At 50.4% G+C, this 57,386-nt stretch carries 54 protein-coding genes and 1 tRNA gene (2 of these 55 cut by a window edge); 32 read left to right on the forward strand and 23 right to left on the reverse strand.

Features of this window, described 5'->3' with window-relative positions; genetic code table 11:
* The 8 genes from JI741_RS11680 to JI741_RS11715 form a co-directional block, all read left to right on the forward strand.
* Window positions 1-263: the 3' portion of a UDP-glucuronic acid decarboxylase family protein gene (locus JI741_RS11680; protein ID WP_202009479.1), read on the forward strand. The gene continues 727 nt to the left of window position 1, outside the view; 263 of the gene's 990 nt are visible here — the last part of the coding sequence; the start codon falls outside the window, past its left edge; the stop codon is at window positions 261-263.
* 11 nt (window positions 264-274) lie between these two features.
* Complete coding sequence (gene rfbB, locus JI741_RS11685; protein ID WP_202009481.1) at window positions 275-1,330, forward strand: dTDP-glucose 4,6-dehydratase; 1,056 nt, start codon at window positions 275-277, stop codon at window positions 1,328-1,330.
* Between the two features lie 25 nt (window positions 1,331-1,355).
* Window positions 1,356-2,222 carry a glucose-1-phosphate thymidylyltransferase RfbA gene (rfbA, locus tag JI741_RS11690; RefSeq protein ID WP_202009483.1) on the forward strand — a complete coding sequence of 289 codons (867 nt, stop codon included), beginning with the start codon at window positions 1,356-1,358 and terminating at the stop codon, window positions 2,220-2,222.
* 6 nt (window positions 2,223-2,228) lie between these two features.
* A complete protein-coding gene (locus JI741_RS11695; RefSeq protein ID WP_202009485.1) occupies window positions 2,229-2,843 on the forward strand; it encodes an HD domain-containing protein in 615 nt (204 codons plus the stop codon).
* A 145-nt stretch (window positions 2,844-2,988) separates the two neighbouring features.
* Complete coding sequence (rimP, locus tag JI741_RS11700) at window positions 2,989-3,453, forward strand: ribosome maturation factor RimP (protein WP_202009487.1); 465 nt, start codon at window positions 2,989-2,991, stop codon at window positions 3,451-3,453.
* An 8-nt stretch (window positions 3,454-3,461) separates the two neighbouring features.
* Window positions 3,462-4,706: a transcription termination factor NusA gene (gene nusA, locus JI741_RS11705; RefSeq protein ID WP_202009489.1), complete on the forward strand. Its 1,245-nt coding sequence runs from the start codon at window positions 3,462-3,464 to the stop codon at window positions 4,704-4,706.
* Window positions 4,707-4,843: 137 nt separating this feature from the next.
* A complete protein-coding gene (gene infB, locus JI741_RS11710) occupies window positions 4,844-7,693 on the forward strand; it encodes a translation initiation factor IF-2 (RefSeq protein WP_202009491.1) in 2,850 nt (949 codons plus the stop codon).
* A gap of 76 nt (window positions 7,694-7,769) precedes the next feature.
* Entirely contained in the window at window positions 7,770-8,426 is a 657-nt protein-coding gene (locus JI741_RS11715; protein ID WP_202009493.1) for a matrixin family metalloprotease, read from the forward strand.
* 25 nt (window positions 8,427-8,451) lie between these two features.
* Here JI741_RS11715 and JI741_RS11720 read toward each other — a convergent pair whose 3' ends face one another.
* A complete protein-coding gene (locus tag JI741_RS11720; protein ID WP_202009495.1) occupies window positions 8,452-9,225 on the reverse strand; it encodes an NUDIX hydrolase in 774 nt (257 codons plus the stop codon).
* Between the two features lie 103 nt (window positions 9,226-9,328).
* Here JI741_RS11720 and JI741_RS11725 point away from each other — a divergent pair, with 103 nt between their 5' ends.
* On the forward strand, window positions 9,329-11,221 hold the full coding sequence (locus JI741_RS11725; protein ID WP_202009496.1) for a glycoside hydrolase family 3 protein: 1,893 nt from the start codon (window positions 9,329-9,331) through the stop codon (window positions 11,219-11,221).
* Window positions 11,222-11,250: 29 nt separating this feature from the next.
* Window positions 11,251-12,162, forward strand: coding sequence for a TIM barrel protein (locus JI741_RS11730; RefSeq protein WP_202009498.1), 912 nt, complete (start codon window positions 11,251-11,253; stop codon window positions 12,160-12,162).
* 78 nt (window positions 12,163-12,240) lie between these two features.
* Here JI741_RS11730 and JI741_RS11735 read toward each other — a convergent pair whose 3' ends face one another.
* The 3 genes from JI741_RS11735 to prfA form a co-directional block, all read right to left on the reverse strand.
* On the reverse strand, window positions 12,241-13,626 hold the full coding sequence (locus JI741_RS11735; protein ID WP_202009500.1) for an alpha-L-fucosidase: 1,386 nt from the start codon (window positions 13,624-13,626) through the stop codon (window positions 12,241-12,243).
* 160 nt (window positions 13,627-13,786) lie between these two features.
* Window positions 13,787-14,365 (reverse strand): LemA family protein, encoded by a 579-nt coding sequence (locus JI741_RS11740; protein WP_202009502.1) that lies wholly within the window; start codon window positions 14,363-14,365, stop codon window positions 13,787-13,789.
* 93 nt (window positions 14,366-14,458) lie between these two features.
* Window positions 14,459-15,532 (reverse strand): peptide chain release factor 1, encoded by a 1,074-nt coding sequence (gene prfA / locus JI741_RS11745; protein WP_202009954.1) that lies wholly within the window; start codon window positions 15,530-15,532, stop codon window positions 14,459-14,461.
* A 149-nt stretch (window positions 15,533-15,681) separates the two neighbouring features.
* Between prfA and JI741_RS11750 the strand changes: the two genes are divergently transcribed.
* Together JI741_RS11750 and JI741_RS11755 are read left to right on the forward strand one after the other, a co-directional pair.
* Complete coding sequence (locus JI741_RS11750; RefSeq protein ID WP_202009504.1) at window positions 15,682-16,185, forward strand: hypothetical protein; 504 nt, start codon at window positions 15,682-15,684, stop codon at window positions 16,183-16,185.
* 100 nt (window positions 16,186-16,285) lie between these two features.
* Complete coding sequence (locus JI741_RS11755; RefSeq protein WP_202009506.1) at window positions 16,286-17,854, forward strand: M28 family peptidase; 1,569 nt, start codon at window positions 16,286-16,288, stop codon at window positions 17,852-17,854.
* Between the two features lie 5 nt (window positions 17,855-17,859).
* On the opposite strand, the gene JI741_RS11760 is transcribed toward JI741_RS11755, so the two are convergent.
* Window positions 17,860-18,441 (reverse strand): DNA-3-methyladenine glycosylase I, encoded by a 582-nt coding sequence (locus JI741_RS11760; RefSeq protein WP_202009508.1) that lies wholly within the window; start codon window positions 18,439-18,441, stop codon window positions 17,860-17,862.
* A gap of 127 nt (window positions 18,442-18,568) precedes the next feature.
* Here JI741_RS11760 and JI741_RS11765 point away from each other — a divergent pair, with 127 nt between their 5' ends.
* Window positions 18,569-19,090, forward strand: coding sequence for a RidA family protein (locus tag JI741_RS11765; RefSeq protein WP_202009510.1), 522 nt, complete (start codon window positions 18,569-18,571; stop codon window positions 19,088-19,090).
* A 10-nt stretch (window positions 19,091-19,100) separates the two neighbouring features.
* Here the strand turns inward: JI741_RS11765 and JI741_RS11770 are convergent, their stop codons facing one another.
* Window positions 19,101-19,553, reverse strand: a complete 453-nt coding sequence (locus JI741_RS11770) for a GNAT family N-acetyltransferase (RefSeq protein ID WP_202009512.1) — start codon at window positions 19,551-19,553, stop codon at window positions 19,101-19,103.
* A gap of 74 nt (window positions 19,554-19,627) precedes the next feature.
* The gene (locus tag JI741_RS11775) at window positions 19,628-20,767 is read right to left on the reverse strand and encodes a trans-sulfuration enzyme family protein (protein WP_202009514.1); all 1,140 of its coding nucleotides are present in this window, start codon (window positions 20,765-20,767) and stop codon (window positions 19,628-19,630) included.
* A gap of 112 nt (window positions 20,768-20,879) precedes the next feature.
* Between JI741_RS11775 and JI741_RS11780 the strand changes: the two genes are divergently transcribed.
* The 6 genes from JI741_RS11780 to JI741_RS11805 all read left to right on the forward strand — a co-directional run bounded on the left by JI741_RS11780 (window position 20,880) and on the right by JI741_RS11805 (window position 24,910).
* Window positions 20,880-21,224 (forward strand): hypothetical protein, encoded by a 345-nt coding sequence (locus tag JI741_RS11780; RefSeq protein ID WP_202009516.1) that lies wholly within the window; start codon window positions 20,880-20,882, stop codon window positions 21,222-21,224.
* A gap of 67 nt (window positions 21,225-21,291) precedes the next feature.
* Entirely contained in the window at window positions 21,292-21,990 is a 699-nt protein-coding gene (locus JI741_RS11785) for a hypothetical protein (RefSeq protein ID WP_202009518.1), read from the forward strand.
* Complete coding sequence (locus JI741_RS11790; protein WP_202009520.1) at window positions 21,987-22,673, forward strand: hypothetical protein; 687 nt, start codon at window positions 21,987-21,989, stop codon at window positions 22,671-22,673. Before JI741_RS11785 ends, JI741_RS11790 begins: the two co-directional genes overlap by 4 nt.
* 125 nt (window positions 22,674-22,798) lie before the next feature.
* Window positions 22,799-23,599, forward strand: a complete 801-nt coding sequence (locus JI741_RS11795) for a sensor histidine kinase (RefSeq protein ID WP_202009522.1) — start codon at window positions 22,799-22,801, stop codon at window positions 23,597-23,599.
* Window positions 23,583-24,236 (forward strand): response regulator transcription factor, encoded by a 654-nt coding sequence (locus JI741_RS11800; RefSeq protein ID WP_202009524.1) that lies wholly within the window; start codon window positions 23,583-23,585, stop codon window positions 24,234-24,236. Before JI741_RS11795 ends, JI741_RS11800 begins: the two co-directional genes overlap by 17 nt.
* 263 nt (window positions 24,237-24,499) lie before the next feature.
* Entirely contained in the window at window positions 24,500-24,910 is a 411-nt protein-coding gene (locus tag JI741_RS11805; RefSeq protein WP_202009526.1) for a response regulator, read from the forward strand.
* 180 nt (window positions 24,911-25,090) lie between these two features.
* On the opposite strand, the gene JI741_RS11810 is transcribed toward JI741_RS11805, so the two are convergent.
* Entirely contained in the window at window positions 25,091-25,438 is a 348-nt protein-coding gene (locus JI741_RS11810) for a phage holin family protein (RefSeq protein ID WP_202009528.1), read from the reverse strand.
* Between the two features lie 68 nt (window positions 25,439-25,506).
* Here JI741_RS11810 and JI741_RS11815 point away from each other — a divergent pair, with 68 nt between their 5' ends.
* The 6 genes from JI741_RS11815 to JI741_RS11840 all read left to right on the forward strand — a co-directional run bounded on the left by JI741_RS11815 (window position 25,507) and on the right by JI741_RS11840 (window position 34,201).
* On the forward strand, window positions 25,507-26,877 hold the full coding sequence (locus JI741_RS11815; protein ID WP_202009530.1) for an exonuclease domain-containing protein: 1,371 nt from the start codon (window positions 25,507-25,509) through the stop codon (window positions 26,875-26,877).
* Window positions 26,878-26,986: 109 nt separating this feature from the next.
* On the forward strand, window positions 26,987-27,973 hold the full coding sequence (locus tag JI741_RS11820; RefSeq protein ID WP_202009532.1) for an AAA family ATPase: 987 nt from the start codon (window positions 26,987-26,989) through the stop codon (window positions 27,971-27,973).
* A 341-nt stretch (window positions 27,974-28,314) separates the two neighbouring features.
* Window positions 28,315-31,173 carry a TonB-dependent receptor gene (locus JI741_RS11825; protein ID WP_202009534.1) on the forward strand — a complete coding sequence of 953 codons (2,859 nt, stop codon included), beginning with the start codon at window positions 28,315-28,317 and terminating at the stop codon, window positions 31,171-31,173.
* 164 nt (window positions 31,174-31,337) lie between these two features.
* Window positions 31,338-32,978 (forward strand): beta-helix domain-containing protein, encoded by a 1,641-nt coding sequence (locus JI741_RS11830; RefSeq protein WP_202009536.1) that lies wholly within the window; start codon window positions 31,338-31,340, stop codon window positions 32,976-32,978.
* Window positions 32,979-33,054: 76 nt separating this feature from the next.
* Entirely contained in the window at window positions 33,055-33,639 is a 585-nt protein-coding gene (locus JI741_RS11835) for a hypothetical protein (protein ID WP_202009538.1), read from the forward strand.
* A gap of 28 nt (window positions 33,640-33,667) precedes the next feature.
* Complete coding sequence (locus JI741_RS11840) at window positions 33,668-34,201, forward strand: hypothetical protein (RefSeq protein WP_202009540.1); 534 nt, start codon at window positions 33,668-33,670, stop codon at window positions 34,199-34,201.
* 506 nt (window positions 34,202-34,707) lie between these two features.
* On the opposite strand, the gene JI741_RS11845 is transcribed toward JI741_RS11840, so the two are convergent.
* Complete coding sequence (locus JI741_RS11845) at window positions 34,708-35,253, reverse strand: hypothetical protein (RefSeq protein WP_202009542.1); 546 nt, start codon at window positions 35,251-35,253, stop codon at window positions 34,708-34,710.
* A 314-nt stretch (window positions 35,254-35,567) separates the two neighbouring features.
* Between JI741_RS11845 and JI741_RS11850 the strand changes: the two genes are divergently transcribed.
* Complete coding sequence (locus tag JI741_RS11850; protein WP_369411762.1) at window positions 35,568-36,491, forward strand: TIGR01777 family oxidoreductase; 924 nt, start codon at window positions 35,568-35,570, stop codon at window positions 36,489-36,491.
* A 5-nt stretch (window positions 36,492-36,496) separates the two neighbouring features.
* On the opposite strand, the gene JI741_RS11855 is transcribed toward JI741_RS11850, so the two are convergent.
* Window positions 36,497-37,594, reverse strand: a complete 1,098-nt coding sequence (locus JI741_RS11855) for a glycoside hydrolase family 130 protein (protein ID WP_202009544.1) — start codon at window positions 37,592-37,594, stop codon at window positions 36,497-36,499.
* Window positions 37,595-37,626: 32 nt separating this feature from the next.
* On the opposite strand from JI741_RS11855, the gene JI741_RS11860 reads away from it, so the two are divergent.
* Together JI741_RS11860 and JI741_RS11865 are read left to right on the forward strand one after the other, a co-directional pair.
* Window positions 37,627-38,382: an LOG family protein gene (locus JI741_RS11860; protein WP_202009546.1), complete on the forward strand. Its 756-nt coding sequence runs from the start codon at window positions 37,627-37,629 to the stop codon at window positions 38,380-38,382.
* 189 nt (window positions 38,383-38,571) lie between these two features.
* Window positions 38,572-38,898 (forward strand): hypothetical protein, encoded by a 327-nt coding sequence (locus JI741_RS11865; RefSeq protein WP_202009548.1) that lies wholly within the window; start codon window positions 38,572-38,574, stop codon window positions 38,896-38,898.
* Window positions 38,899-38,956: 58 nt separating this feature from the next.
* Here JI741_RS11865 and JI741_RS11870 read toward each other — a convergent pair whose 3' ends face one another.
* Entirely contained in the window at window positions 38,957-39,394 is a 438-nt protein-coding gene (locus tag JI741_RS11870) for a YHS domain-containing (seleno)protein (RefSeq protein ID WP_202009550.1), read from the reverse strand.
* A 171-nt stretch (window positions 39,395-39,565) separates the two neighbouring features.
* Here JI741_RS11870 and JI741_RS11875 point away from each other — a divergent pair, with 171 nt between their 5' ends.
* The 3 genes from JI741_RS11875 to JI741_RS11885 are packed head-to-tail and all read left to right on the forward strand — an operon-like array spanning window position 39,566 to window position 42,726.
* Window positions 39,566-41,578 carry a formylglycine-generating enzyme family protein gene (locus JI741_RS11875; protein ID WP_202009558.1) on the forward strand — a complete coding sequence of 671 codons (2,013 nt, stop codon included), beginning with the start codon at window positions 39,566-39,568 and terminating at the stop codon, window positions 41,576-41,578.
* Between the two features lie 6 nt (window positions 41,579-41,584).
* On the forward strand, window positions 41,585-42,157 hold the full coding sequence (locus tag JI741_RS11880) for an RNA polymerase sigma factor (protein WP_202009560.1): 573 nt from the start codon (window positions 41,585-41,587) through the stop codon (window positions 42,155-42,157).
* Window positions 42,154-42,726, forward strand: coding sequence for a hypothetical protein (locus JI741_RS11885; RefSeq protein WP_202009563.1), 573 nt, complete (start codon window positions 42,154-42,156; stop codon window positions 42,724-42,726). Before JI741_RS11880 ends, JI741_RS11885 begins: the two co-directional genes overlap by 4 nt.
* Before the next feature lie 29 nt (window positions 42,727-42,755).
* On the opposite strand, the gene JI741_RS11890 is transcribed toward JI741_RS11885, so the two are convergent.
* The 3 genes from JI741_RS11890 to JI741_RS11900 all read right to left on the reverse strand — a co-directional run bounded on the left by JI741_RS11890 (window position 42,756) and on the right by JI741_RS11900 (window position 45,134).
* Window positions 42,756-43,010 carry a hypothetical protein gene (locus JI741_RS11890; RefSeq protein ID WP_202009565.1) on the reverse strand — a complete coding sequence of 85 codons (255 nt, stop codon included), beginning with the start codon at window positions 43,008-43,010 and terminating at the stop codon, window positions 42,756-42,758.
* 648 nt (window positions 43,011-43,658) lie between these two features.
* Window positions 43,659-43,734: transfer RNA gene (locus JI741_RS11895), tRNA-His, on the reverse strand.
* Between the two features lie 59 nt (window positions 43,735-43,793).
* A complete protein-coding gene (locus JI741_RS11900) occupies window positions 43,794-45,134 on the reverse strand; it encodes a dihydroorotase (protein WP_202009567.1) in 1,341 nt (446 codons plus the stop codon).
* A 23-nt stretch (window positions 45,135-45,157) separates the two neighbouring features.
* Here JI741_RS11900 and JI741_RS11905 point away from each other — a divergent pair, with 23 nt between their 5' ends.
* Window positions 45,158-46,570 carry a DEAD/DEAH box helicase gene (locus JI741_RS11905; RefSeq protein WP_202009569.1) on the forward strand — a complete coding sequence of 471 codons (1,413 nt, stop codon included), beginning with the start codon at window positions 45,158-45,160 and terminating at the stop codon, window positions 46,568-46,570.
* Here JI741_RS11905 and JI741_RS11910 read toward each other — a convergent pair whose 3' ends face one another.
* From JI741_RS11910 to uvrA, 9 genes are all read right to left on the reverse strand, one after another.
* Window positions 46,571-49,252, reverse strand: a complete 2,682-nt coding sequence (locus tag JI741_RS11910) for an ABC transporter permease (protein ID WP_202009571.1) — start codon at window positions 49,250-49,252, stop codon at window positions 46,571-46,573.
* Complete coding sequence (locus tag JI741_RS11915; RefSeq protein WP_202009573.1) at window positions 49,249-49,578, reverse strand: PadR family transcriptional regulator; 330 nt, start codon at window positions 49,576-49,578, stop codon at window positions 49,249-49,251. The genes JI741_RS11910 and JI741_RS11915 overlap by 4 nt, the downstream gene beginning before the upstream one ends.
* Before the next feature lie 98 nt (window positions 49,579-49,676).
* The gene (locus tag JI741_RS11920) at window positions 49,677-51,851 is read right to left on the reverse strand and encodes a hypothetical protein (protein WP_202009575.1); all 2,175 of its coding nucleotides are present in this window, start codon (window positions 51,849-51,851) and stop codon (window positions 49,677-49,679) included.
* Window positions 51,814-52,992 carry a hypothetical protein gene (locus JI741_RS11925; RefSeq protein ID WP_202009577.1) on the reverse strand — a complete coding sequence of 393 codons (1,179 nt, stop codon included), beginning with the start codon at window positions 52,990-52,992 and terminating at the stop codon, window positions 51,814-51,816. Before JI741_RS11925 ends, JI741_RS11920 begins: the two co-directional genes overlap by 38 nt.
* Window positions 52,993-53,243: 251 nt before the next feature.
* On the reverse strand, window positions 53,244-53,966 hold the full coding sequence (locus JI741_RS11930) for a LytR/AlgR family response regulator transcription factor (protein ID WP_202009579.1): 723 nt from the start codon (window positions 53,964-53,966) through the stop codon (window positions 53,244-53,246).
* A complete protein-coding gene (locus JI741_RS11935) occupies window positions 53,944-55,002 on the reverse strand; it encodes a sensor histidine kinase (protein ID WP_202009581.1) in 1,059 nt (352 codons plus the stop codon). The genes JI741_RS11930 and JI741_RS11935 overlap by 23 nt, the downstream gene beginning before the upstream one ends.
* Window positions 55,003-55,070: 68 nt before the next feature.
* On the reverse strand, window positions 55,071-55,319 hold the full coding sequence (locus JI741_RS11940; RefSeq protein WP_202009583.1) for a hypothetical protein: 249 nt from the start codon (window positions 55,317-55,319) through the stop codon (window positions 55,071-55,073).
* Window positions 55,320-55,365: 46 nt separating this feature from the next.
* Window positions 55,366-56,565: a MauE/DoxX family redox-associated membrane protein gene (locus JI741_RS11945; protein WP_202009585.1), complete on the reverse strand. Its 1,200-nt coding sequence runs from the start codon at window positions 56,563-56,565 to the stop codon at window positions 55,366-55,368.
* On the reverse strand, window positions 56,562-57,386 hold the final stretch of the coding sequence (gene uvrA / locus JI741_RS11950) for an excinuclease ABC subunit UvrA (RefSeq protein WP_202009586.1). Its footprint extends 2,025 nt past the window's final position; the window shows 825 of its 2,850 coding nt (coding positions 2,026-2,850); its start codon lies off the right edge, out of view — the gene reads right to left on this strand; its stop codon occupies window positions 56,562-56,564. The genes JI741_RS11945 and uvrA overlap by 4 nt, the downstream gene beginning before the upstream one ends.

The raw sequence follows: 57,386 nt of genomic DNA on the forward strand, positions 1-57,386 counted from the left end.
CCGACGAAATCACCATCGGCGAATTTGCCGAAGAGATTGTGAAGCTCACGGGCACAAAACAAAAGGTGGTCTACAGACCCTTGCCGCAGGACGATCCGAAGCAACGGCAGCCGAACATCACAAAAGCAAAAGAGCTGTTGGGATGGACGCCTAAAGTGTCGAGAGCCGACGGATTGAAGATCACCTACGAATACTTCAAGAGCCTTCCGCAAGAAGTTCTTTTCCAACGTGACCACAAAGATTTTCAGAAATACATTCGTTAACAAAAGCAAGCATGTCAAATCGAAATATACTCATCACCGGCGGAGCAGGGTTCATCGGATCGCACGTGGTGCGCTTGTTTGTGAGCAAGTATCCAACCTACTCCATCGTTAACCTTGATAAGCTCACCTACGCGGGTAACCTGGAAAATTTGAGAGACGTCGAGAAGAAATCAAACTATCACTTCGAGAAAGGCGATATCCTGGATGTGGAATTCATGGCAGGTGTTTTCAAACGCCACAACATCGACGGTGTGATTCACCTGGCGGCGGAGTCGCACGTGGACCGCTCACTGCACAACCCCACGGAGTTTGCCGAAACAAACATCATCGGCACACTGAACCTGCTGCGCGTGGCACAGGCCGCGTGGACTGGCAACCTCGAAGGAAAAGTATTCTATCACGTGTCGACCGACGAAGTGTATGGTTCGGCCGAAGGCAATTCGTTCTTCACCGAAACAACGTCAATCGATCCGCGCTCACCCTACTCGGCTTCGAAGGCGGGAAGCGATCACTTTGTGAGTGCGTTTCACAACAGCTTCAAATTGCCGACGCGCATCAGTCGTTGCTCCAACAACTACGGGCCCTTTCACTTCCCCGAGAAGCTGATACCGCTCATGATCAACAACATTCTCACCAACAAACCGCTGCCGGTCTATGGCAAAGGCGAGAACATTCGCGACTGGCTGTTTGTGGAAGATCATGCAAAGGCGATCGACACCATTTTCCACAAAGGAAAGAATGGCGAAGTCTATAACATCGGTGGAAACAACGAGTGGAGAAACATTGACCTGGTGAATTTCCTTTGTCACACCATGGACAAGAAGCTGGGTCGCGAAGATGGCACTTCGGCAAAGCTGATTACCTATGTGACAGACCGCCTGGGACACGATCTTCGCTACGCCATCGACGCGTCGAAACTCATCAGTGAAACCGGATGGCGTCCGGAAGTGACGTTCGAAGTGGGTCTTGAGAAAACCGTGGATTGGTATCTGGCCAACCAGGACTGGCTCAAGAACGTGACGTCGGGCGACTATTTGAAATATTATTCTAAAATGTATCAGGCCTAAGGCCAGCATAAACACTCTCTCCACTATGAAAGGTATCATACTCGCCGGCGGTTCGGGCACACGGTTGTATCCGTTAACCATGGCCGTGAGCAAACAGCTCATGCCGGTCTACGACAAGCCCATGATCTATTACCCGTTGTCGGTGTTGATGATGGCGGGCATCCGCGAAATTCTGTTCATCTCCACACCGCACGATCTGCCCATGTTCGAGAAATTGCTGGGCGATGGCAAGCGGTTGGGATGTTCGTTTACCTATGAAGTGCAGCCTTCACCCGATGGCCTGGCGCAAGCTTTCATTATCGGGGAGAAGTTTGTGGGCAAAGAAAAAGTAGCCCTCATTTTGGGCGATAACATTTTCTATGGCTCGGGCATGCAGCAAGTGTTGCAATCGAACAGCGACCCCGACGGCGGGGTGGTGTTTGCCTACCACGTGCACGACCCCGAGCGCTATGGCGTGGTGGAGTTTGATGCCAACAAGAAAGTTATTTCCATCGAGGAAAAACCCAAGCACCCCAAGTCCAACTATGCGGTTCCCGGACTGTATTTTTACGACAACGATGTGGTGGCCATTTCAAAGGCGTTGAAGCCCAGCCCGCGTGGCGAACTGGAAATCACCGACGTGAACAACGAATACCTGCGTCGTGGCAAACTGAAAGTAGCACCCATGAGCCGTGGCACCGCCTGGCTCGACACGGGCACGTTCGACTCGCTGATGCAGGCCGGAAACTTTGTGCAGGTGATCGAGCAACGCCAGGGCCTGAAGGTGGGATGCATCGAAGAAATTGCCTACCGCATGAACTTCATCTCGAAAGACCAATTGCTGCAGCTAGCCAAACCGTTAGAGAAAAGTGGCTACGGCAGCTACCTGAAAAATCTTCCTGAATATATTTAACGACCCATGCTTGTCGAAGACTTCCGGCAACTCGCGTTGACCCTGTCGTCCGACACGTTGTTGGTGGAACGTTTATGGCGGGAAATTGAAGCGCGCCATGCCGAGAAAGGTCGTCACTATCACACGCTTCAGCACCTCAACAATGTGGTGGCGGAGCTGGAGCGCGTGAAACCTCTGGTGGAAGATTGGTCGTCGCTGATCTTCGCCACCGCCTACCACGACGTGGTTTACGACGCGCTCAGGAAAGACAATGAGGGGAAGAGCGCCCTGCTGGCGAAGGAGCGGCTCACGGCGCTGTCTTGCCAGCCGCAAAGGATAGACCGGGTGGTGGGGCACATCCTGGCCACAAAGGCCCACGTGGAAAACGAATGGGCAGATACCAATTTTTTTACCGATGCCGATTTGTCGGTTTTGGGTGCGCCCTGGGAAGAGTACGAAAAGTATTATCGCAACATCCGGAAGGAATATTCAATATATCCCGACCTGCTCTACAACCCTGGAAGGCGTAAAGTTTTGCAACATTTTCTGGACCTGAAGGCGATTTTTAAGACGGAGGCCTTTCGCGAGCGCTACGAAGACCAGGCCCGCAAAAACCTGGTTCGCGAGCTGGAGGCGTTGTGAAAAATTAATCCAACAGGCTAATAATCAGTTTGGAATTCCATGAAGGTTTTGGGGAAAACCAAAAAAAGTATACTTTTGCGAAAGTTTCTGATACAATTTCAAGGGGGGACAAACAGTCCCCTCTTTGTTTATAGAATATTTTCAGATGGAAATCGAAGGGGAAATCAGGAAAATGGCCGAATCGAAGCTGGTGGCACCCGAGCACTTTATTGTGGACGTGGTGGTGTCGGCGCGCAAGGGCCCGAAAAAAGTGCTGGTGACCATGGACGGCGACCAGGGCGTCAACATAGACGACTGTGCGAACGTGAGCCGCGAGCTGGCCAAAGCCCTCGACGAATCGAATCTGATCAGCGATGCCTATTTGCTGGAAGTGTCGACGCCGGGCGTGGACCAACCGCTGCAACTGCATCGTCAGTATAAAAAGAATATCGGCCGGAAACTGAAGGTCAAACTTCACGAGAAAATTGTGGAGGGAAAACTGACAGACGTTACGGAAGAAAAGATAAGCCTGACCCAGGAAGTGGGCGCGGGTAAGAACAAGGAAAATGTCGCGATCGACATTCCCTTTTCTGACATCGAAAAATCATTTGTGTTAGTTAGTTTCAAATAGACATAACCATGGATGCACATGAATTAATTCAGTCCTTTGCTGAATTCGCAAAGCAGAAAAACATCGACCGGCCCACCATGATCCGGATTTTGGAAGATGTGTTTCGCAACATGATTAAAAAGAGATTCGGCTCCGATGAGAAGTTCGACATCATCGTGAACGCCGACAAGGGCGACTTGGAAATCTATCGCTTCCGCGAAATCGTGGACGATGACTCTGAGGATATCTGGGACTTTGACAAGATCAGTTTGACGGAAGCACACAAAATCGAGCCCGACTTTGAAGTGGGCGAAGAGGTGTCGGAACAGATTTTCATCGACGACTTCGGCCGTCGTGCCGTGACCACCGCGCGCCAGACGCTGATTCAGAAAGTGAAAGACCTGGAGAAGGACATCCTGTTCCAGAAATACAAAGACCTGGTGGGCGAGATCATTGCCGGCGAGGTGTATCAGGTGTTGAGTCGCGAAGTGTTACTGACTGACGCAGAAAGCAACGAAGTGGCTATTCCGCGCAGCGAGCAAATTCAAAAAGACCGCTACCGCAAGGGCGAAAACGTTCGCGCCATCGTGCACAAGGTTGAAATGGTGAACGGCAACCCGAAAATCATTTTGTCCAGAACATCGCCGGTTTTCCTGGAGCGTCTTTTCGAACAGGAAGTGCCCGAAGTATACGACGGACTGATCACCATTAAAAAAGTGGTGCGCGAGCCCGGCGAACGTGCCAAAGTGGCCGTTGAATCCTACGACGATCGCATCGATCCGGTAGGCGCCTGCGTGGGGATGAAAGGATCGCGTATTCACGCCATTGTGCGTGAATTGCAGAATGAAAATATCGACGTAATCAACTACACCGAGAACCTCGAACTTTACATTCAGCGCGCACTAAGTCCTGCGAAAATTGTTTCTATAAAGATCGATAAAGACAACGGCCGTGTTTCGGTATACCTGAAGCCCGACCAGGTTTCGCTGGCCATCGGCAAAGGTGGTTTGAACATCAAATTGGCGAGCCGTTTAGTGGGTTATGAAATCGATGTATTCCGCGAATTGGCGGAAGGACAATCGGAAGAAGACGTGGATTTGAGCGAATTCTCTGACGAAATCGAAAGCTGGGTGATCGACGAATTGAATCGCATCGGCCTCGATACCGCCAAGAGTGTTCTGGCTTTGTCGCGCGAAGAACTGGTGCGCCGCACCGACCTCGAAGAAGAAACCGTGGACGGTGTGTTGGGCATTTTGAAAAAGGAATTTGAATAGAATTGAAAGAATCTTTTCGCCAGGGGTGACAGAGGGGGGAAAGCAGGTGGCTATGATGCAGGCATGAATAGAACGTTAAATTTCGCAGCATCGGCGATATAGGTTTTAAAGTCTTTAAAAAACAGGCATATTTGAGTATGGCAGAAGAAAAATTGATCAGGTTGAGTCAGGCAGCAAGGAAACTCAATGTGGGCCATGGTACCATTTTGGATTTTCTGGCGAAGAAGGGCTTTGAGGTAGAGAACAACCCCAATGCCAAGCTCACCCCTGAGCAAGTATCCCTTCTGTCGAAAGAATTCGCTTCTTCTGCCACCGAAAAGCTTGAAGCCTCCGGGCTGTCCATCGGTGTGAAACATACCGACAACGTGGTGCTGGAAACCGAAAAAGAAGCGACCAAGAAACGGGTCGACGATGAAGAAAGCAGCATCATGATTAAGAATCTCGGTTCCAAAGACCTCAAAGCAAAAGAGGAGCCCAAAGCCGAGAAAGTAGAACGTGAGAAACCCAAGCTGGAAGGCATTAAAGTAGTCGGCAAAATTGAACTCGAAAAGAAGGCCGTTGCTGTAGAGGAAGAAAAACCTGTGGTGGCCGAGAAAGCTCCCGAGGTGGTGAAACCCGTAGAGCAAGAAGCACCTCCCGTAGAAGTAGTTGCCAAAAAAGTTGAAGAGCCTCCGGTTGTTGTTGAAGAGCCCAAAGTAGTAGCCGTTGTTGAACCTCCCGTGGTGGTTGTGCCGCCTGTGGTGGTTGTGCCAAAGGTTGAGCCTACACCCGTGGTTGAAAAACAGCCTGAGCAAGAACTCATCAAGGGCCGTGCAGACCGTCTGCAAGGTTTGAAAGTGGTAGACAAAATTCAGCTGCCCGAGAAAAAATCGAACGCCCCTGTGGCCTCTTCGGATACGCAGAAAGACAAACAGGGAAAACGTCCGCGCAAGCGCATTGCAACAGATCCTCCCTCCGGCAACGCGGGCAACCCCACGCAGCAACAACCCGGTGGAGGTCCTCCACGTGGTCCGCGCCCTCAGCAGCCCCATCCGCAGCGCGGTCGTGGCCCCCAGGCCCCCCGTGTGCAGAAAGCCGAGCCCACAGAAAAAGAAATTCAGGATCAGATCCGTGCCACGCTGGCCAAGTTGAGCGGCGGTGGAAACAAGAAAGGATCCGGAGCAAAATACAGAAGAGAAAAACGTCAGGCGAACTCGGATGCCCAGGAGCAACAAATGCTTCAGGACCAGGCCGAATCAAAAACACTAAAGGTAACAGAATTCATTTCGGCCAACGACTTGGCTTCAATGATGAACGTGTCGGTGAACGATGTCATCTCTACGTGTCTTAGCCTGGGCATGTTCGTTTCGATCAACCAGCGCCTCGATGCCGAAGCCATCACGGTCATTGCCGACGAGTTCGGTTATGCGGTGCAGTTCACCTCGGCCGAAGAAGAACTTGACCTGGAAGCCGAAGTAGAAGACCAGGAAAGCCTGATCCCCCGTGCGCCCATCGTCACGATCATGGGTCACGTCGATCACGGTAAAACATCGTTGCTGGATTATATCCGGAACACAAAAGTGACGGCATCGGAAGCCGGTGGTATCACGCAGCACGTTGGTGCCTATGATGTGACCACGAAGAGCGGTCACAAAATTGCGTTCCTCGACACGCCTGGTCACGAAGCGTTCACGGCCATGCGTGCCCGTGGTGCAAAACTGACAGACATCGCCATCATTGTGGTAGCGGCCGACGACGACGTGATGCCGCAAACCAAAGAAGCCATCAACCACGCACAAGTGGCGGGTGTTCCTTTGGTGATTGCCATCAACAAAGTAGATAAATCATCGGCAAACCCCGAACGCATCCGCGAATCACTTTCCAAGATCAACATCCTTGTGGAAGAGTGGGGAGGAAAATATCAGAGCCAGGAAATTTCGGCCAAGACCGGAAAAGGCGTGGAGTCGCTCCTCGAAAAAGTATTGCTCGAAGCAGAGTTGTTGAACCTCAAGGCCAATCCCGATCGCCGTGCAACAGGTTCGGTGATTGAAGCATCGCTCGACAAAGGTCGTGGCTACGTGGCCACGGTGATGGTGCAAACCGGAACCTTGCGTGTGGGCGACATCCTTTTGGCAGGTGCAAACTATGGCCGTGTGAAAGCGATGTTTGAAGACACCGGAAAGAAAGTGGCCGAAGCCGGACCTTCCACACCCGTAGTGGTGCTGGGTCTCGACGGTGCGCCTCAGGCTGGTGAAAAAGTGTCGGTTATGGAGACCGATCGCGAAGCAAGAGAAATTGCCAACAAGCGCCAGCAGATCATGCGCGAGCAGAGCATCCGCACGAAGAAACATATTACGCTTGATGAAATCGGCCGTCGTTTGGCGATCGGAAACTTCAAGCAATTGAATGTGATTGTGAAAGGCGACGTGGACGGTTCGGTAGAAGCCCTCACCGACTCGCTGTTGAAACTTTCGACACAGGAAATTCAGGTGGCCATCATCCACAAAGGTGTGGGTCAGATCTCCGAATCGGATGTGTTGCTGGCTTCGGCATCAGACGCCATCATCCTGGGCTTCCAGGTTCGTCCTTCGGGCGCGGCACGTCGTGTGGCCGAGAACGAAGAAATCGAGATCCGTTTGTATTCGATCATCTACGACGCCATCAACGATGTGAAGGCGGCTATGGAAGGCATGTTGGCTCCCGAAACAGAAGAAGTTATTGTGGGCAACGCCGAAGTTCGCGAGGTGTTCAAGATCTCGAAGATCGGAACGATTGCGGGCTGTATGGTTACCGATGGTTCGATCAAACGCTCCAACCCGATTCGCCTCATCCGCGACGGTATTGTGGTGTATGCCGGCAAGCTCGGTTCACTGAAACGTCACAAAGACGACTCAAGCGAAGTGAAGACTGGTTTCGACTGCGGTATTGGCATCGACGGCTTCAACGACATGCAGATGGGCGATGTGATTGAAAGCTACGAACAACGCGAAGTGAAGAGAACATTGTAAGCGCAAACACTTCACTAGAAGAATATACAAACCCTGGTCACCCAAACGACCAGGGTTTTTTAATGACCACTCCACCATGAGAGAAGCCTTGTTAGCCAGATACTTCGGTTTGCTGCTGATGATAGCCGTGCTCGGATCGTGCAACGCGCGCAAATCTTCTGGGCGCACCGTGGTGGGCATTCAACCGTATGGCAGAATAAGCCGGGAACTGAGCGATACGCTTGCGGCATTTGTCACGAAGACATATGGCTTTGCCGTGTGTGTTTTGCCAAAACAAGCCATACCTGCCGAAGCTTTTGTGAATGTGAAAATGCCGCGCTACCGGGCCGACAAGATTTTGAAAATACAGGAACAGTGGCGGCCCGATTCATTGACGTATATCCTGGGTATCACACCGGAAGATATTTCCACAACGAAAAGGGATGCCAGAGGTGAAATACAAAAGCCTGTGCAAAAATTTAGCGACTGGGGCGTTTTAGGATTGGGCTATCGCCCGGGACATAGCAGTGTCGTGTCAACGTTTCGCATTGGCAGGGATAGAGAAAGAATTACTGACCTGCTCAAGAAAATTTGTATCCACGAACTGGGGCACAACCTGGGTCTTGACCATTGCACTGTGGAAGGTTGTGTGATGACCGACGCTGCAGAAACCATTGCCACCATAGAGCGCGTGCAGCCAAGCTTGTGTGCGGCCTGTCGGAAAAAGATAAAGGCAACCGTCGACAACGAATAAGTATAAAAGATTAAAGTCCGTTGAGTTATTGAAGCCCGAACTTCAATCCCTGCTTCATCGCCTTTTCGTATTTGCGCTGATCGAACTTATAGAGGAACGGTGCCTTGTGAGCGCCGCCTTGTTTGCGTTCGTTCAGTCGTTCAAGAATGTCGAGCGCAAGAATTTTTTTCTGAAAGTTTCGCCGGTCCAACTGCTTGCCGAGAATGGTTTCATATAAGCGTTGCAATTCGGGCATCGTGAATTTTTGTGGCAGCAAGTCTTTGCCTACAGGATAGTCGTTGAGGTTGAGCCGAAGCGACTGCAATGCTTTTTCAAGAATGTGATTGTGATCGAGAATGAGCGTGGGCACCTTTTCAATATCCCACCATTGGCACGATTCCGAAAACTCATCGGGCTTTGGCACCACCTTCGAAAATTCAACCAGGGCATAGTAGCCCACCGTGATGAACCGTTCCGACAGCCATGATTTTTTTATTCCTGCCGGTGGCGAGATGCCATGCTTGGTGCGTTCGCGGTTTGGATCGCCGAAGGCATAGAACTGTTGCAGATAAATATTGTCCAGACCCGTTCGTGACTTGAGGCTTCGGATGGCGGCTTCTTCGATGTGTTCGTCGGCAAAGATGAAGCCTCCGGGAAGGCACCAGCGGTGTGTCTCTTTCCATTCCAGCAACAGCACCTTCAATTGGTTGTCGTGAAATCCGAAGATCACGTTGTCGATCGAAATATGGGTGAGATAGTGAAGATGGCCTTTTTCAAAGAATTCGTGCGTGGAGAGTTTTGGCCGTTTAGCTTTTCCCATGCCGCTAATATAGAGAAAGAACGTGTGGCGGTAAAAATTATGCAATGTGTTTATGTTACACATTGAAATTTGTTATTATTGTGTACTACAAACACAATGATTTATGAATGGTTTGCGTAAAAAGAACTGGTTTGTTCCCCGCGTTTTCGCGCTCTTGCTCATCCTCACCCTGGCTTCGGCCCACCGGCCCAAGCCTGCACCGGCCTATCGGGACTTGAATAAGAATGGAAAAATGGATGTCTATGAAGATCCATCAAAACCCATCGCACAACGCGTAGACGATTTGCTGTCGCAGATGACACTCGACGAAAAGGCGGGCATGATGTTCATTAACGGCGTGCGCCTGAACGATGACGGATCGCTGGAGGAGCGGCCGGGCACAGGCATGTTTGCTTTTGCACCCACAGCACCGCCCATGATTCGCGACAAAAAAATTACACACCTCAACATCTGGGCAGCACCAGGCACAAAAGCTTTGGCCACGTGGTACAACAACATACAGAAGGTAGCTGAAGAAACACGCCTCGGCATCCCCGTCACGCTCGCCTCGGACCCGCGACATTATTTCAGCAACAACATTTTTGCCATGGCCGCCAATTCGTTTTCGCAGTGGCCCGAGCAGTTGGGCTTTGCCGCCATTGGCGATGAAAAACTGATGCGTCAGTTTGGCGACATCGCGCGGCAGGAATATCTGGCGGTGGGCATCCGCGAAGCGTTGCATCCCATGGCCGACCTCGCCACCGAGCCACGCTGGCCGCGCATCAGCGGAACATTTGGTGAAGACGCCAACCTTTCGGCAAAAATGATCAAAGCGTATGTTCTCGGCTTTCAAGGCGCGACGCTCGACAAAAACGGCGTGGCGTGCATGACAAAACATTTTTCGGGCGGCGGTCCACAGAAAGAAGGTCTTGATCCGCATTTCGAATTTCAAAAAGGACAGATCTATCCGGGCAAGCATTTTAACTATCACCTCATTCCCTTCGAAGCCGCCTTTGCCGCAAAGACCGCGGCCATCATGCCCTACTACGGTGTGCCGGTAGATCAGACTAGCGAGAATGTTGCGTTTGGTTTCAACAAAGACATCATCACAAAACTGCTTCGCGAGAAATATAAATACGATGGTGTGGTGTGTACCGACTGGGGATTGATCACCGATGCGAAGATGGGCAACACGGTTTGGCCGGCGCGTGCCTGGGGTGTTGAGAACCTGAGTGAAAAAGAACGCGTGCAAAAAGTCATTGACGCAGGCGTCGATCAGTTTGGCGGCGAGAGTGTGCCCAACCTGGTGGTGGACTTGGTGAAAGAAGGAAAGCTGACCGAGAAAAGAATAGACGTGTCGGTGAAGCGATTGCTGCGGCAGAAATTTGAACTCGGTCTGTTCGACAATCCCTACATTGATGTTGACAAGGCGACACAGATTGTTGGCAAGGAAGAATTTCGCAAAGCGGGCGAAGCTACGCAACGCCGTGCCTTCACGTTGCTGAAGAACGAAGGCAAAACATTGCCCCTGACGGGCAAGAAAAAAATCTATGTGCAGAACATCGACAAAGCGGTGGCCGCGCAATATGGCGAAGTGGTAGACACACCCGAAGCGGCCGAGATCGCCATCATCCGCCTGAAGACACCGTGGGTGCCGGTGGAGACCGAAAACTTTATGGCAAAAATGTTTCACCACGGCGACCTGGACTTTAAAGGCAAAGAGAAGGAAGACATTCTGGCGTTGCTCGACAAGGTACCCACGGTGGTTGACATCTATCTCGATCGGCCGGCGGTGATTCCTGAAATCAGTGCGAAGGCAAAAGCGCTGGTGGCCAACTACGGCGCCAGCGATGCAGCACTGCTGGATGTGGTGTTTGGCAAAGCAAAACCCGAAGGCAAACTTCCGTTCGAACTTCCCTCGTCTATGGAGGTGGTTCGCAATCAGAAAGAAGATGTGCCTCACGATTCGAAAGACCCGCTCTATACATTCGGCTTCGGCCTGTCGTATTCAAAATAATTTTTCTACACGTATCAAACTAAAATCCTATGGTTAGTCGCAGAGATTTTTTGAAGGGTTCGGGCGCGTTGGCGCTGGTCAGCCTGGTGATTCCGGAATGGGCCAACGCAGCGGCCTTTGGCAAGGGAGCAACCAAGTCCATTGGCATTCAAATGTTCACGGTGCTGAAGCTGATGGGCGACGATGTGAAGGGAACGTTTAAGAAAATTGCCGACATTGGTTTCAAAGATGTGGAAACAGCCTTTAGCCCGAAAGGATATTATTATGGCCTGAAGCCAAAGGAACTGAAAACGATGATTGAAGACCTGGGCATGAAGTGGCGTAGTCACCATGTGATGGGCGCGCCATTCAAAATGCCGGAAGGACGTCAACTGCCACCTGAGTTTGCCTTCATTGCGTCGCTGCCCAACCTGCGCGACAATCATCAGCAATTGATTGATGAAGCGGCTGAAGGTGGTGTGCCGTATTTAGTATGTGCCAGTGCACCCGTGAGCACGCGCGATGAAATTAAAGATACCATCGACATTTTTAACAAGACCGGTGAAGGGTGCAAGAAAGCGAAGTTTCAATTTGCCTATCACAATCATGCCACGGAGTTTGATTTGATTGAAGGGCAAAGCCCATACGATCTCATTATGTCGCAAACCGATAAGGAGTTGGTGAAGATGGAGCTGGACCTGGCGTGGGCCACCAAGGCAAAGCAGGATCCGGTAGCATTGTTCAAACAACACCCGGGGCGTTTTCCGTTGTGGCATGTGAAAGACATTTCGGCTGACCTGACCACCATCACTGGCATTGGCAGCGGCGTGGTGCCGTTCAAACGGATATTCGAAAATGCAAAGGTGTCGGGCATGAAACATTTCTTCTACGAACACGACATGGTGCCTTCGATGGAAAGTGTGTCGACAAGCTTTAGCAATCTTTCGAAGATTGTTGCGTAAGGAAATTCGGTCTGTAGAATATCAGTCAAAAAAAATGTTCAGACCCGTTAAGAGTCTGAACATTTTACATCAGCAATATCAAAGGGCGTTTTCAATTTTGAAAACCCAGGCATGCTGACAGGGGTTGTTAGCTGGATTGAGTACGGGGGCCGTGATCTTCACGGCCTTTCCGTTTACGGTATAATTCACTTTGCCGGCATAGCCCAGCAGCGACACCTTCGCTGAACTGTTCACACCCGTCACGGTGAAGGCTTGCTCCGGAAATTTTGTGCAGATGGCGTAGAGGTCTTTTCCCTTGCGGGTATAAAAAACTTTTGTATCGGCTTTCACCGGCGGTGCGCTGGCCCAGTTGCGTGTGTTGTAGATGGCTTCGCCGTTCACATGCAGCCATGCGCCCACATCGGCGAGGCGTTGTTGCATGATGACGGGGATGCGACCGTCGGCCGTGGGGCCGATGTTGAGCAAGAGATTTCCGCCGCGGGCCACTTTGTCGATGAGGATGTGAATCACTTCTTCCGACGACGAATAGTCGGCGAGGTTTTCGTTACGGTTGTAGCCGAACGACCCGCCAATGCCACGGCATTCTTCCCAGGGATGTTCGATCTTTTTGCCAACCGATGTTTCGTCGTGCACCAGATCGTATTCGGTGGTGTAGATGCCGCCGTGTTTGCTGCGTGTTTCTTTGCCCCAGCGGTCGTTCACCACAATGGTTTCTTTCACGGGCGATTCGTTGTAGAGCCACGCGAGAAATTCGGTGCTCTTCCACGTTTCACTGGGGTGATCCCACTCGCCATCGGTCCACAGCACATCGGGTTTGTAGCGTGTCACCAAATCTTTCATTTGCGGAATCATGTGGTCGTCCACATATTTGTTGACATCCGATTTATACAACGGATTGAACCATTCATACAACGAATAATAATAGCCCATGTGGAGGCCCTTTGCTTTCACAGCGTCGCTGAGGTCGCCGGCCAGATCGCGGTGCGGGCCCACATCAACAGCGTTCCAGTTCCACGATTGTGCACTGGGCCACAGCGTAAATCCTTCGTGATGTTTTGAGGTGAGCACAACATATTTGGCGCCGGAGTTCTGGATGATGGTCGCCCATTGCGCAGGGTCGAACATTTCGCACGTGAAGCCCTTCACAAAATCCTGATACTTAAAATCCTTGCCATAGGTTTTTGTGTGGAAGGCATTGAACTCGGCATAGGTCTCAGCCTTGGGATCGAGCAGGCGCCACCAATACCATTCTGCATATTTTTCGTAGACGCTGGATTTGGTCGGGCCCCAGGCAGGCACGGAAAACACACCCCAGTGAATGAAGATGCCAAACTTCGAATCTTCAAACCATTGAGGTACGGGTCGGCTGTCGATGGAGTTCCACGTGGCATCGTAGTGTTGCTGTGCCGTTGTGGAAAGTGTGATGCAAAGCCATAGGGCAAGGACGAGTAGGGGTCGTAGCATAGGGGTAGAGGTGATTTAAAAATACGTCAGACGAATCTACCACTATTCTTTATGCGATGCACACGTTGCCGATACCAACGGTTGAAATCCAGGACATAAAAAAAGCCCCGCCACCATGGCAGGGCCCTCTCTCGTGCAAGCGGAGAGTTAACGATCTTTCTTAGAATTTTACTTCGGGAGCATTCTGGGCGCCTTGAGCTGCTTCGAAGCCTTTGCGAACACCAAAGTCTTCGCCGCTACCAAACCAGTTCAACGCCATTTTTTTCCAGAAGCCACGCACGTAGGTGTTGTAGCCGCGGATCGATTCATTGAAACGCTGACGTGCCACGTTGATGCGGTTTTCAGTTCCCTCCAGTTGAGACTGGAGGTCTTGAAAATTCTCCGTAGAGCGAATCTGTGGATAGGCTTCGAAAGCCAGGTTGATGGCGGTATTGATCTGACGTCCCGCCAGTTCCAGGTCTTCGGGCGTTTTGGCGTTCACGATGCCTGCGCGGGCCTGAGTTACTTGCACCAGAATTGATTTTTCATTTTCGGCAGCACCTTTCACGGTAGCCACCAGGTTGGGCACGAGGTCGGCACGGCGCTGGTAGGCGGCCTGAACATCGGCCCATTCGGCGTTTACGCCTTCCTGAAGTTTCACGGCGTTGTCGTAAACACCGCTGCCCCAGGATATAAATCCAAATACAAAAATGACAAGAACACCGATAACGATGAGGGTTGTCAATAATCCTTTACTCATATAGTTTTTTAGTTGTAGAAACGAATTTACTTAAAAACGATCAATTCAAAATCAAAATATATTTTCCCTTCCATGGACGCACGGCCGCGCCGATTATTGTGTGGCGTTTTCCATCATTCGTTCGGCGCTGTCGGCAATCCTTAGTTGTTCAACAAATCCGTCGAGATCGCCGTTCATTACGGCCGGAAGATTGTGCTGCGTGTATCCGATGCGGTGATCGGTGACACGGCTTTGCGGATAGTTGTAGGTTCTTATTTTTTCGGAGCGGTCGCCGGTGCGCACAATCGATTTTCGTGTGGCGCCGATCTCCGACTGTTGTTTCTCCAATTCAATTTCGTAAAGCTTGGTCTTGAGCATTTGCAGGGCGCGCTCGCGGTTGCCGTGCTGCGAGCGTTCCACCTGACAGGTGATGACGATGCCCGAGGGTTTGTGCGTTAACTGCACTTTGGTTTCTACCTTGTTCACGTTTTGCCCACCCGCACCGCTCGAACGCGCAGTTTGATATTCAAGATCCGCCGGACTTATTTCGATAGACACATCTTCTACTTCGGGCATCACCACCACCGAGGCGGCAGAGGTGTGCACACGGCCCATCTGTTCGGTGGCCGGCACGCGCTGCACGCGGTGCACACCCGACTCGAATTTGAGAAGACCATAGACCGATTCGCCGCTCACGCTGCAAATCACTTCCTTATAGCCACCGGCAGTGCCCTCGGTCACATCGAGCACCGACATTTTGAGGCCACGACGTTCGCAGAAACGCTGATACATGCGCCAGAGGTCGCCGGCAAAAATCGCGGCTTCATCGCCACCGGTGCCTGCGCGAATTTCGAGCATCACGTTTTTGTCGTCGTTGGGGTCTTTGGGAATGAGCAGGTCTTTTATTTCGGCATCGATTTTTTCGATGCGGGGTTCCAGCTCGTCAATCTCCATTTTGGCCATCTCGCGCAGCTCCTCGTCCTTCTCTTTTTGAAGCACTTCCTTGGCTTGCTGCAGGTGATTGCGGGCGTCTTTGAACTGATTGTATTTCAGAACAATTTTCTCCAGGTCTCTGTATTCCTTGCTGAGTTGAGAGAACCTCTTCATGTCCTTCACCGTCTCCGGTTGGGCCAGGAGTTGCCCCACTTCCTCAAAACGCAGTTTGATTTCTTCCAGTTTTTCGATCATACTCAAGAATGAACCAGCAAAGGTAACAAAAAGAAAGACGCAACCGGATACGAACGCCGTGAGAATCAGACCGTGAAAAAGACCCGGGATGGCCAGTAAATGTGGGTTGCCGCTTGGAATTTCAGGGTTGCCGGTAGAACTTTGGCACCATGAAAAAAATGGTGTGCATCGGATTGCTGGCCCTGGCGGCGTGTGGCGGAAAACTGACGGACGAACAGCGCCAAAAGCTGCACGAAGGCATGGATCAGCACAAGATTGTGAAACTGTCGGATTCCGAGATCATGACAGCCGCACTGGACCAGGGACGGGCTGTTTTTGCAGGACTGGAACAAATCCGGTTTTCGCCCGAAAAGGTCGATTCGATAGCCAAACACCACCACGCCAAAGTGCGCTGGATCGTGCCCGGTTCCGGCAACGCGCTGGAAGTGGAGAGCCAACTGATCGAAGCTTATGTGATTGGCGCCGAAACCGGCTCGACACAAGACAACATCCAAAAGCTATACCATGCCGGCAAGCAGGAAGACTACGACTCGGTGCTGTATTCCCGACCCATTGTTTCACCCCTACCCGACGGCGCTGTGAATGTGGACGGCGTGTGGAATATTTATCTTTCCAAAAAGAATGTGATCCTTGCCCTCGGCAAGAAACACTAACGGTTTTCTAAATCGGTTTCTATTGCCCCGCGTCATTTTTTAAATGAGCGGTAAGCCTTCCTGTTGCTCTCGTGGCTACTTTGCAGCTCAATTTTTTTTCATGTCACAAACATTTCGCATTCCCCTACTCGTTGCCGCGCTGCTTTCATTTTCTCTGTTGACAACGGCGCAGCATAGCGACGCAGTGGACACGGCCATCGTTTCGAAATTCAGAAAAGAAGGTTTTAAGAACTCGCAGGTGATGGACATCCTCAGCATGCTCACCGACATGAACGGCCCGCGGTTAACCAACTCGCCCGGCTACAAAAAAGCTGCGACCTATGCCAAGTCTACGCTGGAAGGTTGGGGTGTTTCGCGTGTATACTTTGATTCGTTTGGTGAATTTGGTCGCGGATGGTTTGTGAAAAAGTTCAGCCTGCAGGCAATGGAGCCGGCCTACTTTCCGGTGATCGGTTATCCAAAAGCATGGTCGCCCGGCATCAAAGGCACACGCGCTGCCGAAGCCGTTTACCTGGATGTGAAAACAGAAGAGGATCTTGAAAAATATAAAGGAAAGCTGAAGGGCAAGATTGTGTTGTTCAGTTTGCCCATCATGCCCAAGCCGGCGTTCAAGCCTGATGCCACGCGACTGACCGACTCAACGTTGTTGAGAATGGCCAACGCCGCAGCATCCAATCGTGCACCAGGTTCGTCGCGACGTTATATTGCCGGTCCACCCGAAATGCTCACGTATAAAAAATGGAGACTTTGCGAGAGCGAAGGTGCACTGGCCGTTATCGAAGGAAGCCGTGGAAGCTATGGAACGTATTATGCACAGGGTGCAACGATTCCCACCGACCCTGCCACCCCGGCGGCGCAACGCTTCAGGCCACAAGCCGCCAACGCGCCCGAAATTCTTCCGCAGCTGGTTGTTGCCGCCGAACACTACAACCGCATGGTGCGCCAGTTGGAAAAGGGACTGCTCGTGAAGCTGGAGCTGACCATGGAAACGGAATTCACCAAACCCGAAGACGGCTTTAACGTGATTGGCGAAATTGAAGGCAGCGACAAAAAAGATGAAGTGGTGATGATCGGTGCCCACCTCGATTCGTGGCACAGCGGCACCGGCACCACCGACAACGGTGTGGGCGTGGCCATTTGCATGGAAGCTATGCGCATCCTGACAGCTTCCGGCGTGCAGCCCTCCCGTAGCATCCGCATTGGCTTGTGGGGCGGCGAAGAGCAGGGACTGTTTGGTTCCACAGGCTATGTGAAAAAACACCTTGGCGAACGTGCGGCCGATTCGGTGAAACTGACGACCGAAGGAAAAAAATTCTCTGTGTATTTCAACACAGACAACGGTTCGGGCAAATGGCGTGGCATAAATATGCAGGGAAATGAAAACGTGCGATCTATGTTTCGCGAATGGCTGAGGCCGTTTGAGAAAGATGGGTCGGCCACCCTAACCCTGAACAACACGGGCAGCACCGACCACGTGCCGTTCGACGCCATCGGTCTTCCGGGATTTCAGTTCATTACCGACCCCATTGAATATTTCACACGCAGCTGGCACTCGAGCATGGATATGTATGAGCGCGCGGTAGAGGCCGACCTGAAGCACAACGCGGTGATGCTGGCAACATTTGCGTGGGGGGCGGCAAACCGCGAAGCGCTGGTGTCGCGCAAATAACAAAGTCAGCGCTTAGGCACAGCGTGGTAACGAAAGCAATCCACCAAATGGTCGTTCACCAATCCGCAGGCCTGCATGTGTGCATAGATCACCGTGCTGCCCACGAACTTGAAGCCGCGTTTTATCAGGTCTTTGCTGAGCGCGTCCGACTCGGGCGTGGTGGCCTTGATTTCTTTTAACGTTTTTAGTTTGTTCACAATGGGCTTTCCGCCCACAAAGCCCCAGATGTAGTTGTCGAAGCTGCCGAATTCATTTTGCACTTCCAGAAAACGTTTGGCGTTGTTCACAGCGGCATAGACCTTGAGGCGGTTGCGCACAATGTCGGGGTTGAGCAACAACTTTTCCAGTTTGGCTTCGGTGAAGCGTGCCACCTTCTTGGGATCGAAACCGGCAAACGCTTTTCGATAGCCTTCGCGTTTTTTTAGAATGGTGGACCAGCTCAAGCCGGCCTGTGCACCTTCCAGAATGAGAAACTCAAAATGCACCAGGTCGTCGTGAACCGGCACGCCCCATTCTTTGTCGTGGTATTCGATGTATTGATCGAACCCGAGCGACCAGGGGCAACGGAATTTTTCTGGAGCGGCCATGCTTTGTTGATGTTAGAATTCGATAAGTTTATAGACCGGCGCACCGGCCGTTTCCAAAGCTATCAAAAAAAGAAATGAAGCCGGATGCGCAACTTTGTAAAATTGTTCCTTCAAACACGCATTCCGTATGAAACACATTATTGCCCTTCTTTTTATTACCGTGGTCTACACGGCAACGATGGCTCAGGTTGTTGACTTCGACAAGAAACTGAAGGAGTTGAACATTGAACTGCTCACGCCAACCAAACCTGTGGCCAACTATGTGAAGGCTGTGCGCACGGGCAATCTCATCTTCATCTCCGGCCAGGGCCCGGCCAAAGCCGACGGAACGTACATGCTCGGCAAATTGGGCAAGGACCTCACCATCGAGCAGGGCTATGTGGCCGCCAAACAAACGGGCATCGGCGTGCTGTCTACCCTGAAGGCGGAGATTGGTGACTTCAACAAAATAAAGCGCATTGTGAAAGTGAACGGTTGGGTGAACTGCACGCCTGATTTTATTGATCAACCTAAAGTAGTGAATGGCTTCTCCGACCTGATGGTGGCGGTGTTTGGCGAAAAAGGAAAACATGCCCGTGCCGCCATGGGTGTGAATTCACTGCCCAACGGCATGGTCATAGAAGTGGAGATGGTGGTTGAAGTGGAATAAGGCCATAGCCTCACGCTTTCATCCACTCATAGACCGTGTAGTGCGAGCCGTCCATGCCCATGGCTTCATATACTTTCATGGCGCGCGCATTTGTTTTGTCGACGTAGAGTCGCAACCCGATGAGGCCCGGGTCGGCGTTGACGATGTTCACAATGTTGTCGTACATCAATTTGAACACACCTTTTTTGCGGTGGCTTTCTTTCACGTAGACAGACTGCAGCCACCACACCATGCCATTGCGCCAGTCGCTCCACTCGAAGGTGATCATGTGGCATCCAATCACTTCTGAATTTTCTTTGGCGATGAAATAGAAACCTTTGTTGGGATCGGCAAACAGGGCGTGAAGTCCTTTGCGAAGCACGTTGCCGTTCAGCGTAACGCCTTCCGACTCGAAGGCGAGTTTTTGTTGGAAGTCGATCAGCGTGTCGACGTCTTGCAGGGTGGCTTTTTGGATAGTGATCATTTGGCGTGACTTGAGAAATTGAAATAGTTATGAAATAGCGGATGCGCTATTTTTGCGCTGTGCCCTGCCGTTGGTTACGATAGCGCTTGTTTGATGTCGTTGATGAGGTCGTTGGTTTCTTCGATGCCCACGGAGAAACGCACCAGGTTGTCGTTGACGCCGATGGCCTGGCGTTCGGCCGGACTCATTTTGACGTGCGACGTCCTGGCTGGCGACGTGACAGTAGACTCCACACCACCGAGGCTGACGGCTCGCTTGATGAGTTTGAGCTTGCTCATGAAAACGTGGGCATCGCTTTTTGTCTCGAACGAAAGCATGCCGCCAAAGCCACCCGGCATTTGTGCTTTTGCCACAGCATGGCCAGGGTGAGAGATGAGGCCGGGATAAAAAACTTTGTTGACACGCGCATCGGTTGCGAGAAATTGGGCAATGGCCAGGGCATTGAGATTTTGCTGTCGCACGCGGAGCACGAGGGTTTTGAGGCTGCGTTCCACCAGCCAGCACGTGTGGGCATCGAGCGAGCCGCCAAAGTGGATGGCACTTTCCCAAATGGTTTTGGTGAGGGCTTTGGTAGAGAGCACGGCGCCGCAGCAAATGTCGCTGTGACCGCCGATGTATTTTGTGCCGCTGTGTGCCACAATGTCGATGCCCAGGTCGATGGGATTCTGGTTGACGGGCGAAGCAAACGTGTTGTCGATGATGGAGACGATGCCGTGTTTGTGCGCGATGGTCGCAACGGCCTGGATATCCGTAATTTTCAGGGTTGGGTTAGACGGTGTTTCTATGTAGATGACTCGGGTTTCGGGGCGGATCGCTTTTTCAAAATTTTCAGGAAACTGGCCGTCCACCAGCGTGTAGTCAATGCCGAAGCGTGGCAACTCGGTGATCACGGCGTGGAGCGTGCCGCCGTAGAGATCGGCCTGGAAAATGGCGTGGTCGCCTTTTTTGAGCATGGCAAAAAGGGCGGTGAGAATGGCCGCCATGCCCGAACTGAAGACGAGACCGTCTTCGGCATTTTCGAGTGCCATTAGTTTTTCGGTGACCGCCAGCTGGTTTGGGGTGTTGAAATAGCGCGGGTATAGGCTGACCGGCACGCCTTCGTAATCGTATGCTGACGACGGGAACACGGGCGTGACCAGTCCTTTGAACTGTGGATCGCCGGGCGAGCCGGCGTGCACGCTTTGGGTAAGTTTTGAAAGCTGAGATTTTTTCATGGCGGGCGTGAGGTTGCAAACAAAGATATGCGCGAAGCGGCGAGCAAAAAATTTCATGAAAAAAAATTCCTACTTTACGGGGCAATAATAAACCTTAACCTACCCTCAACGTATGGCAGACGAATTTAAACCCACCGTGGGCGGAAGCATTCCTAAATTAGAAGCCGAAGCCCGGATCGCAGAGTATGATCAAAAGTTAAGAAGTGACAAAGGCACCGATACGAAATCGGTTTTTTTTGGAACAGACGCTATTCAGAGGATACTCAAGCAGCCGAACTGCGCGGGCATTAGCTTTTTTCTTTCGCTGAAGTATAGTGAATATGCCAAGAAAGAAGTTGTTGATCTTATTATGGTGGGAACCACTGAAGACGGCACATTGCTTTGGCGCGATGATGTGCCGACTGATCTCGGAGCGGACGACTACGCAACTCCCTGTCCCCCGTATTGTCCTAAATAGTAGCATTTGTTTGCACTCCCATGATTCCGCCTTTGCATCTTTCTGAAACTGGCTAGCTTGGTTTAATGTGACCTATACAATGACGCTGGAGCATTATCTGTTTCTAGGTGAAATTGAGTACTTCCTCTCCGGAGTGATCTTGTTGCTGTCTCTTTTATTTTCCAGTAGGAGGTCGGTGGAAGTCAAGGCAATTGGTTTTATAAGCTTTTGCGGCGTTTTGATAGGAATTGTTATGCACACACTTCCACTACGCGGAAAGGAAGTGAATATCCCCACATTATGTTACTTCATCGTGAATTTTTTAACCATCGCGATTCTCTATTTTCAGGCCTACGGTCGACGTTATGGAAAAATACTATTCTCTGTAGCCGGTTTTTTTACTGTCTTTAGTATTGTTAATATTTTATACATTCAGCAGATGGATATAAACACGTACACATCAATGGCGTACGCATCCTTCGTATTGACTTTGGCGGTTGTTTATTTCTACAGACTTTTGGTGACCCTTCCCGTTGAACAAGTTCAACAGTTGCCAATGTTCTATTTTTCTGCTGCATTTCTGTTTTACGGAGCCGGTACTTTTTTTCTTTACGCCGCTACAAATTATTTAGTGAAATTTTTCTACGAGGATGTGCTTATCTACTATATATTTCACAACTACGTAGTGGTTTTTCAACAATTGATTTTTATAAGAGGCCTTTTGGTAGATTTGAGAAACATTCGAGCAAAGCATGAAATAAAAAGCGCTGCGCATAAACTTCAATGACATTCGAGTTTTTTCTAATAACCATTCAAATAAATTTTTACCTCTCTGGTTTAATTGCGTTGCTGGCCTGGATTTTCGTCAAACGTCGATCGTGGGAAGTTAAATTTTTAGGACTTATAAACTTCAATGGCTTTTTAGTTGGTGTAGTAACGACCATTCTTCCCCTGAAGGGAAAAGAAATCAACATACCAAATACGTGCTGGGTAATTCTTGATTTCTTTGTTGTTGCTGCACTTTTCTATCACGGTTTTGGGCGACGCTTTGGTAAATTTCTATTTCCCACTGCTGGGATTTTAACAATGTTGGCCATCGTTAATATTCTATTTGTACAACAAATGAATATAAATAGCTATTCGATTATAATGCACTCATTTTTTGTTCTGTGTTGTTCTGTTTTTTATTTCTATCGCCTGCTAACAGACATGCCCAAATATCAAATTCAACGATTGCCGATGTTTTATTTCTCTGCTGGTCTTCTTATAAACAGCGCTGGCGTTTTTTTTCTTTATCTGTTCACCAATTACATTATTAAATTCTTCTACGACGACATGTTGATCTATTGGACACTGCACAACTGTCTTCTGATTTTTCAATTGTTGATTTTTATTTTCGGTTTGGGAGTCGACCTGAATAATATTCGGAATGAGCGACGTGAACAGGCAAGCCGCGGTAAACTGGATTAGGCTGGCCAATAAAAACCGGGATTTCCCCTCTGAAAAATCACAAATTGTAGCTGTCAAAGTTGATTTCCTGAACTTTTCATAACAACTTCGCTGCAGTCAATTTCTCTACTCGCAAGTTTTAGGTCATGGATGGATCCCCCGCATACCAGGTTGCCCTCATCATAGCCGTTGGCACGGTGGCCATGCTGTTGCTCTCCATCGCCATCATCATGTTTATGGTGTTCTATCAGAAGAAGATGATTCAGGAACAGGTGAAGCTGCAACAACTGGAACTTGACTATCAACAGAAAATGATGGAGGCCGCGCTCGAGTCGCAGGAAAATGAACGGCGCCGTGTGGCCGGCGACCTGCACGACAGCATTGGGGGCATGCTCTCTACCATCCGCGTGGGCCTCTCCACGTTGGCCCGACAAATTCCCGACCCGGAAAGCATTGAACAACCTAAAAAAATGCTGGACGACACCATCGCCTCGGTGCGACAGATCAGCCGCGACCTCATGCCCTCTACGCTGGAGAAGTTTGGGCTGGTGCAGGCGGTGAAAGAAATTTGCGATCGCTTTCAGGCCACTTCGCTGCTGCCCGTGTCTTTTCACGAGGAAGGCGATGTGCCGACGATTGACCCGAAGAAAGAGCTGATGATTTTTCGCGTCATCCAGGAGCTTATCAACAATGCCATCAAACATTCGCAGGCCACCATCATCGATGTTACCATTCGCGCGGCTCACAACCTGGTGGTGGAAGTGGAAGACGATGGCGTGGGCTTTGAGATTGAAGTGCAACGCAACGTGACCCATAGTGGTAAAGGATTAGGGCTTTTCAACATCGAGAACCGCGTGCGCCTGCTAAACGCGCACCTCGACTTTGAGCCGCACCGCAAGAAAGGAAGCAAGATCACACTCACCATCCCCCATGAAAGCATCGTATAAAGTTTACATCGCCGACGACCATACTCTTTTTCGCAAAGCGATGGTGAATTTGTTGCGCACCTTCCCGCGGGTAGAAGAAGTGAAAGACGCCGAGAACGGCAAAGAGCTGCTCACGCTCATCAAATATGAAGCCCCCGACGTGGCCATTATCGATTTGCAGATGCCCGTGATGGATGGTGCCGAAACCTGCGAACACATTATCCAGAAATTTCCCGACATCAAGATCATTATCCTCACCATGCACGATAGCAACAAATTTATTCTCCACATGATGGAGATGGGTGTGCATGCGTTTCTCTTGAAAAACACGGAGCCCGACGAGCTGGAACGGGCCATCTATTCGGTGGCCGAAAAAGACTTTTATCACAACGACCTGGTGGCGTCTGTGCTGCGCAAAAATGTGAAGGACCGCAAAACGGGTCAGCGGCCCGTGTTTCAACAAGCGGAACTTACCGATCGCGAAACTGAAATTTTGCTGCTCATTTGTCGTGAGCTCACCATGAAGGAAATCGGGCAACGTCTTTTTCTGTCCGAAAACACCGTGCGCAACCACCGTGTCAACATCATGGAAAAAGTGGGTGTAAACAATATTGTGGGGTTAGTGAAGTATGCTTACGAAACCGGGGTGATCAGCTGATGTGGGCAAGATTCCGGTCGTTGGAAGAGAAGCGGAGTAGTATAATTGTACTATTTTTCTAGTAACATTTTACTACCAGAATACAGGGAGCTGTCGAGGCAAAATCGTCGTTTTTGTTACGTGTGTGGGCCTTTTTTCCGGCATCCCTGTTTTCTTGTGCTGGTTTAGGGTGGTCAGTTCGCATAAATATTCACTTCCATGTGCGACCTTTCGTAAAAGGTTTCAAGGAAAGTTAAATGTTTCTCACACCACACATACAGACAATGAAAATCCTTGTGGTTCACAGGCAGAAAAATATCGTTAGCCAAATAAAGTCGGTGCTTAGCAATTGCAATCCCGTTGTTCTTCACACTGAATCTGGTTTGGATGGGCTCCTAACCTCGCGAATCGAACATTTCGATCTGATAATCTGCGGCACCGACCTGCCTGTGGTCACAGGTTTTGAACTTGTGCGCTCTGTACGCACAAATTCTGTGAACCGAAACACCCCTGTTATTTTCCTGTCGGACGAAGTAGACAAAAAAACACTTCACCTCGGCAACGCGCTGGGCGTGGCTGCCATGCTGGCCATGACCGAAGTAGACAATCTGCTGGCGGGCATCGTGAACGACCAGGTGAAACCTGAGCCCGACAAAAAATGGAATGATCTTCTTTCCAACACGCGGATGAATTAAAACCATCGGTGTTGACTATGCATTAGCCGGAAGGCGAAAACTCTTTCCCCGTTATCCGGAAACTTTCTCACCCAACATTATAAGGCCCTCTCTCGACCTTGCTGGGTATAATCTCTTTTGAATGTAGTTGGCAAACTGAAACAAGCTCACCCGGGTTTAGCGCCCGGGAGAGATTTGTTTTTATTTTTTTTCGTCCTTGAACAGGTCGGTGAACAGGCTGTTGAAAATGGAGAGAATGAGGCTGAACGCCAACGCCCACCAAAAACCATCGACCGAGAAGCCAGGCACCAGATAGTCGACCAGCAAAATCATCAGCGCGTTGATCACCAGCAGGAAAAGCCCCAGGGTGACCACGGTGATGGGGATGGTGAGGATGATCAGAATGGGTTTTATGATAAAATTGGCCAATCCCAGCACGGCGGCTACCAGCAGCGCGTAGCCATAATGTTCCACGTGCACGCCGGGAAGGATGTAGGCGGTGAGAAAAACGGCCAGGCCGGAGAGCAAAAAACGTATCAATCCGTTCATTTTCGCGTTCATTAAATTTGATTCAATTTCTGCTTTTAGGTTCAATTGTCAAATTTTAACTTACGCCCATGTACGCCATTGTTGATATCGAGACTACGGGAGGCTACGCAGAAAACCATCGCATAACCGAGGTGGCCATCTACCACCATGACGGTGTGCAGATCACAGCCACATTTCAAACGCTCATCAATCCGGGGCGGAACATCCCTTTCTATATCACCGGCCTCACGGGCATCACCACCGAAATGGTGCTTGATTCGCCCACGTTCGAAGAAGTGGCTTCGGAAATCTTTCAACAACTGGATGGAAAAATTTTTGTGGCGCACAACGCCCACTTCGACTATTCTTTTCTGAAAAAAGAACTGGAAGGCTGCGGCCACAACTGGCAATCGAAGAAACTGTGCACGGTGCGCCTTAGTCGCAAAATCATTCCCGGCCTGCGTTCTTATAGCCTGGGAAGCCTGGCCGAAAGTCTCGGCATCGAAATCCAAAACCGCCACCGCGCCGATGGCGATGCGGCGGCCACCGTGAAAGTATTTGAACAACTGCTGCGTCGCGACCACGATGGCCAGATTGTGAAAGCCCTGAAACGCAATTCGGGCGAAACCATTCTGCCACCCAATCTGCCCAAAGAAGACTTCGACAAGCTGCCCGCCCTGCCCGGCGTTTATTATTTCCTGAATTCGCGGGGTGATGTGATTTATGTAGGCAAGGCGTTGAACATCAAGAAGCGTATTGCAGGCCACTTCAGCGGCGATGCCCGCGAGTGGAGCCGGTCAAAAATCAGAAACGAAATACATCACATCAGCTACGAGCTAACGGGCAACGAACTGATCGCGCTCATTCTCGAGTCGCAGGAAATCCGGAGGTTGTGGCCGAAATACAATCAGGCTCAGAAATTCAAAACCGAAGAGTGGGGCATTTTTGAATACGAAGATCAGAACGGATACCGTCGTTTTTCGGTGAACCTGGTGATGAAGGGCACACGGCCGTTGCAACGCTTCCGGAACAAAAGCGAGGCGTGGAATTTTCTGTGGCAAAAAGTGCGCGAATTCGACCTGTGCCCCAAACTAAGCGGCCTTCAGGTGGCCAAGGGGCTTTGTTTCGACTATCAGGCGGGCGATTGCCACGGTGCCTGCATGGGCGTGGAGTCGGCCAAAAAATATAACAAACGCATCGTCAAGTGCATACAATCCTTCCAGGAAGACGGCGAGTCGGTGGCCATCATCGGCAAAGGCCGGAACATTGAGGAACAATCGCTGGTGCTGGTGGAACGGGGTGCCTATGTGGGCTTTGGATTTTTCGACCGCCAGGCCGCCATCTCCGACCTTGAATCGGCCCGCACCTATGTGAAGCGAAGCGTGGAAACGCCCACCGTAAAAAACCTGGTGCACTCCTACATCACTAATCCCAGGGGAGCGGAAGTGGTGGTGCTATAAAGCCACACGGCTCATTCTGCCGGAAAAATTACCTGACATCACATTTTTAAAGGGCATTTTTTTAGAATTGCCTTATTTTTGATTTTTAAACCGAATTTAAAAACCCTGCATGGAAGCCTTATCTGTCGAAAAACACGAAGAACACAAAGAGAAAGTAAGGCAGGTATATGCCGAGATGGCCAAAGTGGTGGTGGGCCAGGAATATATGGTGAACCGCCTGCTCATCGGCCTTTTCACCAACGGCCACGTGCTGTTGGAGGGGGTGCCCGGTCTGGCAAAAACCCTGACGGTGAGCACCCTCGCGCAAGTGCTGCACCTCGACTTTCAACGCATTCAATTCACACCCGACCTGTTGCCTTCCGACTTGGTGGGCACCATGATCTATAATCAGAAAGATGGAAAGTTTGAGGTGAAGAAAGGCCCCATCTTTGCCAACATCATCCTGGCCGACGAGATCAACCGCTCGCCCGCCAAGGTGCAGTCGGCGTTGCTGGAAGCCATGCAGGAAAAGCAGGTGACCATTGGTGAGACTACCTTCAAACTGGACCGCCCGTTTCTGGTGCTGGCCACACAAAACCCCGTTGACCAGGAAGGCACCTATCCCCTCCCCGAAGCGCAGGTGGATCGCTTTATGATGAAGGTGTTTGTGGACTATCCCACCAAAGAGCAGGAGATCGAAATCATGCGCCGCATTTCGAACATGCAGTTCAACTATCAGGTGAGCACTATTCTGAGCAAGGAAGATATTTTTGGTATCCGAGACCAGGTGAACAAGGTGAAGATCTCCGAATCGCTGGAGCGCTACATCATTGAGCTGGTGTATGCCACACGCAACCCGCTCGACTATAAACTGGCCGAGCAGGCACAGTACATCCAGTTTGGTGCCTCCCCGCGTGCAAGCATCAACCTGAACCTTTCGGCGAAGGCGTTGGCCTACATGGAAGGTCGCGACTATGTGTTGCCCGAAGACATCAAGGAAGTGGCGCGCGACGTGATGAACCACCGCATCATTTTGAACTACGAAGCCGAAGCCGACAACGTGAAGACCAACGATGTGATCAAGGCGATCCTGAACAAAGTGCCAATCACGAAGTAATATTTCGGACGTAATACGAAAAGAAGAAGCCGCCCCCGACCTGTCGGGGCGGCTTTTTTTGCGCAAGGAGCGTCAATAGTACGTTGCCAAATTCAATTTTGGTTTACCCTCATGCAACACGCTATTTCTTTTGTTATGGTGAGGTTATGCACATTAAAGGAAGTTGTAAGAATTGTTAAGACGAAACATTCGAACGTGCTGATAATCACCCTAGCAACTGTAAGTCTGCGAAATCAATAACCCTTCGCGTTTTTTAAAGCAATCCTCTCTTAACAATTTGGTAATAAAGCCGTCCCCGTCAGGTAATATTAGAGGCAGACCTTTGCATCAAATAAAATTATATGTTGCGTAGCGTTCTACTTTCGCTTTCCCTATCGATGGTTTCGTGGACAGTTCTTGCACAACTGGGCTCCATTCAAGGTCATATTAAAGACGCGGTAAGCAGCGACGCGATTGTCGGCGCCAACGTGATGATTGCCGGAACCGGACAAGGCGCAGTGGCCGATGTGAACGGCGACTTTCAGATCACAAAAGTGAAAGCGGGCACCTACACGCTCATCGTTTCATTCATCTCCTATAAATCAGACACGCTGAAAGGCATCACCGTCTATCCCGACAACATCACACAGGTGAATACACAACTCCTTGAAGAGTCGTCGCAGCTCACCGAAATTGTGGTGTCGGGCGCGCGCGTGAGAGACACCGACGTTTCTATTATCAACGATATCAAAACTTCGCAGCTGGTGGTGTCGGGCATTTCGGCACAACAGATTTCGCTTTCGCAAGATCGCGATGCGGCCCAGATTGTGAAGCGCATTCCCGGCGTAACCATTTTGAACAACCGCTTTGTGAACGTGCGCGGTTTGAGCGAACGCTACAGTGTGGTGTTGCTGAACGGCGTGATTGCACCCAGCACCGAAGTGGACTCGCGCGCTTTTGCGTTCGACCTGGTGCCCAGCAATATGATTGACCGCATGCTGGTCTATAAATCAGGTGGCGCAAACCTGCCCGGCGATTTTGCCGGTGCGGTAATTAACATTGAAACAAAAAGTGTTGTGGACGAAAACTCATTGTCCGTGAATGTGACCGGCGGTGTGCGTTTGGGCACGACCTTCAACACGTTTAACACAACACCCGGCGGTTCGAAAGATTGGCTGGGCTTTGATGATGGAACGCGTTCGTTGCCTGGAAGCTTTCCTGCAAAAAATCTGGGAAGCTACAGCCTGGCTTCTTACAAGAATCGTCAGCTCATCGGCGAAGCCGGAGCGGGTCTTCAGAACAACTGGGAAGCCAATGCAGGCACAGCAGCACCCGATCTTCGCACGACCATCAACTTCTCGCGATCTATGCTTATCGGCGAAAAGAAATTGCAGAACGTTACATCGCTCAGCTATTCGAACACCCGTCAGAGACTTCAGCAGGACAACTACTACTACGAAGCATTCGATCCTTCGAAGAACACAAAAGTTGGAAGACGCTATGTATACAACGACGACCGCGACATCACCACGGTGCGTTTGGGTTTGATCAGCAATTTTATTTTTGAATTCAATCCTTCGAACAAAATCGAGTTCAGAAACTTGTTTAACCAGCAAGCCAGCAATCAAACCACGTTGCGCTCCGGTCTGGAAGACGTGAACAACTTTGATGTGAAGAACATCGGCATCAACTACATGCAACGTTCCATCTACACCGGCCAATTGGTGGGCAAGCACAGCCTCAGTGACAGAATTAATGTGAACTGGGTGTTGGGCTACGCGTCTACAACAGCCGATCAGCCCGACTATCGCCGCATGCGTTCGCAGCGCGCCATCGGCACCACCGAGCCGTATGCCATCAACATTGCTCCCAGCGCCACGCCCACCGACGGAAGATTCTTCTCGAACCTGACCGAAAAAATCTATACACACACGTTGAACGTTGACTATAAATTCAAGCCCGAAGCCAGCGAAGAAGAACAACCCAAGCTTTCGTTGGGCTATTACCTGGCGCAAACCGAACGCGATTTTGGCGCACGCTGGTTTTCATATAACAACTGGGCAGGCACCGAACACAGCAGAGAGTTTTTGACCAGACCCTTCAATGCTATCTTCACACGCGACAACCTGATTAACCCCGAAGATTCGCAAGCCAACCCTGCCACGCCTGAGTTTTATTTGAACGAAGGCACAAACAAATCGGATGCCTACACGGCCAAGAACCTGTATACCGCCGGCTACGTGAATTTCTTTATCCCCCTGGATAAATTTAAAGCCACCATCGGATCGCGCGTAGAATACAACAAGCAAGAGCTTAATTCATTCGACGACAAAGGCGCCGTGAAGGTGAACAACCCGGTGACGAGCATCCTGCCCTTTGTGAACCTGAGCTACAACTTCACAGAGAAAACCCTTGTGCGCCTGGCCTACAGCAAAACCATTAACCGTCCCATCTTCAGAGAGCTGGCGTCGTTCAACTACTATGACTTCGACAAGAATGCCAACACCTATGGCAATCCGGATCTGAAGAATGCCAACATTCACAACGTGGATCTTCGTTGGGAGAACTATCCTTCGAAATCGGAAAGCATTTCGTTGGGTGTGTTCTACAAATATTTCCAAGACCCCATCGAAACAAACCTGCAGCAAGGTTCGAACATTATCTACACGTTCATCAACGCCGAGAGTGCAACCAACTATGGCGCTGAAATGGAAGTTAGAAAGTCGCTGGCAAATTTAACCAGCAGTGGTTTTGTGGATAAGCTGAGCTTCCTGTTCAACGCGGCGCTCATCAAGAGCAAAGTAACGATGCCCGCATCGGCAACAAACCAGGACAAAGAAAGAGCCATGCAAGGTCAATCGCCATACATTGTGAACGCCGGTCTCTATTACACCGACACGGACAACGGTTTGCAAGTGAATGTTTCGTACAACGTGTTTGGAAAAAGAATCTTTGCGGTGGGCGACTACAACCAGCAGTCGGGTGTTGCGCTTAACCCGACACAATACGAAATGCCCCGCAATCAAATCGACCTCACCATCTCCAAAGATCTGGGCCGTCGCTTTGATGTGAAAGTTGGTATTCAGGACATCCTCAATCAAAAATATCGTCTCATCCAGGACTCGAACAGCGATCGCAAAATCACTGATTTCGACGACGCAATTCAAACCTACAAGCCTGGACAATACATCACTTTGGGTGTGACTTACAAGATTAACTGAGCGTTAAATCAGCATTAAAAATTATTTTGAATTCATAACGAATCGGGCCGCAGAGGCCCGATTTGTTATGATAATAAATATAATGCTAACACTCCATTAATCGTGTTTTAACACGCCAACTCTACTTTTGAACCATAAAATCTCAAACTCAAATATTCTTAGAAATGGAAAAAATCAGAAAGAATTTGATGCTGATGGCCTTCGCGCTGGTATCCGTATCAATGCTTACCCTGTCGGGATGTAAGGACGAAGATCCTACATATGCTGACCCCACTATTGCGGCGAGCATTACCGCCGTTGGCGCAGGCCAGGCTACTATCACGGTTGCTGTTACAGCTCCCGGAGGATTGGCAAGCGTGACTTTGGGCGATGATGAAATCAAATCGTATACATCCGATAAAACATCTGACATCTTTGTTTACAACTACACAGGCACAGACAATGCGCTGGTGTTTACAGTGACCGATGCACAAGGTCGCACAAACGAAGCAGAAGCGAGCCTCACACCTGTGACTGTGGTTGATGCTAACATCACGGCCAACGCTACGTGGAACAAGAATGTTCGCTACCTGCTGAAGGGCAACATCTTTGTTACCAACGGTGCAAAACTTACCATCGAGCCGGGCACGGTTATCTTTGGCGACAAAGTATCGAAAGGTGCTTTGATTGTTGAAAGAGGAGCACAATTGATTGCTGCCGGAACTGAAGCTGCCCCCATCGTTTTCACATCGTCGGCTCCTGCCGGATTGAGAAACTATGGCGACTGGGGTGGTGTGGTGTTGCTGGGCAAAGCCACAAACAACCAGAGCGCTAACGTGAACATTGAAGGTATCACCGCCGGCACACTTGGCCAATATGGCGGAACCACAGACGACGACAACTCGGGCACGTTAACTTATGTTCGTATTGAGTTTGCCGGTATCGCACTTTCGACCGATAACGAATTGAATGGCCTTACACTGGGCAGCGTGGGTAGTGGAACAACCATTCACCACATCCAGGTTTCTTACTCTGGCGATGACGCTGTTGAGTGGTTTGGTGGAAAAGTGAACGTGAAAAATTTGGTATCCTACAGAACTTGGGATGACGACTTCGATACAGATTTCGGCTTCAGCGGTAAGGTTCAGTTTGCTGCAGCGTTCCGTCACCCTGACGTAGCCGATAAATCAGGTTCTAACCTTTTTGAATCAGATAACGACGGCAACGGATCAAGCAACATTCCGTTTACCGAACCTACATTTGCCAACGTGTCGGCATTTGGTCCTTTTGCCTACACTAAGCCAGACAAAGACGGGAAATTGGTTAACAACACTGTGAGCGCTAACTATCAAAACGGTGCGCACATCCGTCGTCACAGCAAGCTTCACCTCCTCAATTCCGTAGTTGTTGGAGCAGGCACATCTGGAAACTTTGCCGTTCGTTTGACCGACAGCAAAGGCGGAGCTGATGCAGGCGCATCGGTTATCGGAAACTACTTCGGCCGTGCATTCACCACTGTGGCAACAGCACCCGCTACCGGAACCAACGACAATGGTTTCAACGTGGATGATTTTGGCGACGACAACGTGGTTGAACTGACTGCTGTTGACATCTCTTCGAAATTTGCTGGTCTCTCTGTGCAAGGAAGCATCGACGCACCGAAAGCAACCGTAGTGCTTGCTGCCGGTTCTTCGCTGGCCACAGGCGCTGCTGACCTTACCGCTAAAGGTCTTGAGAAAACAGAATACATCGGCGCTGTGGGTACAACCGCAGGCTGGCTTGATGGAGCGTGGATCAACTTCGCTCCCCAAAGCACTAGCTACTAGTCTGTTCTTCTTCTGATACGTATTAATTTGTCTCGAAAAACCCGGATATTTGTCCGGGTTTTTCTTTTATAAAAAAATGAAACGTCAACTATCCTATATCGTGTTTCTTGCCGCGGCGCTGGCAAGTTGTGAGAAGAAAGAAACACACTACGACCTTCAGGGATGCCTCACTCCCGAACAGCAACAAAAGGTTCTTACTTCTGTGATGCACTACGCGTCGAAGCTTGCACCGGAGGCAACGCCCGACACAAAGTTTGACGCCAAGTTCGATTGGTACTATGAACGTGCCGTGAAGGAAGCGCACATTATGTATTGCGCGCTTGACACCCGCGACAGCACCTATCATCTTTTCATTGCGCGCAAGGCCCGGAGCATCACACCGATGGAAGAAGGCATTGCCGTGAACCTGAAGTGGAACGCCGGCCACGGCAAGCTCAGCACCTACGAAGAAATTTTCAGAACCTGGAAAATGCCGCACGACACACTGACCAAACGCGGACTCTTTCTCTTCAACACCATGATGACCGGCGGCGATCTGAAACTCTACACCTCAAAATTTCAGCAAGACCGTTTCATTGAATTTCCTGACGATCGATTTGTGTTTGACAAAGAGAAGAGACAGTGGAAGGATCTGGAAATGGATTCTGTTAAACTGAATTAATTTTCACCAAGTCGAAATCAAAGTATCTATGAAGAACTCCAATCTTGTGTTGGTTTCGTGCATTGCTGTTGTGTTTGTTTTGACCAACATCGTTCTGAGAATTTTTTTGCATTCCGACAACATCGCCATGGGCGGAGCGATTGGTATGATAGGTGGACTGATGTCTGTGGTGTGGGGATCGGTGGTTATTAAGAACAAGAATGAGAAGCAACAAATCTGGCTGACGGCAATTTACGCAGCCGTACTTTTTGTCGGTGTTTTTTTCTATAGCAGCTATGAAAGAGCGGAAGCGGAAAACGTACGGTCTCAGGTTCGTGGACTGTGGGTTTCGACTGAACAACCTGAAAAAGATCTGACGATATTATTTTTGGAACACGATAGCGCGCGACTGTGGGTTGATAACGAAAAGTCGAGGTTCACCTATGCCATCGACCACAAACAGATTGTGCTTACCGATAGCACCGGAGTGGTTATTCTGAAGGGTGAGATAGAAAGATTGGACAACGAGAATTTGATTATCAGGAGTGGTGAGTTTGAAACAAGGTTGAAACGTGAGCACTGAGTTTGAACAAGAAATGTAGCAGCGGAAGATAAACACAGTGTGAAATTGTTTCTTTCGGCACGGCCGACTCTTCAAGCCGTGGTGTTTTTCCAATAGAGAAGCAAAGCAGTTGGCTGTATCAAGATCAGACGATTAATAATTCACCTACAGAGCATAAACTGTTTTGCATTTTTTACAGCGCACCGGAGTAGTTCCTATATATATTATCCTTTGAAAAATTGTAGGTTTCTGCAAAAGTTCTCGGGCTAGAGACTTGCAGTTTGGGCATCTTTGGTTTTTGATCAATTGAGATGCTTTGAATTCTTGTGCTATTTTTCGCGCACTGAAAAAATATTCAGAACTCACTTTAATTTCAAAATACATATTTTGCCGATTACCTGTGTTAGGACCATGTTGATTTATCAAACAGGCAATTTTTGAACGTTCAAGTTGTGTTTTGAGCGCCTCTACTTCGCTTCCGTCCAAGTACGCGATTAATGTCACTAAATCGTGGGACATATTATTAATTATGTTACTCTTCTTGGTTTAGGTAGCCATCGTGTAAGATAGGCAATAAGTTTGCCGTCAACTTTACTCCCAACAAACCCAATTCCTTTTGAGTAATAATTTATGTATGTCATTCCGTCTTTAGAGTTTGAATGAGCTTTGATTGCGATGCAGTTCTTAAAAATATGCGCAGGCGTTTTCAGCGCTGCACCAACTTCAATAATTTCATATTGCCATTTATCGTCAGCACTAGTCCATCGAAAGGCAATCTTTGGATTGGATGGAATCTCCAGGGTTTCAAGAAAGGACTTATTGTCTAAGTAGTAGACGGCGCCGTTTTTCGCTATTCTGAAATAAGTTATATCGACGGTTCCATCAGAGTACTTTCTTGTATTTTGAAGGTAATCGATTTTGTGATGAGTGAACTTTTGTTCATTTATAATATCTTCAAACGATCCATCGGGAGTTTTATAAACCCAAGAGCTCCCCGGGGCTAAGGGATAGTATACGGGGGGGTCCTGAAGAGAGCAGAGGGTTGTTACAATTGCAGCAATTATAATTTTCATTTATTCTTTAACGGTGAGTGTTTAATGGTTGCACCCATAAAGAATGTCCCTAGACACTCGTGACGGTACTGCAAATTTAAGAGACAGGAGCATTTATATAAAACTTTTGGCGTTGCGAAAATTATCGTAACCAGGGACCGTACTTCAATTCAGGCCAAGAAAATTAAAGCTTACAGTCCGTAATGACGTACCAAGATCGGAGTAACTGAATTATGATTCAAACCAAACTTTTTCCCCACCCGCCTGTTTTCTAAATTGGACTCGCCTCGTCCATGACCCGGCGCATTTTATCTATTTAAAAACATATAAACCCCGTGCAAAACATCCTCATCACCGGCGCCTCCGGAATGATCGGCCAACACCTCACCGCCACCTTGCTGGCCCGTGGCCACCGCGTGACGCACCTGGGGCGGTCAAAACCAGAAGGTGAAAAAAGATCGGGTGTGCAGTCGTTCACCTGGAATATCGAAAAGCGCTACATCGAGCCAGGCGCCTTTCTCGGCGTGGACACAATCATTCACCTGGCGGGTGCGGGCATTGCCGACAAGCCGTGGACAAAAGAACGAAAGCGCGAAATTCTGGAAAGCCGGACGCAGTCTACGCAACTGCTGCACGACGAGCTGAAACGTGGCGGTCATAAAGTGAAAACATTCCTTTCCGCGTCGGCCATTGGCTTCTACGGTTTCGAAGATGCCACCACCGTGTTTACAGAAGTCAGCCCCGCGGGCACCGATTTTTTGGCGCAGGTAACGCAACGCTGGGAACGCGAAGTAGACACCCTATCGGCCCTTGGCTTGCGCGTCGTGAAAATCCGTATCGGCATTGTGTTGAGCACCGACGGCGGTGTGTTGAATGAACTGATGAAACCCATCAAATTTTATGTAGGGGCACCGTTGGGCTCAGGCGATCAATACACCAGTTGGATTCATATCGACGACCTGTGTGGAATCTTTGCCTACGCGGCAGAGCACGATACCCTTCAGGGACCCTACAATGCTGTGGCTCCCAATCCTGTCACCAACAAAGTGCTGACAAAGGCCACTGCCAGAATGATGCACCGGCCCATCATCATTCCCAAAGTTCCTGCCTTTGCGCTCCGGCTGCTGCTGGGCGAAATGGCTGACCTGGTGCTCACTGGCAATAAAGTTTCGAACACAAAAATTCTGAACGAGGGCTTTGTGTTCTCCTACCAAACAGTGGAGGCTGCCTTGCAGAATTTGCTGGGAGAAAAGCAATAGATGTTTTATTGCTTCACGGCCACGGCAATCTTGGAATCGGCGGTGCCATAATAAAGAAACCAAGCGTCATGAAAATAGACGAGGCCTTCCAGGAAACACACCTGATTTACCTGGCCTGAGAGTTCATAGGGTTTGTCGGGGCGTATGAAATTCTTTTCCAGCCGGTCCACCACTTTCGTGGGATCGGTTTCGTCGAACAACACTTGTCCGCCGCAGTAGGCACCTTTTGCCAGCGTGGTGTCACCCTCGGTGTCTTTGTTCATGCCGTTGTAGAGGAGCACGATGCCGTCGGGTGTGAGCAACGCATACGGCCCGCTTTCCACGAGGCGACTATCGAAATAGCCGGGACGTGGTTTGAGAACCGACTTCAACTTTCCATTTTCTTCAACGGGTGTCCAATGCGTGAGGTCGGGCGATGTGGCGGCAAACAGATCGGTGTCGCCGAAGTACATCCAGTAGCTTCCGTTCACTTTGGTGGCAATAATTTTCGAACCCTCGCGACGGGCTACAATGGCGCCCGATTTACTCCACGTGTTTTTGTATTTGCCTTGTAGCACGGTGCCTTGTTTGCTCCAGTGTTGCAGGTCGGAAGAAGTGGCCAGGAGTAGACGTGCCGTTGTGCCGTCGTAGGCCGTGTAGGTCATCACATACAAACCGGAGTCTGATTCTACCACGCGCGGATCTTCTACGCCGCCCTCCCACTCAAAAATCTTCAGGCTGTCGTTGTCGGGGTAGAGCACGGGTGCTTTTTGTTTTGTGAAGTGCAGGCCATCGTCGCTCTCGGCCAGGCCAATGCGCGACGTGCCGGCATAGTGGCCCACGGTGTCTTCGGCCCGGAAGAGCAGATAGACTTTGCCGTTGCGCACCACAGCGGCAGGATTGAACACGTCTTTGTTTTCCCACTTCACCACGGTGTCGAGGACGGGGCACGTAAACAAATTTGCGCCGGGCAAGAGAACAGGATTCACACTATCTACCTTGTTGAAGGGAAGCAATGCCCACGCCGGTGTGGTGTTGTGTTCCGACTTTGTGCCACACGCCCACAGCAAGGTTGCGACAACCACCAGAAGAGAGCAGGGAAAGGTTCTTGTTTTTCGTTTCATCCTTGTATATTCGTTTCACAGATACAAGTTATATGACCAAGACGAGAAAGAAAAAAGGGGAGATTGACCTGTCACCAGAAGCACTCGAAGAAGAACAACGCATCCGTCAGGCTTTTAAAGACAAAGACTGGGCGGAGATCAAAGGATCAAACAGCTGGATGATTTTTAAAGTGATGTCTGAGTTTGTGGAGGGCCTTGAAAAGCTTGCCAAGATCGGTCCGTGTGTCACCATTTTTGGATCGGCCCGCGTGAAGCCGAGCAATCCTTACTACAAAATGGCCGACGAAATTGCCTATCAACTGGTGCAACACGGCTATGGTGTGATCACCGGTGGTGGACCCGGCATCATGGAGGCGGGTAACCGTGGAGCAAACCGCGCAAAGGGAAAGTCGGTAGGCCTGAACATCTATTTGCCACACGAGCAAAAGGGCAACATCTACATCGACCCCGACAAGCTCATCACGTTCGACTATTTTTTTGTGCGCAAGGTGATGTTCATGAAATATTCGCAGGGCTTCATTGTGATGCCCGGTGGCTTCGGCACACTCGACGAACTGACCGAAGCCCTCACGCTTATCCAAACCAAAAAGATCGGACGTTTTCCGATAGTGCTGGTGGGAAAAAGTTTTTGGAAGGGCTTGCTGGACTGGTGGAAAAAAGTGTTGGTGACCGACAAGATGATAAATGAAGAAGACCTCGACCTCTTCAACCTTGTTGACACACCCGAAGAAGCCGTGCGGGTGATCGATGAGTTCTATGCGAAATATTTGTTGTCGCCCAACTTCTAAATCGCGACACCAGATACGTATGCCATCACACGATCAAAACAAACATCACCATGAGATAGCCGGAAGAACCACCTGAGCGCTACACAATAAATGCCGTATTGTTATCCAGCCGGGCAGCCCGGACAACGCCGTTTTTTAAGGTTATGCATAAAATCAAAGTTGCCATGACTAAATGCCCTTGGAAAAACTATGCCGTTACCATTGTACGACACCGAAAAAATTACGCGCGCCCTGCACGAGGCTGCGCAACAAAAGAAAGTTTGCAGCGTCCGGCTTTTCAAGGAAACCGGCGCCCGCGTCATTCATCCCTATGGCGTGTGCCGCACCAAGCACAACAAAATCGTGATCGTGTGCTGGCAGGAATACGGCTTCAGTGTGAAGAGCACCGGCCCGGGCTATCGCACGTTGCTGTTGCTGGAGTGTGTCACCGTGAAGACACTCGACCGACGCTTCTTTGCCCGCAACGATTTTTCGCCCGATGATCCGCTCTATGCCGAATGGATTTTTCACATCTAAAATAAAAAACCCGTCCTCGAACAAAATCAGAGGACGGGTTTTTATTTTGTTTATGGGCTTAGTCTTTTTCTTTTTTTACAGTGGGCCAGTTTGCATTGGCCTTCTGGATAAATCCCGGTTGGTCTTTTCGCCACAGCGCCATCACATCTTTGTTGTAGTTGAGGTAAAGTTTGTCGCCCACAATAGTCCACGCATCGGGCGAAGTTGTTGCTTTGTGACCATCGGCCACGCCATAGGCACAATAGCCACCAAACTGGGGTGCGAATGTTTCGGGACTTGCTTTAAAGGCTTCAAGATTTTGCGCCGACGCAAAATGCCAGGTGGCGTCTTTCCATTGATACGAAAATTCTGACTTGCCCTTCACGGGTTTGCCCACCTTGAAATAGGCCACCGGGTCGTAGCCCTGAATGGCTTCGCCTGATTTTGAAAAGACTTCCTGTGCAAACGAAGGGCTTATGGCCAACACCAGCAGCATGCTTATGAGTAGGGTTTTCATACGGAGAATATTTTAGTTTCAAAGTCAAATAACGCATCGTAAGTTCATCTGCAATGTCTTCTACCCGACAAGCCGGGTAATTTCTTGGCTTCCAAAAAAAGTGTGCGTTCAATTGAACCTGGGTCGCGTTCGTGTGTACTGCTCTTTAGAAACCTAAATCCAATTCCAAGTATGGTAAAGCTACGCATAACCTTGTTGTTGATTCTATATTCCGGCGTGTTGCTGGCCGGGGCGCCCCAGCCGATCGCCGCGAAAACAAAAGTGATTAAACCCGCCGGCTGGTATGAAGCACAGGCTGTGCAGTGGCAGGAGGAAACCCAGAAGGAAAAACGCAACGCAGCGTCGTGGATGAACTACTACATCGCCAGCCGCTATGCACAACGCCCAGACAGCCAGCTGGCCGACATTGTGGCAAACATGCGCGCAGCGGTGCCGGGCTCGTTCGAAATGTTGTGTGTGCAGGCCTGGCAGGAAGACGACCGCGCCAAAGCTTTGCCCATGTTGGAGCAGGCCTTTGCCTTGCAACCCAATAACCCCGCTACCTATGCTTCGCTGTTGCTGGAACATGAGTTTCTGGGTCACGACGAAAAGCGAAAAGATTTTAGCCAGAAGCTTTTTAACAGTGAACAGTTCTCGCAGGCACTCCTGCACTACAGCTATAACGTGTTGATGTCGGTCGAAAAAGATGCCGTGTTGTTCACCGAGGCCGACCACATCACACTCCCCATCCTGGTGTTGCAGGATGTGATGAAGATTCGCCCCGATGTGAAGGTGATGAGCCTCGACTTGTTACTCGAACCAAACTATCGCAGCCGTAAACTCAACGGTGCCGGGCTGCTGTGGGACGACGCACAGCTGGTGCCCCTTTCGCCGGCCGATCAAAAGAAAACACTGTGTGCTTCACTGCCCATCCAAAACCAGAACCTTGCATTTTATTATACGCTCACGTTGAGTCCGGAAAACATTTCGGCCATCAAAAATCAGCTCTATGTGGTGGGCCTCGCGTCGCAGCTCAGCACCACGCGGCTCGACAACATGACACGCCTGAAAGAAAACCTGGAGAATAATTTTTTGCTCGACTACCTCACCGTGAATTTTGATGGCGAAAGCGAATCGGCCACGGGCAAAGTGCTTCAAACCAACTACCTGGTGCCCATGCTGCTGCTGCACGAACACTATTTGAAAATGGGCGACAAACAGCGCGCCGCCTATTGGGAAAGCATGGTGGTGAAGCTGGCCTCCGAGAGCGGGAAAGAAACGCTGGTCAGCAATTTTCTCGCCGGCAAAAAAGCAGAAGCCCTTCCCTTCGTGCCCTTCGCCCTCAACACCAAAGACCTCGACGACCATTTCCGGTTGGTGAAAGAAAACGTGTATGCCTTCAACGCCGAGCTAACCAACGGCCGCTACAACGACTTCCTGGACTACCTGATGCAAACCAATCGCATGGACCTGTATGAGAAGTGCAAATACGACCTGTCGCGCTACGAAGAACCGGCGCTTTCATTCATGAAGAGCTATCATGTGCCCCGGGTGGTTTCGAAGAAACAGAAATTCTATTCCAACTATCCGGTCATCAACATTTCGTATGAGGCCGCGGTGGCGTATTGTGAATGGTTGACAGAACAGTACAATAATGTGGCTGGCCGGAAGTTTAAGAAAGTGAAGTTTAGACTACCTTCCGTGAACGAATGGCAGATTGCCGCGGCGAGTCTGCGCAATGCGGAATCGTGGGTGCTGGAAGAAAACAAAGCGCAGGTGAAGGTCTTTGAACCGGGCCACGATGTGTCGCGCAAATATGAAATGAAAACCGTGTCGCTGGCCGACAAAGACATTCTGTATCCGTGGTTTCGCTACTATGGCATACGCAACACGGTGCTGAACTCGAGGGGTTGTTCGCTGGGCAATTTCAAATTTCCCGACACACTCAAACCCTGCCCAGGCACAAAGACCACCACAGCCGATGGCTTCTGGCTGATGGCCCCGGTGGAGTCGTATTTCCCCAACGACATCGGGTTGTTTGATGTGGTGGGCAACGTGGCCGAAATGACCAACGAGCGCGGCAAGGCATGTGGGGGAAGCTGGAATCATTCGCCCGAAGAATCGACGATCAAAAGCATTAATACCTATGATGGCCCAAGCGACGCCGTGGGCTTCAGAGTGTTCATGGATGTGATCGAGCCCTGAGCCGATATGTTCTTTACGCGCATAGAAAAAAAATCTGACGAAGAACTGATGCACCGTGTGCAGCAAGGCGACGCGCGCGCGTTGACAGCGCTCTATGAACGCTACAGCGCGCGATTGCTTCGCTACTTCCACCGCATGCTGTGGAAAGACCGCGCCAAAGCCCAGGACTTTCTGCATGATTTGTTCGTGAAGGTGATCGAGAACGCGGAACGATTCAGACCCGAGAAAAAATTTTCGACCTGGCTCTATTCCATCGCCCACAACATGTGCAAGAACGAATACCGCAAGCAGGCTTTCCGAAATGCCGCGGTTTTTGTGGCCGACCAAAGCGTTGAAAACCTGGCACACGCCAGGCTTGCCCAACAACAATTCAAGGTCGCCTTAGAGCATGCGCTTGACCGGCTGGACGATGACGATAAAAATCTGTTCACGCTGCGCTACGACGTGGAGATGAGTCTTGAAGAAATTGCCACCGTGCTGGAGTGCCCCGAAGGAACGGTGAAATCCAGATTGTTTCACCTCAAAAAGAAATTGGCTGCGCGCCTTGGCGCCTTTCATCCCGAAAACATATCAACATGAATGCATCAGAAAACGAACAGCGCCTCGAGCAACTCCTCGGGGAGAAATCATTCGACGCGCTAACGCCGGAAGAAAAAGATTTCGTGCTAAAAGAATTTGGATCGGAAGAGCAATACACGCTTGCGAGAAAGATTGGTCGGGCTTTGGTAAACCAGAAGACCGGTCTTTCTCCCGATCCATGGGTGCTCACGGCGCTGCAACAACACCTGAAAGAAAAACACAGACCTTCGTTTTGGCACAGCGTGGTTCATGCGCAAGTGCCGGCCTATGCCATGGCGCTGGTGTGTGTGCTGGCTGTGGCCGGTGTATGGATATTGTCAAGTGGAAATAACCCGGCACCGCCTTCGATCGTGACTACGCGTGTGGTGCACGACACGGTGTTTGTTGCTTCGCTTCCCGACACGGTGATTCGCAATCGCGTTGTGTATCGCGATGTGGCCATGCCGTTGCAAAAGTTGAACTATGCCGCCGCAAAAACCGAAACGGTTGGCAACCCACCGGTGGCGCAAGGTGTGACCATGAAAGACAAGGAAGAGTTGGACAAACTGCTGGTGTCGGGATCGGACTAGGCTGCGTGTTTGATACTGAGATGTTGTTTTTAGAATTCTCCTTTTGGCAACTGGATCTGATCCGAATAGAATTTCATGCGCGAGTGCATGCGATCGAGGGGTATGATTTTTTCGATCAATGAAAATTTGTGATTGATAAAAACTTCGAGATAAAAATTGCCGAGCAAATATAAATTCACTTTGTAGCCGTAGTAACGGATGCCCATCACAAACGTGCCTTCTTCATAGAGCATGCTAATCTTCTCTTCCAGGGTCAGTTCATCAAATTCTGTCCATGCAATCATAAATTAAACATAGAGCAAAAATAAATAGACCACAAGGTTGACTCTAGCCAAGTTTTTCTTTAATGAATGCAGTGGATTTATGTCATGCTAATTTGGCGACGGGAACTAATGAATGCTGATGTGAAAAATTTGTTTTGCGTTTGAAAGCAGGAGCATCCATGCGCAAATTTTTTCTTCTCCTCAGTCACGCAAGTGCGTTCATTTCCATCAACGATTGTTGATCTGAGTATTCTTCACGTTCCGAAATTTGTGTCTTCAATAACCCGTTGCATTCGGCTTTGCGATTTTTTAAGAGGTCTGTTTTTACCGTGATGCAATGGTTTTCGGCCCGCATTTATTCGCCTATTTGTGCGTCAAGGGAGTGAACGTTGACAGAGCAATCGAATCTTAGTGATACCAACTGGCGAAACAGGTCTTCTAAGCACATTTGTAATCGCAGGACTCAAAGATTCTCCGTCTTGATGGCACTCGTCATGGCAAGTTTTCTTTAGGTATCGGTCAGTCGGAATTTGATGGAGCCGTTGCCTTGGGCAGGACACTTTTCTCCGGGTTTTCACACTGGAAAATTTCAGGGCAGCGGACCTCCGAAATCGGGGCCGGCCCGGCAGAAAAACAAAAAAAGCCCCAGGTTGGGGCTTTAAATACGGTGGGTGAAAGACGGGACTCGAACCCGCGACCCTCAGAATCACAATCTGATGCTCTAACCAACTGAGCTACAATCACCGTTTTGAGGACTGCAAAGTTAGACAGCCTTCTGGAATTTGCAAAAACGATTTTCTAAAATCATTTGCGGTCAAACAGCAGCCGTTCGCCATGTTTGGCGTCGTCGAACCGGCCATTGGAGTAGGCGCGGTGACCCGACACAAAGGTGTGGTGCACCTTCGACCGGAATGTGGCCCCTTCGAAAGGTGACCAACCGCATTGGGCCACAATGTTTTCCTGCCCCACCGTCCATGGATCGTTGAGGTCGGCCAGCACCAGGTCGGCAAAGTAGCCTTCCCGGATGAACCCACGTTTTTGGATCCGGAACAGTATTGCCGGGTTGTGACTCATTTTCTGGACAATGGTTTCGAGCGTGATCTTGCCCTGGTGATAGAATTCCAGCATGGCCACCAGGCTGTGTTGCACCAGCGGTCCGCCCGAGGGTGCCTTGAAATAGGTGTTTTGTTTTTCCTCCCGGGTGTGGGGCGCGTGGTCGGTGGCAATCACGTCGATGCGGTCGTCGAGCACAGCCTTGAAAACTTCCGCCTGGTCGTGGGCCGTTTTGATGGCCGGGTTCCATTTAATGAATGTGCCCAGCCGGTCATAGTCGCTGTCGTTGAACCAAAGGTGGTGTATGCACGCTTCGGCCGTGATCAGTTTTTTCTCAAGAGGAATGCTGTTGTCGAACAGCGCGGTTTCTTTGGCCGTGGAGATATGAAGAATGTGAAAGCGTGTTCCGTTTTTGCGGGCCAGGTCAATGGCAAACGATGAAGACAAATAGCACGCCTCGGCGCTGCGGATGAGCGGATGACAACGGATGGGCACCTCTTCGCCATAGCGCGCTTTGAACTCTGCCGTGTTTTTGCGGATGGTCGCTTCGTCTTCACAATGCGCGGCAATCAATGACGGAAAGCGCGAGAAGAATTGCTCCAATGTCTTGGGGTCGTCCACCAACAGGTTGCCCGTAGAAGAGCCCATAAAGATTTTCAAACCACACACGCGTGTGATGTCCGTCTTCATCACCTCGTCGAGGTTGTCGTTGGCGGCGCCCATGAAGAACGAATAGTTGGCCAGCGACGAATGCGACGCGATGACATATTTCTGTTCCAGCAGGTCTTGGGTGAACGTTGGCGGATTGGTGTTGGGCATCTCCATGAAGCTGGTCACACCACCGGCCACAGCCGCCCTCGACTCGGAGCGGATGTTGCCCTTGTGTGTGAGGCCAGGCTCGCGAAAGTGAACCTGATCGTCGATAACACCGGGCAAAAGATATTTTCCCTTGGCGTCAATAACCTCGTTTGCCGTGTGTGACGCGAGGTTTTTGCCAACGGCCTCGATGTATTGTCCCCGAATGAGCACGTCGCCTTCGAAGACCTTGCCTTCATTGACTATATTTGCGTTCGTAATCAGTAGTGTCTTCATCGCCGGTAAAATTAAAAGCTAAAGTGTCAACAGTCACATCTTTCGAAAGTTTTAATCTCAACAAGCAGCTTCTCAACGGAGTGGCGGACCTTGGCTTTTCAACACCCACCGAAATTCAACAAAAAGGCATTCCCCTCATCCTCGGTGGCCAGGAGGTGATTGGCATTGCGCAAACCGGCACCGGCAAAACCGCTGCCTACCTGCTGCCGGTGCTCATGAAGGTGAAGTATGCACAAGGCGACGAGCCCCGCGCCGTGATTCTCGCGCCCACCAAAGAGCTCACCATCCAAATTGCCGAACACGCCAAACTGCTGGCCAAGTATACCGACCTCCGCATTCTGCCCATCTATGGAGGCATCGGCCCCAAAACACAGATCGAAGAAATTCGTCAGGGCATCGACATCATCATTTCCACACCGGGGCGTTTCCTGGAGTTGTATATGAAAGGTGAAATGCCCGTGAAGCAGATCAAGTTTCTGGTTTTGGATGAGGCCGACCGCATGATGGACATGGGCTTTATGCACCAGCTCCGTAAAGTGCTGGAAGTGGTGCCACGCAAAAGACAAAATCTGTTGTTCTCGGCAACGTTCTCTGATCGCGTGGAAATGTTGTCGGCAGAATTTCTGGAATTCCCGGTTAAGGTTGAGGTGACACCGCAGGCCACCACGGCAAAACAGGTGGAGCAGGAGTTGTATCACCTGCCCAACATGCGCACCAAGATCAACTTTCTGGAACACCTGCTTCAGGACCAGGACGTGTTTAACCGTGTCATGATCTTTACACGCACCAAAGAAGTGGCCGATAATGTCTATAGCTTCATTGATCGCTATAAACTTGGGCCCGTGAAAGTGATTCACTCCAACAAAGGCCAGAACAGTCGCATCAACGCCGTGAACGAATTCAAGGAAGGCAAGCTGCGCGTGTTGGTGTCGACCGATGTGACGGCACGGGGCATTGATGTGGAGAAAGTGTCGCACGTGATAAACTTTGATGTGCCACCGTTGCACGAAGACTACGTGCACCGCATCGGCCGCACAGGCCGCGCCTTTCAGGATGGCAAGGCCATCACGTTTGTGACCAAATCGGAAATATATCACATCGATAAAATTGAGAAGTTGATCCGCGAAAAAATTCCGGTGAAACAACTCCCCGAAGGACTGGAGATCACCAAGACACCTTATGACGAAGCGCAAGCCATGGCACTAGACATAGACTGGCAACGCCGTAAAGAAAATCCCGAATTCAAAGGCGCCTTCCACGAGAAAAAAGCGGCACGACAGGCGAAGATCGATGCACAGAAAGAAAAAGAGAAAAAGGCTGCACAAAAAGCAGCCCTGAAAAAATCGCCCGTGAAAAAACGCACGTTGCTGGAAAACAAGAAAGCCGAAAACGACAAAAAGAAAGCTGCCGAGAAACGCGGAAAAAAATCGCGCTAGCTATTCGGTGCGTATCGATTTGATGGGATCAGAAGAGGCTGCCTGATACGAATGATACCACGTGGTGAGACAGGCAATGCACATCACCAACGATGCGGCCACGGCAAACACCGATACTCCCAGGGCCACACGGTAGCTAAAATTCTGCAGCCACCACTCCATCCCAAACCAAGCTAATGGAATGGCGATCACAAATGCCACAACGAGCAGCTTGCTGAACTCGGCCGACAGCAACACGATGATGCTGCGCACCGATGCACCCATCACTTTGCGGATGCCGATTTCTTTGGTGCGTTGTTTGGCCGTATAGGCACTAAGTGCAAACAATCCAAAACATGCAATCACAATGGCCAGTGTGGCGAAGATGCCAAACATTTTGCCGAGCCGTTGTTCGCTGGCATACATCTTTCCAAATTCTTCGTCGAGAAACACATATTGAAACGGTTGCCCCGGAGCACTTTGCTTCCATTTTTTTTCGAGGGCTTCGATGACCGGCTGCGGGTTGCCCGCAAAGCGTACGCTGAGAAAGCCATCGCTCCGCCCCAGGAAGAGCGCGAGTGGTGCAATGGTCTCTTTCAGACTGCTGAAATGAAAATCGTCGATCACACCCACCACCACAAAGGCTTTGGGATGATCGAAGTCGGGTGTGTTGTAGCCTGTGAACGTGAGAATGGTTTTGCCAATGGGATTGGCACCCAAATCGAGCTGGCGAAGCGCGGCCTTGTTGAGCACCACAGCCGCCGAGTCGGACGCAAAGTCGTTAGATAGGCCGCGACCCTGAAGCACCTGCATGTTGAACGTGGCAATGTAGTCGGCATCCACACTCCATTGCTGCAGGCTCACCAGGTTGTCGCCCGATGGGGCACTGCCTTCTTTCCAGAACGTGCGATCGCGTCGTGGAAATTCCGAACCTCCTTCCACGGGCACAAAGGCCGAGATGGTGCAGTGGCTGATGGCGCTGATTTTTTCGACTTCGTTTTTAAACGCGATCGTGTTGGGGCGAAGCACGTAAACATCTTTCACCAGCAACACATGATCTTTTTCGAAACCCAGATTTTTATTTTGGATAAAGTCCAGCTGCTGATTCACCGTGAGCGCCGCCACAATGAGCACGATGGAGGTCACAAACTGAAACACAACCAACCCACTGCGCAGATAGCCCTTCGACAAACCCGCCGACAATTTTCCCTTCAACACATTAACAGGCGAAAATCCCGACAGGTAGAACGCCGGATAGGCGCCGGCCAACACCCCCACGAACAGCGCGCCGGCGAAGAGTGCACCATAAAAAAACGGTGTTTGAAAAGGCAACATCAACTCGGTTTGCAGAATGGTGTTAAACAGCGGCAGCAACAAATGCGCAAGCCCTACGGCAACAAAAAAAGCCGCCAGTGTGATGATAAACGATTCTAACAAAAACTGTCGCATCAGGTGCGAGCGGAGCGAGCCCATCACTTTGCGTACGCCAATCTCTTTGGCCCGCCGGCCCGCATGGGCCGTGGCCAGGTTCATGAAATTGATGCAGGCCACCACCACAATGAACGCGGCAACAAGCGCGAATAAATAAACATAGGTGATGCTGCCGTTGGGTTCCAGTTCGCCACGCAGATTGGAGTGCAGGTGTATGTGGCGCAGGGGCATGAGTGTGAGCCGGTCCACTTTGTCGGGTGCCGGGGGGCCGGCAAATTTTTCGACAAATGCGGGCAGCTTTGCTTCCAGTGCCTGTGCGCTGGTGCCGTGCTTCAGCAAGATGTAGGTGTTGAAGTTGTTGTTGGCAAAGGTGGTAGCCTTTGCTTCGCGCGCCGCAGGCCAATCGCCGGCAAGGGAAATGAGAATGTCGGCATGAAAATGAGAGGTCGTGGGAATGTTTTCGAACACGGCGGTGACCGTGGTGGTGTAGCGATCGTCGAGCACAAGTGTTTTGCCCAGGGCGGTGGTGCCCGCGAAATATTTTTCGGCCATGCGCCGGCTGATGGCCACGCTATAGGGTTGTGCCAACGCGTGGGCTGGATTGCCCGCCACCAACGGCACAGAGAACACGCGAAAAAATGTGCTGTCCGTCCAAAGCACATAGCTTTCTTTAATGTTTTCGGTGGCCCCATTAGTCTTCACGAGGTAGGTGCCATAGTTGATAAACCGCACCGACGACTCCACTTCAGGAAAATCCTGTTGCAAGCTGTGTCCGGTCACGGCGGGCACGGCCGCCATGTGGGCATGGTTGCTGCCAAATTTCTTTTCGTAGTGTACACGATAAATGCGGTCGGCGTTGGCGTGATGCGCATCATAACGAAATTCCTGCGCGATAAACAACACAATGATGAGGCTAACCGCCACGGCAACGGCAAGACCGGAGATGTTCACAACGGAGTAGCTTTTGTTTTTCAGAAGATTTCTGAAACCGATGGTCAGGTAACTTCGAAGCATGGCGTAGTGGTTAGGGGAGTGGGAGTATGGATGAAAGGCCGATTTTTGTTTTCGCTTTCGAATGGCATACGAGGTTACAAGAGACAACACCTGTAGCCAGAACTTCAGCCGGGCATTGAACACCGATGTGCGTTGGAGGTTCGCATAAAACAATTCGTCCAGATCGCCCTGCAAGTCTTCGATGGACGCGTTGGCGCAATACCATTCCAACAAGGCCGTAGCAAGGCGTGGAGGTTTGATGTTGTGCTCTCTTTTCATTTGGCCAGCGAAAGGTTTGTCTTGGACGCGCGCCACAAATCGTCGCGCAGATTTTTCATTTCATGCAACGCCACTTTGCCCGTGTGCGTCAACTCAAAAAATCGCTTGCGTCGCCCGCCGCGCTCTTGCGTGGGCTCACCAAGAAAGGATGTGATGAAGCCCTTCTCTTCCACGCGTGTGATGGTGGAGTGCAAGGCCCCGATGCTGATGCTTCGGTCCGTTCTTCGTTCAATTTCATCTTTGATTGACACACCATAGGCATCATCGCCCAGGCTGGCAATGGTGAGCAACACCACTTCCTCAAACTCTCCAAGGTATCCTTTCATCGTTTCAAACCTTTTGGCTCTATACGATAAAGATACTGTATATGTTTCTACTTTTAAGAAGTAATTAGGAAGTTTTTCGAAATTTCAATTCTGGAGACTTAATTGGCTTCTGCCAAGGCCCTCAGAATGTCGCAGCTTTTTCGTGAATAAAAGTCAGTGTTCTGATAGCGTTCATATTGTTTGGCGTAGTCTTTTTTGCGCGCCCCGTCGCTCAACTGGGCTATCATGTAGACGATCCTCGCTTTGCGTTCGCTGTCGGTTTCGGAAGCCAGTGCCTGTTGATAGAAACCCAGTGCTTTCTTTCTAACAAACTTTGTGGCGATGAGGTTGTTCCAGTTGTCGCCGTGCCATTCATAGGCAATCATGAACCACGAAGTTTCCGAGAAGTTGTACCACGCATTGCCCAACTGAAAATAATTGGCGGCACGTTTGGCCGGATTTGTTTTTGCTTCGCGTTCCAGTGCGATGAGGTTCTGCACGATTTCTCTTTTAGTATAGAGCGTCATGGTGCGCGCATCCAGCACTTCGGTGTTCTCGAACGGGTTTCGGTCGAGGTTGTGCTGGAAATTCAAAAACGAAAACCAAAACTCGTCGGGCACCTCTTTTAATGCCTTGGCCGCGGCGTTCACATCGCCCTGTCGCAGATATTTCGTCGAAAGCAGATCGTAGAGATAGTTCACGTTGGTGTAGGGCTTGAGCAGCACAGTCTCCAGTTTGTTTTTATCGGGTTTTCGGAATGTGGCAATCAAACGCTCCACGTCTGCTGCAGTGGCATAGCGGTCGAAGTAGCGAATAGTAGAAAAGGAGAACGAATCGAAGAAACACGTTTCGCAAAATTTGTTCACCGCATAGTTGTCGAACAACCCCGCAAGATGAACCATGCCTTTCGACGCAAACGTGTGACGAAGATAGAGACTGAGTGAATAGAGCATGCGCTGCGATTCAAACTTTTGGGTGCGATCGTTTAGCAACGCGACATAGCGCGAACCTAGCTCGTCCTGAACCAACGGATCGCGAACGTCTTTTTGCTGCGCTAGCAGAATCACGTTCAACACACGTTGCTGGAACAACACTTCCGGATCGTCGGATTGAATGCGGGCCAGATAGTCGGAAGCCGCCACGTGATCGTTTTCCATCAGCTTCAAACACGCCATCGACATGTTGAAGAACACGGGGTGCGCAGTTTTCAGGCTGGTCAGCTGTTGAACTGCATTGGTAAACACGTGCAGGTAGTCAAAGTCACGTTTCCAGTTTTTCATGGAAGGCGTGTCCCAATCGCGCTGCGTGGCAATGGGCGTGTGGGCATATTTTGTGGAGCCAAGCCAGTCTTCCAGCTTGTTGATTTCACGTGAAATGAGCAGCGGCAAATGTTTGTGATCGGGGGCCAGGTCATAGACCTCCAACAGTGTTGGCAATGTGCGCCCGGGATTTGTCAACGCGGCGAGCACAAGAATGTCGGCACGTTCTTCCTTTGTCCTGGCCAGCTTCAACACACGCGATAGTTTACGCGAGGAGAAATACTGTTTGGAGGGAAACATCTTATTGGTGGAGTGCGAGAACACGCGTGCGTGCAAATAGTTGGCAGAGTCAACCTGCTTGGTCCCTTCGTAGGTCATGGACTTGTAGTGCCAGGCCCACCAGTCTAACACACCGGCAGGCGTCTTTGAAAAGTGATGAGTAAAGACGCGATCGAACGTAGCATAGTCGTTTGCATACCAGCTGAGCTTTATCAGTTGAAAAGCATATTTATGTTGAAGAAACGGATCGGACTCTTTGCGCAAGTGCTCGTCGACCCGCGCGATCATTGCTTCGCGCCGTGTGTGTAGCGTTGCCGCGGCAGAATCCTGATGCCAGCCATCGGGAATGTAGGACACGTCTTCGCACTGGCGTGCAACATCCAGATACGTTTTGATGACCTGATTTTTCTGGATCTCTGTATAAAATGGATTGTGTTGAAGGGCTGAATCGGAAGGCGAACCAAAGAAGCAATTCCACACGTCATCAAACGACGCCTTGGTTTTTGTTTTCTTCATCCACTCCCGCGTCAGTTGATCTTCGTCGTTGGTGCCGGTCACGGCGTCCAGATAGTTGTAGCGTCCGCTATAGAAAAAACTCCACCACGATTTTTCGTGGAGCAAATCCGGATTGAATACCATGAACCGGAGCTCTTCGTGATCGGACGATTCGTAGCAGGCATTCACCGACGTGCTGAGCGGCAGGAGCAATAGCAGCAGGCTAGAAAGAACGAAATAGCGTTTGAATTTCCGTTGCATGTTTTTGAAGATCATGATTGTTTAGCTGATACAAACTCAGAATGGCTTCGGGATTGTTCTTATGTTCGCCAAGCCACGCGGCCACCTCGTTCACCGCCGCAAGGTCTGGTTCTTCGATGCGGATGTCATCGCCTGACCGGACGAGGAGGCTGTTGTTGTCGTCGCCATACACGAAGTCTTCCGTTACGGTGTAGTGTGTTTTGTTTTGGCGAAAGAGATGGCGCTTATGCGTTTCCTGCAGTTCGCCGTTTGATAAAATACTTTTTAGCTCACCGTTTCGATACAGCAACGCCCAGCTGAAAACGGGAAGGGCATAGTCTAATGCCACCGGATAGGTGCCCGCATCCAGATAGGACATGATTTCCTTTTTGTTGAAGATGGAGTTGACAGTTTTGGAATCGCGGATGTCGCCTGCATTGTAGCACATAAGCATGCCCCGCTTCACCGGAGGCACACCCGCCAGCTGCGGATATTTATATTGATAGAGCCGGATGGTGGAGGTGACGGTTTGCTGAGCGAAAAGTTTTTTGACTTCCGTCAAAAATGAAAAGTATTTGTCTTTGGTCGACGTGGTCCAATCGCAGTCGAATTGTATTTCGCGAATGGTGCTGAGCTTGGCTTGATAGATCGAGTCATAGACATGTTGCTCGTCGAAACGTTTGCTGGTGACGCGATAAGATTTTTCGGTGCCCTCTTCCAGGTAATAATGATAGTCGCGAACGCTCACGGTGTCCATCGTCAATGTAGTGATCTTAGCCATCACCATGCGATGCACGTTGCGCGCCAGCATTTTCACAGAGTCGCGATGCAATTTCTTGAACGTTTCGTTGGTGATGAACACCACCGGCACCAGCGCTGTTTTGGGTTTCCAAAGACGATCGTAAAGATAATGATGGAGGGGCGACACGGGCACCGGCGCGTGCGCGGCTTCGCTCCAGTCCACATCAAAGAAACGGCAATAGACTTTTCGGATGTTCATGGTCTGCGCCAACGAGTCGTTCCAATCAAACGCGCCAAGGGAGGTTTGCCAATAATAGAATGCGGTTGTGGGCACCGAAGCGGTGTCAACTTCGGCCGGCTTTTTTTTCGCGCACGAAAGCAACGCCGTCAACAGAATGGCGGCAACAATAACTCTAGGCATAGTGGTGAGGCAAAGGACTAGGTGAACGCATGGTGGCAAGGCTTAGTGTGAACGAGAGATGAAAATATTTTGAAGCAATCGGAACAACAAATTCCTTTGACAAAGTAGTGAAGTCGCTTCGACACCGGGAGCGCTGACGGGAAATTAATTTGAATGAAGGTGAGACGACGAAGGGTTATAAACAAAGAGAGCAGACCGAATGGCGGTCTGCTCTCTCAATAGAATCTCGTGTATGGTTGAGTGTTGTCTTTTTACAGACTCATCATATCTTTAAATTTCGCCGCCTGTCTCCGGCTCACTTCCACCTTGTCGCCGCCGCGGAGTTTCACCATGAGGCCGCCGTTGAACCACGGCTCGATGCCTTCCACCCAGCTCAGGTTCACAATGTGTTTGCGGCTGGCCCGGAAGAATGCGCGCTCGTCCAGTTTTTCGTCGAGTGCGTTGAGCGACTTGTGGATCATGGGGCGGTTGTTGTCGAAGTAAACCTTTATATAGTTGCCGTCCGATTCGAACAGGCGCACGTTCGAAAGGCTCACGAACCAACAGCGGTCGCCGTCTTTCACAAACACCTGGTCGTTGAGGCCAAGCTTTTTCTCGGGGCCACGCAGGGCTGCATTTTTTGCGCGCTCTTTGTCGGCCAGTTTCGAAACGGCTTCGGCGAGGCGTTCGGGTTGGATGGGCTTCAGCAGGTAGTCAAGTGCGTTCACTTCAAACGCCTTGAGGGCAAACTCGTCGTAGGCGGTGGTGAACACCACCAGCGGAACCGAGTCAAGTTCTTCCAGCAACTGAAAGCCTGTTTTGCCCGGCATCTGGATGTCGAGAAAAAGCAGGTCTGGGTTGAGGTCGTTCACCATCTGGGCCGCTTCTTCGGCGTTCATGGCTTCGCCCACCACTTCAATCATGGGATGGTCTTCCAACAACTTCATCAGTTCTTTACGGGCCAACCGTTCGTCATCTACGATTAATGCTCTCATGGCTATTGTTTTGAGGAATTATTATTTCAGTAAGTACAAAATTATCGTTTTCATTTACAATACGGAAGGACGCTTCGTCGCCATAAATCAGCTTCAACCGCTGCACCGTGTTCTTCAGGCCCAGGCCCGACTTGGCCCGTTTGGTGCCGTTGATAAGGTGGCCGCTGTTCCGGATCTGAACCTTCAGCTTGTCGTCTTCAACGAAGGTTTTGAGCTGAATGATACCTCCCGGCGTCAGTTTGGAGATGCCGTGCTTGATGCCGTTTTCTACCAGCGTCTGGATCATGAGCGGGGGCACCCTGAATTTCTGCGACTCGGGGTGAATGTCGAATTCCGTTTTGAGCCGTTCTTCAAACCGGATGCTCTCCAACCCAAGATAGTCTTTCACCATCTTCAGCTCGTCGTCAAAGTTGGTGAGTCCTTTTTTGTCTGACGCCAACGAGTTGCGCAGGATGTTCGAAAGCTGGTTGATGGCCTGCTTTGACTTCACCGGGTTTTCGTCTACCAGCGCCCGGATGCTGTTGAGGGCGTTGAAGATGAAGTGTGGATTGAGCTGCGACTTCAGGTTGTTCAACTCGATCTCGATCATGGACGCCTCAATCTTTAGCGACTTGTTATAGCTGTCGAAATAGTGGTAGGTGAAATAAAACACGGTCCACAAAAAGAACATGATGCTATAGAACGACGACTGCCCGATGATCTGTTGAAAGTCGAGGGCGTCTATGGGATTGAACAGGCGGCCCAGCATCAGATTCACCGGGATGCGCAGGAAGTAGACAATGTAGCCCATCAGAAAAACAGCCGCAAAAACGCTGGGCACCAGCTTGTGCATGGGCAGGTAAAGCCAACGCCTGCGATTAAGGAAGATCCTGAACCCGTTGGTGACCAAAAGACAAATGAGCGCCTCCACCAACAGAAAGAAAAGACGCTTGACGCTGATGCCCCCGGAGGCCAGGGAGCTGCCGACAATCTGAACCAGTGCATACAGCAACCACCCCCCAATTTGCAACGACCAATATATTCTATGCTTGTTCACCCTGGTTTAAACAGAATGGGTAAAGGTAAACAAACGGCAACAGCGGCGCAGCGCTTTTATGTGGGTGGTTAAAAGTACTTGAACTGCACCAGCCACAGCAGCAAAAGCCCCGTGGCAATGATGAGCGCCCAGGCCACGATGCTCAGCCCCTTTTTGTAGGGGACCAGTCGCGGTTCCATGGCCAGGCAGTTAAATACAAAGGCGGTGCCGGCCGTCATGTAGAGGGAAGCTTCCAGGAAATCGTGGAGGTATAGCTGGTAGATGCCGAAGGCAAAGAATATGAAACCAAACAGGTATTGACGGGCGCGTGCGTTCATAGGGAATTAGGGATTGCAATCTACTGGCTTATCACGGAAATGCAAATCAGTGAGGGTCGTAAATAGGGCGACTAAACCTGGCGCAGGTATAGGTTTGCAACGTGGTCGACGAAAGGGGAAGGGTGGTTTCCATAAACACAATTTTTCCTTCCGGGATGTCGTGCGAACAAAACCGTTGTGCGATCACGTTAAAAACTCTGGGCTCGGGATATACCGGCACGTGCAATTCGGCCATCGACCATGCTTCAACATTCACAATGCTGCCACCGCTCAGGCCCGGCACCTGGATGACATAAGGGTTGTAGCGTCCATTCAAGTTTTTCATCTCCGATGCCTCGATGGCCACAAACAGATAGTTGATGCGGTCGGCATATAATGAAAAAGATAAGTAGTGATCCCACCACCCCGCGAAATTCAACGCGGGCATCACCCCAGCCAGCACCACAAAACCGGCTTGCAGAAACGTTGACCTGATGCCCTCGGGGAAAACAAACAGCGTGTTGGTGTTTTTGAAGAAGAGGAGAAACACGCTCAGCACCATGGCCACGTTCCAGGGATAGACAACATAGTTGGCATTGGCACCAAGCGGACTGAGATACAACAGAATGAAAAGATGACTGGCCATTGCCAAAGCGATTCCCACGTTTCGTGTGCGCACAAAGAGAAGGAAAAATCCGGTAAGAATTTCAAACAGGGGAATGCCATAGCCCAACGGTTTGTAGGGTGCGGTGTCTGTGATGCGGAAGAGCCGCTTCAGAATGTCGGCAAAGGTGTTGTCCAGGAAATTTGGATGAAGCTTCTGAACACCACTCCAAAAATAGCAAGCCACAAAAAGCACTTGCAAACAACGGACAATGTTGTTGACGTCGTCGTTTTTGTTGTGTGATGTGAAGACGAAGGGCAGAAAGATGAGTGCGTAAAAATATACCCACGGCTGAAGCCGCATTTGATCTTCAGCCACGAGCAACACCAGTGTGCCAATCACGGCAAGAAAAACCCATTTGCTTTTGCGAAACGGAATCACTCCCAGCAACACGATCACAACCGTGAGCAACGCGACATTCGCAGGGCGAAGCAACGTAACGAAGAAAGGATGAACCGGCACCAGGGGAAACGCGCGATCCGAAATCCAAAGCCTGGCGCTTAATGCAATGCCGAACAGAAACGCAACACTCACCACCGTCGTCAACACGTTCAGGCGTCGACAAAGTTGGTCAGGCGTTGTTGCTGCTGCAAGGGCAATCATCCATTCAATTCAACTTTCAGAAACTTGCCCGTGTAGCTGGCAGGATTTTTTGAAACTTGTTCCGGTGTTCCCAGCGCAATCACGCGTCCGCCTTTCTCGCCGCCTTCGGGGCCCATGTCCACAATGTAGTCGGCCGATTTGATCACGTCCATGTTGTGTTCAATCACCAGCACGGTGTTGCCTTTGTCCACCAGCTTCTGCAACACGTCCAGTAAGTGGGCGATGTCCTGGAAGTGAAGACCCGTGGTAGGCTCGTCGAGGATATAGAACGTTTTGCCGGTGTCGCGTTTCGAAAGCTCGGTGGCCAGCTTCACGCGTTGGGCTTCGCCACCCGACAGGGTGGTGGCATGCTGACCCAGCGAGATATAGCCCAACCCAACTTCACTAAGCGTCTGAATTTTGCGGAGGATCTTCGGTTGGTTTTCGAAAAACGTCACGGCTTCTTCCACCGTCATATCGAGCACATCGCTGATGGACTTTCCGCGGAAGCGCACTTCCAAAGTTTCACGATTGTAGCGTTTGCCTTTGCACGTTTCGCAGGGGATGTACACATCGGGAAGAAATTCCATTTCAATCAAACGAAGACCAGCGCCTTCGCAGGTTTCGCAGCGTCCACCCTTCACGTTAAACGAGAAGCGCCCGGTTTTATAGCCCCTGATTTTTGCCTCGGGCAATTGCGAAAACAGATCGCGAATGTCGGAGAACACACCGGTGTAGGTTGCCGGGTTCGACCGTGGCGTGCGCCCGATGGGTGACTGATCCACTTCAATCACTTTGTCGACCAACTCAAGGCCCTCTATTTTTTTGTGGGGCATCGGCTC

The sequence above is a fragment of the Chryseolinea lacunae genome, from assembly GCF_016735595.1.
Lineage (GTDB): Bacteria > Bacteroidota > Bacteroidia > Cytophagales > Cyclobacteriaceae > Chryseolinea > Chryseolinea lacunae.

Excerpts from the sequence above, each read along its gene's own strand:
- rfbB (WP_202009481.1), top strand. The coding sequence starts at position 275 with ATGTCAAATCGAAATATACTCATCACCGGCGGAGCAGGGTTCATCGGA.
- rfbA (WP_202009483.1), top strand. The coding sequence starts at position 1,356 with ATGAAAGGTATCATACTCGCCGGCGGTTCGGGCACACGGTTGTATCCG.
- JI741_RS11695 (WP_202009485.1), top strand. The coding sequence starts at position 2,229 with ATGCTTGTCGAAGACTTCCGGCAACTCGCGTTGACCCTGTCGTCCGAC.
- rimP (WP_202009487.1), top strand. The coding sequence starts at position 2,989 with ATGGAAATCGAAGGGGAAATCAGGAAAATGGCCGAATCGAAGCTGGTG.
- nusA (WP_202009489.1), top strand. The coding sequence starts at position 3,462 with ATGGATGCACATGAATTAATTCAGTCCTTTGCTGAATTCGCAAAGCAG.
- infB (WP_202009491.1), top strand. The coding sequence starts at position 4,844 with ATGGCAGAAGAAAAATTGATCAGGTTGAGTCAGGCAGCAAGGAAACTC.
- JI741_RS11715 (WP_202009493.1), top strand. The coding sequence starts at position 7,770 with ATGAGAGAAGCCTTGTTAGCCAGATACTTCGGTTTGCTGCTGATGATA.
- JI741_RS11720 (WP_202009495.1), bottom strand. The coding sequence starts at position 9,225 with ATGGGAAAAGCTAAACGGCCAAAACTCTCCACGCACGAATTCTTTGAA.
- JI741_RS11725 (WP_202009496.1), top strand. The coding sequence starts at position 9,329 with ATGAATGGTTTGCGTAAAAAGAACTGGTTTGTTCCCCGCGTTTTCGCG.
- JI741_RS11730 (WP_202009498.1), top strand. The coding sequence starts at position 11,251 with ATGGTTAGTCGCAGAGATTTTTTGAAGGGTTCGGGCGCGTTGGCGCTG.
- JI741_RS11735 (WP_202009500.1), bottom strand. The coding sequence starts at position 13,626 with ATGCTACGACCCCTACTCGTCCTTGCCCTATGGCTTTGCATCACACTT.
- JI741_RS11740 (WP_202009502.1), bottom strand. The coding sequence starts at position 14,365 with ATGAGTAAAGGATTATTGACAACCCTCATCGTTATCGGTGTTCTTGTC.
- prfA (WP_202009954.1), bottom strand. The coding sequence starts at position 15,532 with ATGATCGAAAAACTGGAAGAAATCAAACTGCGTTTTGAGGAAGTGGGG.
- JI741_RS11750 (WP_202009504.1), top strand. The coding sequence starts at position 15,682 with ATGAAAAAAATGGTGTGCATCGGATTGCTGGCCCTGGCGGCGTGTGGC.
- JI741_RS11755 (WP_202009506.1), top strand. The coding sequence starts at position 16,286 with ATGTCACAAACATTTCGCATTCCCCTACTCGTTGCCGCGCTGCTTTCA.
- JI741_RS11760 (WP_202009508.1), bottom strand. The coding sequence starts at position 18,441 with ATGGCCGCTCCAGAAAAATTCCGTTGCCCCTGGTCGCTCGGGTTCGAT.
- JI741_RS11765 (WP_202009510.1), top strand. The coding sequence starts at position 18,569 with ATGAAACACATTATTGCCCTTCTTTTTATTACCGTGGTCTACACGGCA.
- JI741_RS11770 (WP_202009512.1), bottom strand. The coding sequence starts at position 19,553 with ATGATCACTATCCAAAAAGCCACCCTGCAAGACGTCGACACGCTGATC.
- JI741_RS11775 (WP_202009514.1), bottom strand. The coding sequence starts at position 20,767 with ATGAAAAAATCTCAGCTTTCAAAACTTACCCAAAGCGTGCACGCCGGC.
- JI741_RS11780 (WP_202009516.1), top strand. The coding sequence starts at position 20,880 with ATGGCAGACGAATTTAAACCCACCGTGGGCGGAAGCATTCCTAAATTA.
- JI741_RS11790 (WP_202009520.1), top strand. The coding sequence starts at position 21,987 with ATGACATTCGAGTTTTTTCTAATAACCATTCAAATAAATTTTTACCTC.
- JI741_RS11795 (WP_202009522.1), top strand. The coding sequence starts at position 22,799 with ATGGATGGATCCCCCGCATACCAGGTTGCCCTCATCATAGCCGTTGGC.
- JI741_RS11800 (WP_202009524.1), top strand. The coding sequence starts at position 23,583 with ATGAAAGCATCGTATAAAGTTTACATCGCCGACGACCATACTCTTTTT.
- JI741_RS11805 (WP_202009526.1), top strand. The coding sequence starts at position 24,500 with ATGAAAATCCTTGTGGTTCACAGGCAGAAAAATATCGTTAGCCAAATA.
- JI741_RS11810 (WP_202009528.1), bottom strand. The coding sequence starts at position 25,438 with ATGAACGGATTGATACGTTTTTTGCTCTCCGGCCTGGCCGTTTTTCTC.
- JI741_RS11815 (WP_202009530.1), top strand. The coding sequence starts at position 25,507 with ATGTACGCCATTGTTGATATCGAGACTACGGGAGGCTACGCAGAAAAC.
- JI741_RS11820 (WP_202009532.1), top strand. The coding sequence starts at position 26,987 with ATGGAAGCCTTATCTGTCGAAAAACACGAAGAACACAAAGAGAAAGTA.
- JI741_RS11825 (WP_202009534.1), top strand. The coding sequence starts at position 28,315 with ATGTTGCGTAGCGTTCTACTTTCGCTTTCCCTATCGATGGTTTCGTGG.
- JI741_RS11830 (WP_202009536.1), top strand. The coding sequence starts at position 31,338 with ATGGAAAAAATCAGAAAGAATTTGATGCTGATGGCCTTCGCGCTGGTA.
- JI741_RS11835 (WP_202009538.1), top strand. The coding sequence starts at position 33,055 with ATGAAACGTCAACTATCCTATATCGTGTTTCTTGCCGCGGCGCTGGCA.
- JI741_RS11840 (WP_202009540.1), top strand. The coding sequence starts at position 33,668 with ATGAAGAACTCCAATCTTGTGTTGGTTTCGTGCATTGCTGTTGTGTTT.
- JI741_RS11845 (WP_202009542.1), bottom strand. The coding sequence starts at position 35,253 with ATGAAAATTATAATTGCTGCAATTGTAACAACCCTCTGCTCTCTTCAG.
- JI741_RS11855 (WP_202009544.1), bottom strand. The coding sequence starts at position 37,594 with ATGAAACGAAAAACAAGAACCTTTCCCTGCTCTCTTCTGGTGGTTGTC.
- JI741_RS11860 (WP_202009546.1), top strand. The coding sequence starts at position 37,627 with ATGACCAAGACGAGAAAGAAAAAAGGGGAGATTGACCTGTCACCAGAA.
- JI741_RS11865 (WP_202009548.1), top strand. The coding sequence starts at position 38,572 with ATGCCGTTACCATTGTACGACACCGAAAAAATTACGCGCGCCCTGCAC.
- JI741_RS11870 (WP_202009550.1), bottom strand. The coding sequence starts at position 39,394 with ATGAAAACCCTACTCATAAGCATGCTGCTGGTGTTGGCCATAAGCCCT.
- JI741_RS11875 (WP_202009558.1), top strand. The coding sequence starts at position 39,566 with ATGGTAAAGCTACGCATAACCTTGTTGTTGATTCTATATTCCGGCGTG.
- JI741_RS11880 (WP_202009560.1), top strand. The coding sequence starts at position 41,585 with ATGTTCTTTACGCGCATAGAAAAAAAATCTGACGAAGAACTGATGCAC.
- JI741_RS11885 (WP_202009563.1), top strand. The coding sequence starts at position 42,154 with ATGAATGCATCAGAAAACGAACAGCGCCTCGAGCAACTCCTCGGGGAG.
- JI741_RS11890 (WP_202009565.1), bottom strand. The coding sequence starts at position 43,010 with ATGATTGCATGGACAGAATTTGATGAACTGACCCTGGAAGAGAAGATT.
- JI741_RS11900 (WP_202009567.1), bottom strand. The coding sequence starts at position 45,134 with ATGAAGACACTACTGATTACGAACGCAAATATAGTCAATGAAGGCAAG.
- JI741_RS11910 (WP_202009571.1), bottom strand. The coding sequence starts at position 49,252 with ATGAAAAGAGAGCACAACATCAAACCTCCACGCCTTGCTACGGCCTTG.
- JI741_RS11915 (WP_202009573.1), bottom strand. The coding sequence starts at position 49,578 with ATGAAAGGATACCTTGGAGAGTTTGAGGAAGTGGTGTTGCTCACCATT.
- JI741_RS11920 (WP_202009575.1), bottom strand. The coding sequence starts at position 51,851 with ATGCAACGGAAATTCAAACGCTATTTCGTTCTTTCTAGCCTGCTGCTA.
- JI741_RS11925 (WP_202009577.1), bottom strand. The coding sequence starts at position 52,992 with ATGCCTAGAGTTATTGTTGCCGCCATTCTGTTGACGGCGTTGCTTTCG.
- JI741_RS11930 (WP_202009579.1), bottom strand. The coding sequence starts at position 53,966 with ATGAGAGCATTAATCGTAGATGACGAACGGTTGGCCCGTAAAGAACTG.
- JI741_RS11940 (WP_202009583.1), bottom strand. The coding sequence starts at position 55,319 with ATGAACGCACGCGCCCGTCAATACCTGTTTGGTTTCATATTCTTTGCC.
- JI741_RS11945 (WP_202009585.1), bottom strand. The coding sequence starts at position 56,565 with ATGATTGCCCTTGCAGCAGCAACAACGCCTGACCAACTTTGTCGACGC.